The 54748-nt window shown below is 36.5% G+C and carries 73 protein-coding genes, 2 tRNA genes and 1 pseudogene (2 of these 76 cut by a window edge); 64 read left to right on the top strand and 12 right to left on the bottom strand.

Annotated features, from left to right (window positions below; all coding sequences use genetic code 11):
- Positions 1–533: the 3' portion of an RluA family pseudouridine synthase gene (locus tag IGJ04_RS05860; RefSeq protein WP_070415740.1), read on the top strand. 361 nt of this gene lie to the left of the window's left edge; 533 of the gene's 894 nt are visible here — the last part of the coding sequence; the start codon falls outside the window, past its left edge; it ends in the stop codon at positions 531–533.
- 30 nt (positions 534–563) lie between these two features.
- Positions 564–1925, top strand: coding sequence for a magnesium transporter (gene mgtE / locus IGJ04_RS05855; protein WP_002362548.1), 1362 nt, complete (start codon positions 564–566; stop codon positions 1923–1925).
- Positions 1926–2042: 117 nt separating this feature from the next.
- Here mgtE and cutC read toward each other — a convergent pair whose 3' ends face one another.
- A complete protein-coding gene (gene cutC, locus IGJ04_RS05850) occupies positions 2043–2672 on the bottom strand; it encodes a copper homeostasis protein CutC (RefSeq protein WP_002359565.1) in 630 nt (209 codons plus the stop codon).
- A gap of 129 nt (positions 2673–2801) precedes the next feature.
- Between cutC and IGJ04_RS05845 the strand changes: the two genes are divergently transcribed.
- The 4 genes from IGJ04_RS05845 to recD2 all read left to right on the top strand — a co-directional run bounded on the left by IGJ04_RS05845 (position 2802) and on the right by recD2 (position 7965).
- Positions 2802–3647, top strand: a complete 846-nt coding sequence (locus IGJ04_RS05845) for a methyltransferase domain-containing protein (RefSeq protein WP_010707217.1) — start codon at positions 2802–2804, stop codon at positions 3645–3647.
- A 313-nt stretch (positions 3648–3960) separates the two neighbouring features.
- Entirely contained in the window at positions 3961–4467 is a 507-nt protein-coding gene (gene trmL / locus IGJ04_RS05840; protein ID WP_002356493.1) for a tRNA (uridine(34)/cytosine(34)/5-carboxymethylaminomethyluridine(34)-2'-O)-methyltransferase TrmL, read from the top strand.
- A gap of 217 nt (positions 4468–4684) precedes the next feature.
- Positions 4685–5329 carry a histidine phosphatase family protein gene (locus IGJ04_RS05835; protein WP_438840040.1) on the top strand — a complete coding sequence of 215 codons (645 nt, stop codon included), beginning with the start codon at positions 4685–4687 and terminating at the stop codon, positions 5327–5329.
- Positions 5330–5355: 26 nt separating this feature from the next.
- The gene (recD2, locus tag IGJ04_RS05830) at positions 5356–7965 is read left to right on the top strand and encodes an SF1B family DNA helicase RecD2 (RefSeq protein WP_016617097.1); all 2610 of its coding nucleotides are present in this window, start codon (positions 5356–5358) and stop codon (positions 7963–7965) included.
- A 66-nt stretch (positions 7966–8031) separates the two neighbouring features.
- Here the strand turns inward: recD2 and IGJ04_RS05825 are convergent, their stop codons facing one another.
- The 4 genes from IGJ04_RS05825 to IGJ04_RS05810 all read right to left on the bottom strand — a co-directional run bounded on the left by IGJ04_RS05825 (position 8032) and on the right by IGJ04_RS05810 (position 12187).
- The gene (locus IGJ04_RS05825) at positions 8032–8991 is read right to left on the bottom strand and encodes a diacylglycerol/lipid kinase family protein (RefSeq protein ID WP_002356498.1); all 960 of its coding nucleotides are present in this window, start codon (positions 8989–8991) and stop codon (positions 8032–8034) included.
- Positions 8992–9301: 310 nt separating this feature from the next.
- The gene (locus IGJ04_RS05820) at positions 9302–10432 is read right to left on the bottom strand and encodes a tyrosine-type recombinase/integrase (RefSeq protein ID WP_438840039.1); all 1131 of its coding nucleotides are present in this window, start codon (positions 10430–10432) and stop codon (positions 9302–9304) included.
- 74 nt (positions 10433–10506) lie between these two features.
- Positions 10507–11358 (bottom strand): Ltp family lipoprotein, encoded by an 852-nt coding sequence (locus IGJ04_RS05815; protein WP_438840038.1) that lies wholly within the window; start codon positions 11356–11358, stop codon positions 10507–10509.
- Positions 11359–11434: 76 nt separating this feature from the next.
- Positions 11435–12187, bottom strand: coding sequence for a helix-turn-helix domain-containing protein (locus IGJ04_RS05810; protein WP_438840037.1), 753 nt, complete (start codon positions 12185–12187; stop codon positions 11435–11437).
- A 158-nt stretch (positions 12188–12345) separates the two neighbouring features.
- Between IGJ04_RS05810 and IGJ04_RS05805 the strand changes: the two genes are divergently transcribed.
- Together IGJ04_RS05805 and IGJ04_RS05800 are read left to right on the top strand one after the other, a co-directional pair.
- On the top strand, positions 12346–12561 hold the full coding sequence (locus tag IGJ04_RS05805) for a helix-turn-helix transcriptional regulator (protein ID WP_373579967.1): 216 nt from the start codon (positions 12346–12348) through the stop codon (positions 12559–12561).
- A 47-nt stretch (positions 12562–12608) separates the two neighbouring features.
- Positions 12609–12779, top strand: coding sequence for a hypothetical protein (locus tag IGJ04_RS05800; RefSeq protein WP_263306149.1), 171 nt, complete (start codon positions 12609–12611; stop codon positions 12777–12779).
- Here the strand turns inward: IGJ04_RS05800 and IGJ04_RS05795 are convergent.
- Positions 12769–12975: a hypothetical protein gene (locus tag IGJ04_RS05795; protein WP_263306150.1), complete on the bottom strand. Its 207-nt coding sequence runs from the start codon at positions 12973–12975 to the stop codon at positions 12769–12771. The two genes, IGJ04_RS05800 and IGJ04_RS05795, sit on opposite strands and share 11 nt — an antisense overlap.
- Positions 12976–13079: 104 nt before the next feature.
- Here IGJ04_RS05795 and IGJ04_RS05790 point away from each other — a divergent pair, with 104 nt between their 5' ends.
- The 48 genes and pseudogenes from IGJ04_RS05790 (at position 13080) to IGJ04_RS05555 (ending at position 43911) form a co-directional block, all read left to right on the top strand.
- Positions 13080–13208: a hypothetical protein gene (locus tag IGJ04_RS05790; RefSeq protein ID WP_438840036.1), complete on the top strand. Its 129-nt coding sequence runs from the start codon at positions 13080–13082 to the stop codon at positions 13206–13208.
- 58 nt (positions 13209–13266) lie between these two features.
- The gene (locus IGJ04_RS05785) at positions 13267–13584 is read left to right on the top strand and encodes a DUF771 domain-containing protein (protein ID WP_438839853.1); all 318 of its coding nucleotides are present in this window, start codon (positions 13267–13269) and stop codon (positions 13582–13584) included.
- A gap of 21 nt (positions 13585–13605) precedes the next feature.
- Positions 13606–14317, top strand: a pseudogene (locus IGJ04_RS05780) (Rha family transcriptional regulator).
- Between the two features lie 10 nt (positions 14318–14327).
- On the top strand, positions 14328–14513 hold the full coding sequence (locus IGJ04_RS05775) for a hypothetical protein (RefSeq protein ID WP_099704312.1): 186 nt from the start codon (positions 14328–14330) through the stop codon (positions 14511–14513).
- Positions 14514–14523: 10 nt separating this feature from the next.
- Positions 14524–14658 carry a hypothetical protein gene (locus tag IGJ04_RS05770; protein ID WP_023895510.1) on the top strand — a complete coding sequence of 45 codons (135 nt, stop codon included), beginning with the start codon at positions 14524–14526 and terminating at the stop codon, positions 14656–14658.
- Between the two features lie 304 nt (positions 14659–14962).
- Entirely contained in the window at positions 14963–15157 is a 195-nt protein-coding gene (locus IGJ04_RS05765; RefSeq protein WP_438840035.1) for a hypothetical protein, read from the top strand.
- Complete coding sequence (locus IGJ04_RS05760) at positions 15148–15321, top strand: hypothetical protein (protein ID WP_010711582.1); 174 nt, start codon at positions 15148–15150, stop codon at positions 15319–15321. Before IGJ04_RS05765 ends, IGJ04_RS05760 begins: the two co-directional genes overlap by 10 nt.
- Before the next feature lie 57 nt (positions 15322–15378).
- Positions 15379–15606 carry a hypothetical protein gene (locus IGJ04_RS05755; RefSeq protein ID WP_192190531.1) on the top strand — a complete coding sequence of 76 codons (228 nt, stop codon included), beginning with the start codon at positions 15379–15381 and terminating at the stop codon, positions 15604–15606.
- A gap of 97 nt (positions 15607–15703) precedes the next feature.
- Positions 15704–16645 carry a YqaJ viral recombinase family protein gene (locus IGJ04_RS05750; protein ID WP_438840034.1) on the top strand — a complete coding sequence of 314 codons (942 nt, stop codon included), beginning with the start codon at positions 15704–15706 and terminating at the stop codon, positions 16643–16645.
- Between the two features lie 98 nt (positions 16646–16743).
- Positions 16744–17637 carry a recombinase RecT gene (locus IGJ04_RS05745; protein WP_438840033.1) on the top strand — a complete coding sequence of 298 codons (894 nt, stop codon included), beginning with the start codon at positions 16744–16746 and terminating at the stop codon, positions 17635–17637.
- Between the two features lie 38 nt (positions 17638–17675).
- Positions 17676–18584 (top strand): DnaD domain protein, encoded by a 909-nt coding sequence (locus IGJ04_RS05740; protein ID WP_438839847.1) that lies wholly within the window; start codon positions 17676–17678, stop codon positions 18582–18584.
- Between the two features lie 3 nt (positions 18585–18587).
- Entirely contained in the window at positions 18588–18890 is a 303-nt protein-coding gene (locus IGJ04_RS05735) for a hypothetical protein (protein ID WP_202579554.1), read from the top strand.
- Between the two features lie 125 nt (positions 18891–19015).
- Positions 19016–19192, top strand: coding sequence for a hypothetical protein (locus IGJ04_RS05730; RefSeq protein WP_192829452.1), 177 nt, complete (start codon positions 19016–19018; stop codon positions 19190–19192).
- Between the two features lie 18 nt (positions 19193–19210).
- Entirely contained in the window at positions 19211–20026 is an 816-nt protein-coding gene (locus tag IGJ04_RS05725; protein WP_438840032.1) for a DNA-methyltransferase, read from the top strand.
- Positions 20019–20483, top strand: a complete 465-nt coding sequence (locus tag IGJ04_RS05720) for a DNA N-6-adenine-methyltransferase (protein WP_438840031.1) — start codon at positions 20019–20021, stop codon at positions 20481–20483. Before IGJ04_RS05725 ends, IGJ04_RS05720 begins: the two co-directional genes overlap by 8 nt.
- Positions 20458–20868, top strand: coding sequence for a hypothetical protein (locus tag IGJ04_RS05715; protein ID WP_438840030.1), 411 nt, complete (start codon positions 20458–20460; stop codon positions 20866–20868). The genes IGJ04_RS05720 and IGJ04_RS05715 overlap by 26 nt, the downstream gene beginning before the upstream one ends.
- Positions 20861–21307, top strand: a complete 447-nt coding sequence (locus IGJ04_RS05710; RefSeq protein WP_438840029.1) for a Lar family restriction alleviation protein — start codon at positions 20861–20863, stop codon at positions 21305–21307. The genes IGJ04_RS05715 and IGJ04_RS05710 overlap by 8 nt, the downstream gene beginning before the upstream one ends.
- Positions 21308–21538 carry a hypothetical protein gene (locus IGJ04_RS05705; RefSeq protein ID WP_202579498.1) on the top strand — a complete coding sequence of 77 codons (231 nt, stop codon included), beginning with the start codon at positions 21308–21310 and terminating at the stop codon, positions 21536–21538. It abuts the gene before it with no gap.
- Complete coding sequence (locus IGJ04_RS05700; protein WP_010708329.1) at positions 21522–21701, top strand: hypothetical protein; 180 nt, start codon at positions 21522–21524, stop codon at positions 21699–21701. The genes IGJ04_RS05705 and IGJ04_RS05700 overlap by 17 nt, the downstream gene beginning before the upstream one ends.
- Positions 21702–21706: 5 nt before the next feature.
- Positions 21707–22456 carry a phage antirepressor gene (locus IGJ04_RS05695; protein WP_236919220.1) on the top strand — a complete coding sequence of 250 codons (750 nt, stop codon included), beginning with the start codon at positions 21707–21709 and terminating at the stop codon, positions 22454–22456.
- A 323-nt stretch (positions 22457–22779) separates the two neighbouring features.
- The gene (locus IGJ04_RS05690; protein ID WP_438840342.1) at positions 22780–23196 is read left to right on the top strand and encodes an ArpU family phage packaging/lysis transcriptional regulator; all 417 of its coding nucleotides are present in this window, start codon (positions 22780–22782) and stop codon (positions 23194–23196) included.
- An 810-nt stretch (positions 23197–24006) separates the two neighbouring features.
- Positions 24007–24078: transfer RNA gene (locus IGJ04_RS05685), tRNA-Glu, on the top strand.
- Positions 24079–24294: 216 nt separating this feature from the next.
- Complete coding sequence (locus IGJ04_RS05680; protein ID WP_219376566.1) at positions 24295–24381, top strand: putative holin-like toxin; 87 nt, start codon at positions 24295–24297, stop codon at positions 24379–24381.
- A gap of 351 nt (positions 24382–24732) precedes the next feature.
- Entirely contained in the window at positions 24733–24963 is a 231-nt protein-coding gene (locus tag IGJ04_RS05675; protein WP_438840028.1) for a hypothetical protein, read from the top strand.
- A gap of 30 nt (positions 24964–24993) precedes the next feature.
- On the top strand, positions 24994–25218 hold the full coding sequence (locus tag IGJ04_RS05670) for a hypothetical protein (protein WP_010717873.1): 225 nt from the start codon (positions 24994–24996) through the stop codon (positions 25216–25218).
- A 32-nt stretch (positions 25219–25250) separates the two neighbouring features.
- Complete coding sequence (locus IGJ04_RS05665) at positions 25251–25685, top strand: terminase small subunit (RefSeq protein WP_010706892.1); 435 nt, start codon at positions 25251–25253, stop codon at positions 25683–25685.
- Positions 25666–26949, top strand: a complete 1284-nt coding sequence (locus IGJ04_RS05660) for a PBSX family phage terminase large subunit (protein WP_010706891.1) — start codon at positions 25666–25668, stop codon at positions 26947–26949. The genes IGJ04_RS05665 and IGJ04_RS05660 overlap by 20 nt, the downstream gene beginning before the upstream one ends.
- A complete protein-coding gene (locus tag IGJ04_RS05655) occupies positions 26949–28433 on the top strand; it encodes a phage portal protein (RefSeq protein ID WP_438840027.1) in 1485 nt (494 codons plus the stop codon). The genes IGJ04_RS05660 and IGJ04_RS05655 overlap by 1 nt, the downstream gene beginning before the upstream one ends.
- On the top strand, positions 28426–29352 hold the full coding sequence (locus IGJ04_RS05650) for a minor capsid protein (RefSeq protein WP_438840026.1): 927 nt from the start codon (positions 28426–28428) through the stop codon (positions 29350–29352). The genes IGJ04_RS05655 and IGJ04_RS05650 overlap by 8 nt, the downstream gene beginning before the upstream one ends.
- A 122-nt stretch (positions 29353–29474) precedes the next feature.
- Entirely contained in the window at positions 29475–30110 is a 636-nt protein-coding gene (locus IGJ04_RS05645) for a DUF4355 domain-containing protein (RefSeq protein WP_228180302.1), read from the top strand.
- A 12-nt stretch (positions 30111–30122) separates the two neighbouring features.
- Positions 30123–31019, top strand: a complete 897-nt coding sequence (locus IGJ04_RS05640) for a hypothetical protein (protein WP_016619124.1) — start codon at positions 30123–30125, stop codon at positions 31017–31019.
- 70 nt (positions 31020–31089) lie between these two features.
- On the top strand, positions 31090–31422 hold the full coding sequence (locus tag IGJ04_RS05635; protein WP_016619125.1) for a phage head-tail connector protein: 333 nt from the start codon (positions 31090–31092) through the stop codon (positions 31420–31422).
- Positions 31419–31694, top strand: coding sequence for a hypothetical protein (locus IGJ04_RS05630; RefSeq protein ID WP_010706885.1), 276 nt, complete (start codon positions 31419–31421; stop codon positions 31692–31694). The genes IGJ04_RS05635 and IGJ04_RS05630 overlap by 4 nt, the downstream gene beginning before the upstream one ends.
- Positions 31691–32038: an HK97-gp10 family putative phage morphogenesis protein gene (locus tag IGJ04_RS05625; protein ID WP_438840025.1), complete on the top strand. Its 348-nt coding sequence runs from the start codon at positions 31691–31693 to the stop codon at positions 32036–32038. Before IGJ04_RS05630 ends, IGJ04_RS05625 begins: the two co-directional genes overlap by 4 nt.
- Entirely contained in the window at positions 32035–32427 is a 393-nt protein-coding gene (locus IGJ04_RS05620) for a hypothetical protein (RefSeq protein ID WP_016619128.1), read from the top strand. Before IGJ04_RS05625 ends, IGJ04_RS05620 begins: the two co-directional genes overlap by 4 nt.
- 19 nt (positions 32428–32446) lie before the next feature.
- A complete protein-coding gene (locus IGJ04_RS05615; protein ID WP_025194241.1) occupies positions 32447–33052 on the top strand; it encodes a phage major tail protein, TP901-1 family in 606 nt (201 codons plus the stop codon).
- Between the two features lie 2 nt (positions 33053–33054).
- Complete coding sequence (locus tag IGJ04_RS05610; protein ID WP_010785047.1) at positions 33055–33363, top strand: hypothetical protein; 309 nt, start codon at positions 33055–33057, stop codon at positions 33361–33363.
- 62 nt (positions 33364–33425) lie between these two features.
- On the top strand, positions 33426–33824 hold the full coding sequence (locus IGJ04_RS05605; RefSeq protein ID WP_010815568.1) for a tail assembly chaperone: 399 nt from the start codon (positions 33426–33428) through the stop codon (positions 33822–33824).
- Between the two features lie 68 nt (positions 33825–33892).
- Positions 33893–34198 (top strand): hypothetical protein, encoded by a 306-nt coding sequence (locus IGJ04_RS05600; RefSeq protein ID WP_002364305.1) that lies wholly within the window; start codon positions 33893–33895, stop codon positions 34196–34198.
- A complete protein-coding gene (locus IGJ04_RS05595; protein ID WP_438840024.1) occupies positions 34185–38705 on the top strand; it encodes a phage tail tape measure protein in 4521 nt (1506 codons plus the stop codon). Before IGJ04_RS05600 ends, IGJ04_RS05595 begins: the two co-directional genes overlap by 14 nt.
- The gene (locus IGJ04_RS05590; RefSeq protein ID WP_438840023.1) at positions 38702–39424 is read left to right on the top strand and encodes a hypothetical protein; all 723 of its coding nucleotides are present in this window, start codon (positions 38702–38704) and stop codon (positions 39422–39424) included. Before IGJ04_RS05595 ends, IGJ04_RS05590 begins: the two co-directional genes overlap by 4 nt.
- Positions 39424–40869, top strand: a complete 1446-nt coding sequence (locus IGJ04_RS05585) for a phage tail spike protein (RefSeq protein ID WP_438840022.1) — start codon at positions 39424–39426, stop codon at positions 40867–40869. The genes IGJ04_RS05590 and IGJ04_RS05585 overlap by 1 nt, the downstream gene beginning before the upstream one ends.
- Positions 40870–40874: 5 nt before the next feature.
- Positions 40875–41615: a hypothetical protein gene (locus IGJ04_RS05580; protein ID WP_438840021.1), complete on the top strand. Its 741-nt coding sequence runs from the start codon at positions 40875–40877 to the stop codon at positions 41613–41615.
- A 17-nt stretch (positions 41616–41632) separates the two neighbouring features.
- Positions 41633–42112: a hypothetical protein gene (locus tag IGJ04_RS05575; RefSeq protein WP_438840020.1), complete on the top strand. Its 480-nt coding sequence runs from the start codon at positions 41633–41635 to the stop codon at positions 42110–42112.
- Complete coding sequence (locus IGJ04_RS05570; RefSeq protein WP_438840019.1) at positions 42102–42521, top strand: hypothetical protein; 420 nt, start codon at positions 42102–42104, stop codon at positions 42519–42521. The genes IGJ04_RS05575 and IGJ04_RS05570 overlap by 11 nt, the downstream gene beginning before the upstream one ends.
- 1 nt (position 42522) lies before the next feature.
- On the top strand, positions 42523–42660 hold the full coding sequence (locus IGJ04_RS05565) for an XkdX family protein (protein WP_438840018.1): 138 nt from the start codon (positions 42523–42525) through the stop codon (positions 42658–42660).
- A 29-nt stretch (positions 42661–42689) separates the two neighbouring features.
- Positions 42690–43094, top strand: a complete 405-nt coding sequence (locus tag IGJ04_RS05560) for a phage holin family protein (RefSeq protein ID WP_010710709.1) — start codon at positions 42690–42692, stop codon at positions 43092–43094.
- A complete protein-coding gene (locus IGJ04_RS05555) occupies positions 43078–43911 on the top strand; it encodes a peptidoglycan recognition protein family protein (protein ID WP_016617618.1) in 834 nt (277 codons plus the stop codon). The genes IGJ04_RS05560 and IGJ04_RS05555 overlap by 17 nt, the downstream gene beginning before the upstream one ends.
- Positions 43912–44066: 155 nt before the next feature.
- Here IGJ04_RS05555 and IGJ04_RS05550 read toward each other — a convergent pair whose 3' ends face one another.
- Both IGJ04_RS05550 and IGJ04_RS05545 read right to left on the bottom strand, forming a co-directional pair.
- On the bottom strand, positions 44067–44624 hold the full coding sequence (locus tag IGJ04_RS05550) for a GNAT family N-acetyltransferase (RefSeq protein ID WP_438840017.1): 558 nt from the start codon (positions 44622–44624) through the stop codon (positions 44067–44069).
- 16 nt (positions 44625–44640) lie between these two features.
- On the bottom strand, positions 44641–44823 hold the full coding sequence (locus tag IGJ04_RS05545) for a hypothetical protein (protein ID WP_289865848.1): 183 nt from the start codon (positions 44821–44823) through the stop codon (positions 44641–44643).
- Between the two features lie 146 nt (positions 44824–44969).
- Here IGJ04_RS05545 and IGJ04_RS05540 point away from each other — a divergent pair.
- The 3 genes from IGJ04_RS05540 (at position 44970) to IGJ04_RS05530 (ending at position 47448) form a co-directional block, all read left to right on the top strand.
- Positions 44970–45043 (top strand) — tRNA-Ile (locus tag IGJ04_RS05540).
- Positions 45044–45498: 455 nt separating this feature from the next.
- The gene (locus tag IGJ04_RS05535; RefSeq protein WP_002356499.1) at positions 45499–46005 is read left to right on the top strand and encodes a QueT transporter family protein; all 507 of its coding nucleotides are present in this window, start codon (positions 45499–45501) and stop codon (positions 46003–46005) included.
- Between the two features lie 237 nt (positions 46006–46242).
- Entirely contained in the window at positions 46243–47448 is a 1206-nt protein-coding gene (locus IGJ04_RS05530) for an aminoacyltransferase (RefSeq protein ID WP_438840016.1), read from the top strand.
- Positions 47449–47503: 55 nt separating this feature from the next.
- Here IGJ04_RS05530 and IGJ04_RS05525 read toward each other — a convergent pair whose 3' ends face one another.
- Genes IGJ04_RS05525 through IGJ04_RS05510 form a run of 4 tightly spaced genes read right to left on the bottom strand, consistent with a single transcriptional unit; the run spans position 47504 to position 50475 of the window.
- Positions 47504–48139 carry an ECF transporter S component gene (locus IGJ04_RS05525; protein ID WP_002356501.1) on the bottom strand — a complete coding sequence of 212 codons (636 nt, stop codon included), beginning with the start codon at positions 48137–48139 and terminating at the stop codon, positions 47504–47506.
- A gap of 3 nt (positions 48140–48142) precedes the next feature.
- Entirely contained in the window at positions 48143–48697 is a 555-nt protein-coding gene (coaC, locus tag IGJ04_RS05520) for a phosphopantothenoylcysteine decarboxylase (protein WP_002408715.1), read from the bottom strand.
- On the bottom strand, positions 48694–49467 hold the full coding sequence (gene coaB, locus IGJ04_RS05515; protein WP_010823908.1) for a phosphopantothenate--cysteine ligase: 774 nt from the start codon (positions 49465–49467) through the stop codon (positions 48694–48696). The genes coaC and coaB overlap by 4 nt, the downstream gene beginning before the upstream one ends.
- Positions 49468–49482: 15 nt before the next feature.
- Positions 49483–50475: a YhdH/YhfP family quinone oxidoreductase gene (locus IGJ04_RS05510; RefSeq protein WP_002356506.1), complete on the bottom strand. Its 993-nt coding sequence runs from the start codon at positions 50473–50475 to the stop codon at positions 49483–49485.
- Positions 50476–50738: 263 nt separating this feature from the next.
- On the opposite strand from IGJ04_RS05510, the gene IGJ04_RS05505 reads away from it, so the two are divergent.
- The 5 genes in view from IGJ04_RS05505 to IGJ04_RS05485 are tightly spaced (at most 25 nt apart) and all read left to right on the top strand, a layout consistent with a single transcriptional unit that may run on beyond the window.
- Positions 50739–51281: a helix-turn-helix domain-containing protein gene (locus IGJ04_RS05505; protein ID WP_002356507.1), complete on the top strand. Its 543-nt coding sequence runs from the start codon at positions 50739–50741 to the stop codon at positions 51279–51281.
- 25 nt (positions 51282–51306) lie between these two features.
- Entirely contained in the window at positions 51307–52392 is a 1086-nt protein-coding gene (locus IGJ04_RS05500; RefSeq protein ID WP_010823907.1) for an ABC transporter ATP-binding protein, read from the top strand.
- Between the two features lie 18 nt (positions 52393–52410).
- On the top strand, positions 52411–53217 hold the full coding sequence (locus IGJ04_RS05495; protein WP_438840015.1) for an ABC transporter permease: 807 nt from the start codon (positions 52411–52413) through the stop codon (positions 53215–53217).
- Entirely contained in the window at positions 53217–54053 is an 837-nt protein-coding gene (locus IGJ04_RS05490) for an ABC transporter permease (protein WP_002356512.1), read from the top strand. Before IGJ04_RS05495 ends, IGJ04_RS05490 begins: the two co-directional genes overlap by 1 nt.
- A protein-coding gene (locus tag IGJ04_RS05485; protein ID WP_002376560.1) for an ABC transporter substrate-binding protein crosses the window boundary here: on the top strand, positions 54050–54748 show its 5' portion. It continues 375 nt past the right edge of the window; only the first 699 of its 1074 coding nucleotides appear in the window; its start codon is at positions 54050–54052; the stop codon falls past the right edge of the window. Before IGJ04_RS05490 ends, IGJ04_RS05485 begins: the two co-directional genes overlap by 4 nt.

Genomic DNA, 54748 nt, shown 5'->3' with positions numbered 1-54748 from the left:
ATTACGTGAATCAAGTTATTCATGTCGTGACTCGTTTAGATCGAGATACTTCTGGGCTGATGTTATTTGCGAAACACGGCTTTGCTCATGCTTTAATTGACCAAGAATTACGAGAAAAAAAGGTGACAAAAATTTATTATGCCCTTGTTGGTGGAGCGATTGAGCAGTTAAACGAGCATCAATTGATTGAAAAGCCAATTGGGCGCGACTTGTCCTCTTTATTAAAACGCCAAGTTATCGAAACAGGTCAATTTGCTAGTACAGAATATTGGCTCGCAAAAAGAGGAGCCCAAGCAGCAGCTGTGCGCATTCAGCTCCATACAGGACGAACACATCAAATTCGGGTACATTTTGAAGCAATTGGCTGTTCATTATTAGGGGATGAGATGTATCATGGAGAGATGGATCAAGGAATTGAGCGGCAAGCGTTGCATTGCATGGAACTAATTTTTACTCATCCTTTTACCAAAGAAACGGTTCATCTGATTTCCCCACTAGCGGAGGATATGAAAAGTGTAGATGATACGTTATAATAATAAAGAGGCAGGAGGGGAAAGTGTAAGATGAATGAAGGCCAAGAAATGGAAGAGCAATTTGCCCTTCTTTTAGAAACGCTAAAAAATCAACAAATGAACGAATTTCGTGAGCTATTTTTAGCGTTACACATTTATGAACAAGGACAATTTTACCAATCGTTAGATGAAAAAGACCGACAACATTTATACAATTACCTATCTCCGAAAGAACTAGCGGATATGTTTGATGTTATCGAAGAAGATAATGAGAATATGAAAGATTATTTAGCTGAAATGCGCCCAAGTTATGCAGCCGATATGTTAGCTGAGATGTATACCGATAATGCGGTGGATTTACTAAATATGTTAGACAAAAGTCAAAAGGCGAAATATCTTAGTTTGTTAAGTAGTGAAGAAGCAGGCGAAATTAAAGAGTTACTTCATTACGAAGATGAAACTGCTGGGGCGATTATGACCACCGAATTTGTTTCGATTGTGGCGAATCAAACAGTGCGTTCTGCGATGTACGTCTTAAAGAATCAAGCGGACATGGCGGAAACAATCTATTACGTTTACGTAGTCGACCAAGAAAATCATTTAGTCGGCGTTATTTCGTTGCGGGATTTAATTGTTAATGATGATGATACCTTGATTGCTGATATTTTGAATGAACGGGTTATTTCAGTTCATGTTGGCGATGACCAAGAAGATGTCGCGCAAACAATTCGTGACTATGACTTCTTAGCTGTGCCAGTTACAGATTATGATGATCATTTGTTGGGGATTGTAACAGTTGATGATATTATTGATGTTATCGATGATGAAGCCGCTAGCGACTACTCTGGTTTAGCCGGGGTCGACGTTGAAGAAGTTAGTGAGAACCCTTTAAAAGCCGCTTCTAAACGATTACCTTGGTTAATTACGCTGCTGTTTTTAGGGATGTCTACGGCCTCGTTAATCAGTAATTATGAGTCGTTAGTTAGCGAAGCGAGTATTTTAGCCGTTTTTATTTCTTTAATTACCGGAACAGCCGGCAATGCCGGGACACAATCATTGGCGGTCGCGGTACGCCGTTTGGCTATGAAAGATGAAAAGGATAGTAATTTTGGTCGCTTAATCTTAAGTGAAGTACTCACGGGACTAGTGACGGGGGCTGTGACAGGTTTAACCATTATGATTGTGGTTGGCGTGTGGCAACATAATCTTCCGCTTGGATTTGTGATTGGGATGGCAATGCTCTGTGCAATTACTGTGGCGAATTTAGCAGGGAGTTTAATCCCGATGTTAATGGATAAATTAGGGTTTGATCCCGCAGTTGCCAGTGGTCCGTTTATTACTACCTTAAGTGATTTAACCAGTGTATTAATTTATTTCAATATTGCCAGCATGTTTATGCGTTATTTTGTTTAAAAAATTGCACTTATTTATCATGAGACTGAGGTAAAAGGATTCGTTGGTTTGCTTGAAATCAAAAAAGTGAGATAGCCGTTAATACGACGGCTACCTCACTTTTTTAGATACAAGAAATTAAACAATTTTTGTGCCATGGACTTCTGTGACTTTTAAAGTGTCCATCACAGTTTGAACGTTTTCTGTGGAAATACCGCCACCTGGTAAAATAAGAATCCGTTGATCTGCGTAGGCAATTAATTCTTTTAAATGATCAAAGTTGTCTTCGATAGGGGTACCAGCTGGCCCGCCATGAGTTAAAATACGCGTCACACCACGCTCAGCTAACCAGTCGATCGCCTTAAATTGGTTTTCTTTCGACAAGGCATCAAAAGCCATATGAAAAGTGATTTGCAAGCCTTCAGCTGTTTCAATGAATAAGTCCAAAGCTTCTTCATCTAACCAACCATCCTCAGTTAAACAGCCAATAACAATGCCGTCGGTTCCTAATTTCTTTGCTTCGATTAAATCGGTATGCATAATTTTTAATTCAATATCATTATAGACAAAATTGCCGCCACGAGGACGAATGATTGTCATCACTGGTACAGAATGTTCGCCAGCGTATGCTAAGACTTCTTCAATAACACCAGTACTTGGCGTCGTTCCACCCACGGCTAAGTTATCGCATAATTCGATGCGATTCGCACCTTTTTGAATGGCTTGGGGAATCTTAGTGAAATTTTCGGCACAGAATTCTTTAATCATTTCTTATCGCTCCTTGCTTTTTCTTCACAGGCATTGTACCATAATTCTGCTTACTACCATAGCCCTGAAAAAAAGAGTGCAACTTTTTATAAGAGAAAATGTTCATTTGATGAACGTAAGGAGTTTTAAATGTTAAAGAAAATTGAACGAGCACAACAATTATTGAAAAAAGAAGCAGCTGTATTTCGCTGTCCAACTTGTCATCAACCAATGCATGTAGAAGGGGTTGGTCTGATTTGTCAACAGAGGCATCAATTTGATTTATCCAAGAAAGGCACGTTATACTTTCTAAATCATGGCGTTCAGACAGAATATAATAAAAAAATGTTTACTTCTCGAGGAAAAATGATTCAAAGTGGCATGTACGCGCCTGTTTTAAACAAAATTATGCACTATCTTCCTCAAAATAAAACAGTAGTCGATGTTGGTTGTGGTGAAGGGAGTTTTCTAGCTGAGTTAAGTCAAGCAGGCTTATCTGGACTGAAAATCGGGTTTGATTTATCAAAGGAAGGAATCTATTTAGCAAGTAATCAGCCAATTGATGCGTTTTGGTGTGTGGCGGATTTAACGAATTTGCCATTTGCGGATCAAGGGCTTGATACGATTTTGAATATTTTTTCTCCTTCACATTATCAAGAATTTCGGCGAGTACTAAAAGCTGACGGGACTGTGATTAAAATTATTCCTGAAGAGAATTATTTAAAGGAATTACGAGCGGCTTTTTATCCCAATGACGAAAAGAAACAAAGTTATTCCAATCAAAAAGTAGTCCAACGTTTTGCCGAGGAATTAGCTGTGGAAGTAGATGAACGAATAACTTATTGCTTTGACATTCCCGAGGAAAGACGGTTGGATTTATTAGAAATGTCGCCATTAGAGTGGCAAGTTTCTCAAAAAGTTAAAGCCGAGCTACAACAGCGACCATTGGAAAAAATCACGATTGACGTCCGCTTGTTAGTAGGTCGTAAAAGATAGACTTTTTTGTGAAGAAAATCCTAAAAAAGTCTTGCAATAAAGTGACATTGGTGTTATATTACTTACAAGTTGTTTTTTCATTGGTTTTTATCAGGGTCCTGTTCTGATAAAAGTTAGTGAAGAGACCTTCACTAACGTAACGACTCGCCGTGCTAGACACCGAGACGGTACGTTTTTTTTATTGGTTAGAACAGCTGCCGCCTGACATCATCGCGTCATGCGGTTTTTTTTTTGAAAATAAGTATTGTGGGCGCTATTTATTTTGAATTTATGCTAAAATGAACACGATTGATATTTGAGGAGCTGAAGATAGTTGACGAACCATATTGTTTTATTTGAACCACAAATTCCAGCAAATACTGGAAATATTGCACGGACATGTGCAGCGACGAATACACCGTTGCATTTAATTGAACCTTTAGGATTTTCAACAGATGATAAACACTTAAAACGTGCCGGATTAGATTATTGGAATGATGTAAATATTACGTATCATAAAGATTTGGCTGCCTTTTTAGCCCATGTGGCAGGCAAACACTTGCATTTAGTAACCAAATTTGCTCACCAAACATACAGCGAGGTCAATTATAATGATGGCGAGGACCATTATTTCCTTTTTGGAAAAGAAACAACAGGCTTACCAGAAACGTTTATGCGAGAAAACGAAGAAAAGTGTATCCGAATTCCTATGAATGATGAACATGTGCGCTCATTGAATCTTTCTAACACTGCCGCACTAATTGTTTATGAAGCCTTACGTCAGCAAAATTTTCCGAACTTAGAACTGACGCATCATTATGAAAATGATAAATTGGATTAAAAAAAGTTAAGACAGTAGCGCTTTTTTTCAAAAATGTCAGAAGAAAGTGGTTTTATTTTTACTGTTGCCCAATTTCCGAGCCTAGAACAAAAAACAATTTAGATTTTTGTTCTAGGCTTATTTTGCTTGGATTACTAGAAACTTCCATGGATATTTTCGCAGGGAAGTGATAAACTAGAAAGACATATGAAGAGATAAAGAAGTTTGGAGAAGTTACATGAAATTATATTTTACACGACATGGAAAAACTGAATGGAATCAACAGAAACGATTTCAAGGAATGACAGGAGATTCGCCGTTATTACCAACTAGTTATGACGAAATTAAACAATTAGGCCAATATTTACAAGATATTCCGTTTGAAAAAATTTATTCTAGTCCGCTATTACGTGCCAAAAATACTGCGCGGGGAATTCAACAAGAATTGACTCATCCAGTTGAAATTGTTTATACAGATACCTTAAAAGAATTAGGTTTAGGTCGTCTAGAAGGACAATATATTGAAGAAATGCGTAATTTTTATGGAGAAGAATTAGATCATTTACGGCATCGTTTAGATTTGTATGATCCAACAATTTTTGATGGTGAACCAATCGAGCAAGCGATTCAACGGATTTCAGAAACAGTTGCTGAAGCGGCGAAGCAGCACGAAGGTCCAGTTCTATTTGTCGGACACGGAGCAGCGCTGACGGCGGCAATCCAAGCGATGGCTGGTAAACCATTATCAGAATTACGGACAATGGGCGGGCTGTTAAACAATAGCCTTTCAATTCTTGAAACCAAAGAGGCATCAAGGAACATGCCGTACGACTTAACGTTATGGAATGATACGTCTTTTTTAGCTAAAGAAAAAGTACAATAAGCGCACAACAGAAAGGAGGGCTTGTAGTGGTAACACTTTTTGGTGAGGACGAAGAAAAAGCCTTTATTGTTGGGACTGTACAAGCAATCTTTTTTGAAAATCCCAGTAATTTTTATAAAGTCGTTCTTGTAAATGTGACCGATACAAATACAGATTATTTAGAAAAAGAAATTGTAGTAACTGGAAGTTTTGGCCAAGTTCAAGAAGAGGAACCCTACCGTTTCTTTGGTCATTTTGTGGACCATCCTCGTTATGGCAGACAGTTTCAGGTGGATAGTTATCAGCAAGAAAGACCGACTTCGGCTAGTGGGGTGGTTAACTATTTATCAAGTGACAAATTTCCTGGCATTGGTAAACGAACTGCTGAAAAAATTGTTGAAGTATTAGGGGAAAGTGCGATTGACCGAATTATTGATGACCCGAGTGTTTTGGAAGAAGTTACTGTTTTAAATGAAAAAAAACGTCAAGTAATCGTCGAAACAATTCGCTTGAATCACGGGATGGAGCAAGTGATTGTGGGACTAAATCGATACGGCTTCGGTAGTCAGTTAGCTTTTTCAATTTATCAAACCTATCAAGAAGAAACCCTTTCTGTGATTCAAGAAAATCCTTATCAGTTAGTTGAAGATATTGAGGGAGTCGGATTTAAACGAGCGGACAATATTGCTGAACAAATCGGCATTCAGGCGGATTCTGCTGTTCGAATTCGGGCAGCGATTTTACATGAAGTGTTTGAACACTCCATTCGCTCAGGCAATACGTATGTTCAAGCAGATGTTTTGTTAGAAGAAGCGATTCGGACCTTGGAAGCAAGTCGCCCAGTGGAAATCTCACCTGATCAAGTGGCCAATGAAATCATTACGTTAGTCGAACATGGAAAAATCCAACAAGAAGAGACTAAACTTTTTGAGAACAGTCTCTATTTTTCTGAATGGGGCATTGGTACTTCGATTCAGCGTTTACTTTCTCGTAAAAAAGAAATTCATTACGAGGAAGAAGAAGTCCAAAAAAATATCCGAATGATTGAGAAACGTTTAAATATTCAGTATGGCGACTCGCAACAAGCAGCGATTGAAGAAGCGATTAAATCGCCGTTATTTATTTTAACTGGAGGGCCTGGAACAGGGAAAACAACTGTTATCAATGGGATTGTCTCGTTGTTTGCGGAACTAAATGGTCTTTCATTAGATCTCAAAGACTATACGCAGGAGATGTTTCCAATCTTGCTAGCGGCGCCAACTGGGCGAGCAGCGAAACGTATGAACGAAACGACAGGTTTACCTGCAAGTACCATCCATCGTTTGTTAGGCTTGACAGGTCGTGAAAAAAATCCGAGTTTAACCGCCAAAGAATTAGAAGGTGGTTTGCTAATTGTAGATGAAATGTCAATGGTGGATACTTGGTTAGCCAATACGTTATTAAAAGCTATTCCGACAAACATGCAAGTGATTTTTGTTGGTGATAAGGATCAGCTACCGTCTGTCGGTCCAGGTCAAGTCTTACATGACTTATTGCAAATTAACGAAATTCCCAAATGTGAGTTAAACGAAATTTATCGTCAAGGAGACGGTTCAAGTATTATTCCTCTTGCCCATGAAATTAAAGAAGGAAAGTTGCCTGCTGATTTTCAAAAAAATCAAAAGGATCGCTCGTTCTTTGCAAGTGATATTGGTCATATCGAAGAATACATTCGACAAATCGTCACAAAGGCAAAAGCAAAAGGGTTTACGCCACAAGATATCCAAGTTTTAGCGCCAATGTATCGTGGCGCAGCCGGCATTGATGCCTTGAATAAGATGATGCAAGAAATCTTCAATCCAAATGATGGTAAGAAAAAAGAAGTCAAATGGAATGACACCGTCTATCGGATTGGGGACAAAGTTTTGCAACTAGTCAATACGCCAGAATTAAATGTGTTCAATGGAGATATGGGAGAAATCGTCGGAATTACTTTAGCCAAAGACTCAGAGGACAAAGTGGACGAGTTGGTTTTACAGTTTGATAATAATGAAGTAACGTATAAAAGAAATGAATGGAATAAAATTACGCTATCGTATTGTTGTTCGATTCATAAAGCGCAAGGTAGTGAATTCCGCATGGTGTTACTGCCAATGGTTCATCAGTATAGCCGAATGCTGCAACGAAATTTGCTGTATACAGCAGTGACACGTAGTAAAGAATTATTAATTCTACTAGGTGAGGTTTCTGCTTTTGAAACATGTGTCAAAAACGAATCGGCTAGTCGCATGACGATGCTAAAAGAACGAATCGTGAACGCAGAACAAATGACCTTAACGACTAGAACTCAGTTAGAAGCCTATGAAGAAGGTTTAACGGCAGACCATCCATTTACTGAAAAGGAAACAAAAGCTGTCTCTTATGAAACTGAACAGCAATCAACGAAAGCCGATCAGATAAAAGAAACAGACGAGCAATTAGTTGAAACAACGGTACAAGAAGTTTCACTATTTGCTGATGAAGGGGAAGAGTCAACCCCAGAAACAGTAAATAAAGCGACAAAAGTTGTCGAAGAATCATTACCAAAAGAACCACGACTAACAGTCGAAATTATTCAAACAAATGCTGTTGATCCAATGATTGGAATGAAGGATACGACGCCTTATCAATTTATGTGAGAAAAGGAAAGAGTGCCATAAGTCGTTTTGACTTATGGCACTCTTTTTCAACCTTAAGGGACTCAGTTAAAACCAAAACAAACGTTTTTGTGTGGTATAAACCATATCAATACTTCGTTTGCCTAAAATCTCGCCATCTGCGTGAATGGTTTGTGGAATCGTCGAAACAATTCGAATTTTGCTTGATTGAAAATGATGAAAATGCTTAGATTTCCCTTGTTTTTGGCGAAGCAATAGGAAAATAAGCCACAAAATTTTAAAAATATTGATTCGTTCCACGACAACTAAGTCCACGACTGCTTTGCGAGGATTGGCCGTCGGCATAATTGATACGCCCCCGCCAAAATAAGGATGATTTGTGACCGTACATAGGAAAGCACGATTAAATGTGTATTGTTTACCATTCATTTCAACTAAAATTGGAAAGCCTTTTTGTTTAAAAAAGACATGAATGATTGAAGAAATATAGGAAAGCGAGCCAAGCTTAAATTTATTTAAGGCTTTTTTTGATGACGATTCGTTGGTTTTTTCCACGATTGCCGCATCTAACCCTAAGCCAACATTATTGGTGGCTAAGCCGATTTCTTCTTGGTTGGCTTCTACATAATGAATCGTTTGAATTTCTTTTGGTCGTCTGGTGCGCAGGATTTGATGCAATGCTTTATCAATATTCCTTGATAATCCCACCCCTCGTGCAAAATCATTTCCAGAGCCGCATGGAATATAGCTTAAAGGAATAGCTGAATCATATGGAAGTAATGAATTAATGACATTATGTAGTGTGCCATCGCCGCCTAGCACGACTAGGATTGGAAAAGTTGAAACGTCTAAGTCTTCAGACCAAGGAAGTAAAGTTGTTTCTGCAAGTTCCTTCGTCAATTCTTTTTCATGTCCAGCGTAATCAGTGTAAAGAGCCGTATATTTAAGTTCTTGTTGCTTGAGTTGTTGAATCACTTTTCTAGCGACTTTTCGGCCATTGCCGCTACTTGCTTGCTCGTTGATAATAAGATAGTAGTGAATGTTCATTGAGCTCCTCCTTTGAATCGCTATTGTCCATTATACCAGAGGGAGGAACTTCTGCGAATAAAGATTGCTTAAAAAAGTAAAAAATGACTAGAAAAAGGTACGAAACAATGCACGAGAGGTGAAAACTGCAAATAAGTGCAAAGTAAAACAGGGCTTTCATTGACTATTTTGACTTTCCATATTAGAATGTGAACTGTTGCAATTGTAACCAAGGTTCATCAACCGAATAGCGTAAATTGTTGAAAACCTTTATAAATAAGGTTTTGTATCGATGTTTTAAATTACTTGCCACAAATTTGCCACAAAAAAATTATAAAAAATTTTCGTATCTTGAAATGGAATCTGTTTCCATTTTTTTAGATACGTGTAGATAAACATTTGCGGTCATATTGATTGTGTGATGGCCTAAGCGTTCTGAAACAAATTTTATATTAGAACCACTTTCTAAAAGATGCACAGCATGCGAATGTCTTAGCGCGTGCGGGGATAATTTAGGAATATCTGCTAATGTACATATTGTCGTAAAATACGTTCTGTAATTACACTGTTTTAAGAAGTCGCCTTTTGAATCTGTGAATACAAACTCTTTATTCAATATGAAAGTGTTTGATTTTAAAGAGTGTTCAATTTTCTTTATTTTAAAGCTTTTCAAGAGTTCGATACATTTTGTATCAAGCATAATTGTTCGATAGCTTGATATGGTTTTGGGTGTGGTAATAAAATTTTGATTGTTTTCACGGTATAAGGTTTTGTTCACTGTGAGTTTATCTTCTGTGACATCTTCCCATTTTAACGCTAACGCTTCACCTAGCCTTAATCCAGTTCGAGCAAGTAAAAAAGTAAGTACATAATATTGATAGTTAATAAAAGGTTTTGTCCCTTTATAGGATTCAGCAGTGACTAAAAGAGTTTGTAACTCTCTTTTTTCAAAGAACTGAATTGCTGTTTTTCTCTTTTCTGTTTTAGGATATTTGATATTTTTCATAGGGTTAGAATCTATTAATTTAAAGTCGTTAACAGCATCCTCTAAAGCACTATTAAAAGTTGAACAATAGGATTTGGCTGATTCAATTGATAGATGAGTGCACATTTCGTTTACCCAATTTATGCAATCTATACGACGAATTTCGGTTATTTTATAATAAGCAAATTGGGGTAGAATGTGTAAACGAATTGCTCTATTTAATTTTGCCAAGGTTGATTTTTTTACTTGTTTTTCTTTTAGTTTTATCCAACTATTCAAATATTCCTGGACTAAAATATCTTTGTTGTGTTGTACAACTAGTCCTGAATTTAGTTTTCTTTCTAGCTCGTTTGCTGCAGCTTGTGCATCTCTTTTAGTTCTAAATCCGCTTTTTGAAACTTCTCTGAATTTTCCATTTTCTTTGTATCGAATGCGATAGCGCCATTTTCCATTAGGTTGTTGTTTAATACTTGCCATAATTAAATTACCTCACTTTCCGAAAGAACTTATGTTCGTTTTTTGTTTTTTAAGAAAAGCCCGAAGGCTAATCTTTATTCATTTAAATGTTGTATAGCGTAGTCAGCTTCTTCGGGTGTAAATTTTTCCCCGTATTCGGAGGTTAGTTGTTCTCTGATTTCCTCAGGAGACATCGCCATAGATTCTTGATACTCTTTCGCTTTAGCGAGAGCATTAGCGTTAAAATCGGCTATCATGTTGTCTATAGCATATTGTGCAGCTTCAGCAGAAAACTTTTCTCCGTATTCAGAGGTTAATTGGTCATAGATAGCAGCTTTAGACATGTGCATTACACTAGAATATTGATGTGCTTTAGCAAGAGCGTTGGCATCCTCAAAAGATACGTTAGACGAAGGTAATGTAGAAGAGCTTGATGTCGAGTTAGTAGAAGAGCTTTCATTGTACGTATCAGAGGTATGAGTATCGTTGCTTTCAGTTTCATCTTGTGTTTCGCTATCTTCAATTAACTGCGATAGATATTCTTGCTTGTCTGTTGTTTTTCCATCGCGGTATTTATTAGCTATATCTTGCATTAACACTCCATCGTCATATGCTTGATCTTTGTCAGATTTAGCTTTCACTAAACCTTGATATTCTTTTATCATGCCTTTATTTAACTGTTTGATAGAGTCAAAATATTTTTTAAATTCGCTTTCTTTATTAGCATATCTTTTTTGTAATTTTTTCAGTTCGCTCAAAGTATTTTCGTAATTTTTCTTAGTTTTTGAATCGGGCAAATCTTCTTCATAAATAGGAATTAATCCGTCACAATAAGAATCAACCAAAGAAGTATAATAGCTATCTAAATCTGATTTATCTAGTTTTGAGTTACACGCAACTAAAAAAATGCAAGTCAGTAGAAAAATATATATATTTCTCTTTTTCATAAAACTAAAACTCCTTACTTAAAAATATTTATATAAAAACCACCTAGCCAAATTGGTAGGTGGTTCTTTTTTTGAATTACATAACCACTTTTCCAACGATCCTAAATTCATCATTTTCAGTAATGATAATGTCTTTATATTTTTTGTTGAATGATTCCAGTCTAACAAAATTATTTTCAAACCAGATTCGTTTTAAAAACGATTCACCGTTTACGATAACAACGCCAATACTCCCACTATATATTTCTAATTGTCGTTTTATAAAAACATAATCGTCGTCATGGAAAATAGGTTCCATCGAATCGCCATTAACGCTTAAACAAAAATCAGCTTCATCTGGTATCTGTTCGATAGGTAACTTTATTTCTTCGCAAGTTTCATCTGTCAAAAATTCGCCTGTTCCTGCAGATACAGCCCCATACCATTTTGTAGTCCCGTAAATTATGTCTTCTTCTTTTTTCTTTCTAAATTGTTCTAAAGAAGTGATAGAATTATTTTTTTGTTTAGTTTCTTTTTCTTGCTCTTCCAATTGATTCTCTGCAAAATTGTAAACTTTTTGTTGACGAGGTGGTTCTAGTTGATTGTAGATTGTTTCTATAGAAGAAAACTTTGGGTTGTCAGTATAGAAGTCATCGATTCTTATATTATAAAAATCGGCTAGTATTCGCATAGATGATAATTTCGGTTCTTCCTTGCCATTTTCCCATTTAGATAGCTTACCTTTATTGAAATTGACTGTATTAGGATATTTTTTATTTAAAGTATTAGCTAGCTCTTCTAATGTGAGATGTTGGTCAAGTCTTAATTTTTTCATTCTGTTTCCTATCAAATTACATCCCTCCTTCGATATATTTAGTATACACTTTTAGTTGCGAAATCGCAACAATTTATTTTTTTGTAAAAAAGTTGTTGACTTCGAAACAAAATATGCTATTATGTAACTACAAAGTTTCGAAAACGAAACAAAAGAAAGGAGGGAGATTTAAAATGATTACGCCAACTGAGTTCGAGGCTCCATATTATAATTTGAAATCGCTAATTGAGAGAAAAGGGATGACTCAAGTAGAAGTCGCAAAAAATTTGGGGATGGATCGAACAACATTCAATTTGAAAATTAATCGTTCTAATGGACGAGATTTTACTTTCCAAGAAGCGATTAAAATTGCTCAAATTTTAAACGAAAAAATCGAATTATTTTTTTAAATTTTTTGTTTCGAAAACGAAACAAAATTAGATAGGAGGTGTAGAGAGTGGAAAAACAAAAAAACGATTTATTTAATGTCTTGTCAGAATTGAAATTTTATGAGTGGCAAAAAATCAAAGAAATTGTTGATAGAAGTTTTCAAGATAATTTAACTTCTCAAAAAATCGAAAATAAAGAAGTCTTTAAAAAAAGACTTCAAGATTCATTTACTCGGTAACGATTTGAATTTGTGATGGATGGACACGGTAATTCTTATTTTTAAAAGTGATATTTATATACGGGTAATCATTTAAAGTTGATAGCTTCTCTTCTATCCATAAGGAAGCATCTTTATAAGAATTATCAATAATGAGTGTGGGTTCACCATTCAGTAATGTCCAATTCCCAAGTAAATTTGCATACATTAAGCTCATGCTTTCACCACCTTATCAGTTATTTCAGTGGGCTTCTCACTGATAAGGAAATTTTATCAAAAGGAATGAATAAAAATCAACCAGCATAGGAGGTGCAGGTAAAAGTGGAAGAAGCGATTATCAAAGTTGACTTACAAAACCTAATGAAGTTGATCGAACAAGCAAAGGAGCAAGCTGACCAACTTCAAAAAACTTTAGATGAGATAAATAAAACTAAAATCATAATTTCTTAGCTGCCATTCTGACCCAGTAGAGGTGAAAAGCAAGACAACCAGTTTAGGAGGTGTAGCCATGTTTTCGCAACCCGAAGTGCCAGTACAGGTTAACGTACAAGTGGATAATCAATATCTTGATAAACATCTAAAAGAATATGTTGAACAATATTGTGAAACTTTTTTACGGCCTGAATGGTACACAATGTCAGATATGGAAAAAATCACTCGTCATAAACGGGCGTGGATTATGCAAAACATTGTTGATGATCCGTATGTAAAAAAGAATAAGCTAGCTAAAAAAGAAAGTGATAGCGTAAATGCGCAATGGCTGTTTGATGCTGAACGCATTAGACCGTTTTTAAAACGATTATATATCGAATTGCCTGATTATTAAATTTTTTAAGGAGGAAAGAAGATGGAGAATCTAGTAATTATGAAAAACCAACAAGCAGTAACAACTAGTTTACAAGTTGCAGAAACGTTTAATAAAAATCATCGTGATGTTTTAGCAGCGATTGATGATTTAAAAGAGGGGGGTTGCGGAAAATTACGCAGACCTATTTTACGAAGATAGTTATATTCATCAACAAAACAAACAAAAATATAGACAAATCATTATGAACCGTGACGGATTCACGCTACTAGCAATGGGATTCACTGGTCAAAAAGCTCTTAAGTTCAAACTGAAATACATTGAAGCATTCAATCGAATGGAAAAAGAAATTCAACAGCCTAAATTACCAACCTCAAAGCGAGAATTAGCTTTACTAGCTTTATCAGCAAACGAAGAAACAAACGAACGTGTAGATGTAATCGAAAAAGAAGTAGCTGACTTAAAAAACAATCAAAAAATAGATGCGGGTGATTATAGCTATTTATCACGACGAGTTCATCAGAGAGTTGCAGAAGTGGCGAAAGGATTTGGAAAAATCACAAAAGAACAGCGTGGCAAGCTATACAAAGATATTAATTCAGGCATTAAGCAAATTACTGGTGTAGGGTCTCGCTCCCAATTAAGAGAAAAACATTACGAAACCGTAATTGAATATATCAACGATTGGGAACCGTCCACAGCAACAAAAACAGTTGTAAGACAAATGAGTTTAGACTTAAACGACGTAATATAAGGAGAATATTATGGCTTATACGATTGATCAAGAAGCTTGGATACTTAATCAAATCAAAAAAGAACGTAAACAGCTTCAAGATGATAGAGCAGCACTCAGACAATCTGAACAATTAACGGAAAATAAAGCAGCTCAAATCGAAATAGAGCTTGAATTTTTAAGAGGTTTAGAAATTCAAAATAGAATTCATTTATAGGAGGTTAACTATGAAAGAAAATGAATTAGCAGAAATTATATTGGCTTTATGTATAGAGAATAAAATTACAATTTCGATACTTCGTAAGTCTGTAGATAAAGTAATTGAAGAGTTTGATAAACGAGGAATAATTGAAGAAAAATAAAAGCACTTGTTTCCAAGTGCCAATTTATCCATCGGGATTCATACAATAATCACATTCTTCTTCATACAATGGATGCTCTTTGATATCTAAATATAAATAGTCTGATGCAAAAACATGTGAAGGGTCCATTGAGTAAATCATGCAACTAGCGCAATAGTTGTCTAAATCATGGCTTACTCCCGTATTTCTATTAAGAATGTATCTCTTATTATTGAACGGTGCCTGCTGGATACGAATCCTATTTCCCATCTTTATCACCTCACTTTCATAGTAAATTATATCAAAAAATCATAGGAGGTTAACCATGAAAGCGATACGTGAAGCACGATTGATAGGCGCATTTTTAGTGATGATTGTACTAGGTGCGTTCTTGAAAAGTCAATTTTCAGTGGTAGTAGTGACCATATTCATTGTACCAATCTTTATACGTTGGTTTTTTGATTGGGACGAGGCCAAGTATCAATACTCTACAAAAGGAGGCGGTAAAAAATGTATGTAGCTGTAGGTGAAGCTAGTAGAGAAACATACGTGACTGGAGAAACACAAGCGGAAGTCTTTAGAAAATTGCTTGAAGAATATCCATATGTTTCATTTGATGAAGGTGTTTATCCAGAGAGATTAAGTATAGTACAAAAAGAGCCCCAATCGTTTGCAGACGATTAAGGCGCATAACAAAAAATATACAAATAAATAATAGCATAATTTACGGAGGAAAACTAGATGATTGAAGTAAGAGGCTTAGGCAACGACATTTACGAATTAATGCTAGCAAACGCACAGAATAACATTGTCCAATCAATACGAACATCAGCATCTTACGGTAATACAAGTTGTGTGGTAAGCAGTAAAGGAGCTACAAAATCATTTTTAGATCAATTACAAATGCAAGGTGTCGATTATATCGAATTGGAAGATGAAAAAATAAAACTATTTTGGGAGGGATTGTAATGCCTGAATTTGATTCGTTAGGGGCAAAACAAGAGCCGCCCGAAGAAAAAGAAGTGTTAGAGCCAACGTGGGAATACGATGAGGAGGAAGACGAAAGATGATTCAATCTACTTTATCCATGAGCCACCAAGAATGGCTTGAGGATAGGCGTAAAGGAATTGGAGGATCAGACGTTGCAACAATCTTAGGCTTGAATCAATATAAATCAGCTTATCAATTATGGCTAGAGAAAACAGGTCAAGTTGAGCTGAAAGATACAGAAAGCAAGCCAGCCTATTGGGGAAATGTTTTAGAAGAAGTTGTTGCGAAAGAGTTCCAAGAAAGAACAGGAAAAAAAGTTCGTCGTAGAAATCAAGTCTTCGAACATTCGCTCCATCCTTTTTTAAGAGCAAATATTGATAGAGAAGTGGTTAGAGAAAATGCCATTTTAGAATGTAAAACTGCGAATCAATTTTTAGCGAAGGAATGGGCAGGAGACGAAGTGCCATTGAGTTATCTTTGCCAAGTTCAGCATTATATGAATGTTTTGAATAAAGACTATTGTTATATTGCAGTTTTAATTGGTGGTCAGAAATTTATTTGGAAACGAGTAGAACGTGATCAGGAATTAATCGATGTACTGACCGAGCAATTAGTTGATTTTTGGGAAAATAACGTAATCAAAGGCGTTGAACCTATTATTGACGGAAGTAAGGCAACAGCTGACTTTTTAAAGGATAAGTATAGCGACATAGAAGAAACACAAACTACTTTACCTGCTTCGTTTGACGAATTGATAGATCAAAAAAATGAAATGAAGAAAACCAAAAAAGAGTTGGATGCAGCTATTAGAAAAATTGAAAATGAAATAAAAAGCGAATTGGGAAAAAGAAATGCAAGCATTGGTATTACCAAAAAACATATTGTTGAGTGGAAGGAAATACCTACTAAAAGATTGAACAGTAAAAAGTTTGCTGAAAAATATCCTCAAATTGCAGAAGATGAAGAAATATATATGGTTACTACGCCACGAAGATTAATAGAAAAGGAGATTAAGTAGATGTGTAAAGTATGCCCAAAATGTAAAAGTAAAGTGAGAGATAAAAATTGGAAGTATTGTTCCATTTGTGGTTTGAAATTGAAGGAGGAAAAATAATAATGGCAACAAACGAAACCTTAAAAAATCAATTATCACAACAAAATCAAAAACAAGTTCCTGCGAATCAATTAGGTTTAAAAGGATTAATGAATACTCCTACTATGAAACGGAAATTTGAGGAAGTTCTTCATGAAAATGCGAATGCTTTTATGTCAAATGTCATGACCTTAGTTTCTAATGATAGCTACTTGGCAGAAAGCGAGCCAATGTCTATTTTAAGCGGGGCTTTAACAGCTGCTACATTAAATTTAGGATTAGATAAAAATCTAGGTTATGCCTATCTCGTACCATTTAATACTAAAAATAAGCAGACTGGCAAATGGGAGAGGAAAGCCCAATTTATTTTAGGATATAAAGGTTATATTCAATTGGCTCAACGGTCAGGTAAATATAAAGCATTAAATGTTATTGAAGTCTACGAAGGAGAGTTACTGAGTTGGAACAGGTTAACGGAAGAATTTGAATTTGATCCAAACGGTAGACAATCAGACGATGTAATCGGATATGTTGGATATTTTGAACTATTAAATGGATTCAAGAAAACTGTTTATTGGACCAAACAAGAAATTGAAGCTCATCGAATCGCAAATAACAAAGACAAAGAAAAAACAAAATTGAGCGGTGTCTGGGCTACAGATTATAATGCGATGGCTCGTAAAACAGTATTAAGAAATATGTTATCAAAATGGGGAATTTTATCTATCGAAATGCAAGAAGCGACAACTTCAGATGAAAAAGTTCAACAAATGCAAGAAGATGGAAATATTATTTCCGAAACGGAAGTAGAAGAAAATACTACGATGAAAACAGCAGAAGTAATTAATGAAGCTAATTCAGATTCATTGAATCAAACAGATTTATTTGATACTAAAAATCCACCATTAGACAAATAGAGAGGGGATTTTCCCCTCATATCTAGGGAGGTGCGATGATGGACTATATTAAGCAGATTTTAGCGTTTGACGATTATTTAATGTACAATCAGGGACTTTCATCTGGGCAAATTGCTTTATGGCGCGCATTGATGAGCATAAACAATAAAACAAGATGGAGTGAGTGGTTTACGGCAAGTAATCAAACGCTTGAAACTCTAGCTGGTCTTTCACGCCAAGGAATAAATAAAAATCGAAATGTATTAAAACAACTAGGATTAATTGATTTTCAAACCAATGGAAGAAAAGCAACTTCTTACCATATATGTAAACTTTATACATCAGATAGTGTACAAGGAAGTTTACAAGAAGATGTACGTAAACTTTCTACGTCAAATAGTTTACAAGAGAGTGTACAAGACAGTTTACAAAGTAGTAGCGAAACAGTAGCGGAAAAGTGTACAACACAGTTGCGCAACAGTGGCACATTATATAAACATAAACAAAACATAAATATAAACGAAAACACAAACATAAATGAGCATGAAGAAGATGTCGGTGTGTATGAGTTTATTCAAAGCCATTGGGAACAACAGCCTAATAACTTGTTGAAAGGTGCTTTAGGTCCATGGATTAGAGAATGGGGTCCAGAGCTAGTTTTGTATGCTGTTAAACAGGCTTATGAGTACAGCGTAGATATGAGATGGCTAAAATCATACGTGGATAAAATTTTTGCGAATTGGAAAGATAAAAGCATAACCACGCTTGAAGAAGCAATAGAAGCGCAGAAAGCATTTAATGCAACAAGAAAAAAAAATACAGGGATTAGTAGCTATCAAAATAAAGCTGTTCGGCAAGAAAAGGTGCCTGAATGGATGAATCAAGCAAACGGTGAAGAAGAAAAGCTATCACCAGAAGAGCAAGCAGCTCTAAAAAGACAAATACAAGAATTGTCGGGAGGAGAGTAAATCATGATTGAAATGAAGATACTTGATTATCGAATTACTAGTGATGATAAGCAAGTAATCGTAAATAAAGCGAGACGAAACGAACACGGAGAGTTAACCATTTTGACTGATAAAGACGGTACACAAAAAGAATCACTCGCTTTGATTGGTTATTATGGCAATTTAAGTAAGGCTCTCGTCGCAATAGAACGCGATTACGTGCTTTCTAGTGGTAAAACAATACAAACAGTCAAAGAATACAAAAAAGAGCTAGAATCGATTCACAGCAAGCTAAAACGTGAATTAGATTTCGGGGAGGAATTTTAGATGAATGAATTAGTTATCATGAAACCACGAACAGAAATTGAAATTATGAGTTTGGAGGAACAAAAGTAGTGGGAAAAAAGGAAAACGGATAAAAAAGCAAAATCGAAAACGAAAAAACGCTGCTATTGCAAACGACACATACAGTAAGCGAGGGAAAAGCGATGGTATGTATAAAATGCAAGGGACAGATGATTGTCTGGGAAAAAGATAAGTTGAAACATCAAAAAGGTTTTTATTGTCCGTTATGCAACAAAAACGGTCAAAGTGTTGCGAAAAAGTTAGCTGAGATAAAGAAAAAATAAACGAAAGGAGTGGGAGATTTGCGGCCGCAAGAAAAAGCTTTTTACTCCTTTAAAAATATGGAACTAAACAAAATATATAACGAAGATTGCCTGGAAGGAATGAAACGGATACCAGATAAAAGCATCGACATGATTTTATGTGATTTACCGTATGGAACTACGAAAAATAAGTGGGATAGTATTATTCCGTTTGAGAAATTGTGGGAACAATATGAGCGAATCATTAAGGACAATGGCGCAATTGTCTTAACAGGCTCACAACCATTTACGACAGACATAATCATGAGTAACAGAAAATTATTTAGATACGAATTAATTTGGAACAAAAAACATTCTACTAATTTTTTCTTAGCTAATAAGATGCCTTTGAAGGTGCATGAGAACATTCTTGTTTTTTACAAAAAGCTTCCAACCTACAACAAACAGATGATTCCAAGAATAAGCAAACGAATAGCAGAACATCAAGCAAACGGTTATGTTTTACCAGAATCCACTAATTCGGATAATTACGGAATTATACGAGGTGTAGTAGATTCGAGACATTACGATAAAGATTGGAAAAATCCGATTAGTATTTTAGATATTAATCAAGTGAAAAGTAATTCCCGTGAACGTACAGGACACCCTACCCAAAAACCTGTAGCATTGTGTGAATACTTAATCAAAACATACACAAATGAAAATGAAGTTGTATTAGATAACTGCATCGGTTCAGGCACTACAGCAGTTGCTGCAATTAACACTAATCGTCAATTTATTGGCTTTGAAAAAGAAAAGGAATATTTTGATATTGCTATTGAGCGAATTAAGAAAGTGAGTGAAGAAAATGAATAAAAATCTTCACTTTTCAAGTGAAAAAGATGACTGGGAAACGCCTCAGAAATTATTTGATGAATTAAACGAAAAATATCAATTCGATATTGATGTAGCAGCAAGCGCTAGAAATGCTAAATTGCCTAAGTATTTTACCAAAGAAGATAACGCATTGATTCAAGAATGGGACGGTAATGTTTTTTGTAATCCGCCTTATGGAAGAGAATTACGAAAATGGCTAGAGAAAGGCTATCAAGAATATCTAAGAGTACCAGAAAGAACGATTGTGTTTCTGATACCTGCCAGAACTGATACTAGTTATTGGCACGATTTTATATTTGGTAAGGCATATATTCAGTTTTTACGAGGACGGGTGAAATTTGAAATAGACGGAGAAGGTGGCAATTCAGCGCCGTTTCCGTCTGCGATAGTAGTTTATGGGAAGAAAGCGAGTGAAGAAAATGAATCGAATGGTTGAAGTTGGACAGGTTTATAAATTAGTCGATGCAAATCCACCTGCGTTTGGAAAAGTTAAAAAAATCATAGAACAACAAGTTTGGAATGAAGATTATTTTGATATCGGGATGATAAATTTAGCATTGGGCGATTGGTATCAATGGATAGGAGAAAAAGTATATTGCTTACATGAAGCTGGTTTTGAAATAACTCGTTTAATTAAAGCGACTAGCGAAGAAATAGCCATTTATGAACAGAAAGTAGCTGAGTATGAGGAAAGGAATGTAAAAATGGGTTTCAAGTTTAGCGATTATTACAATGCTGAAAATATTTGTCTGTCAGAAGAAATCATTAGAGAGTTACTTGTGGCGTGTTTTGAAGAAGGAGAGCAAGCTAAGAATGAGTGAAATTCATATAAAACCATGTCCATTTTGCGGTTCAGAAAACATTAGTTTCAATTCGTTTAGTATTTCATCAGATGCCTATGTATTGTGTGAACAGTGTAATGCAAGTATCGAAATTTCTGTTCCGTGGGACGGTATGGATGAAAAAGAGCATGATAAAGTTTGTTTTGAAAAATTATCAGCCCTTTGGAATAACCGAGTTTCTGAAAGGAATCAAACAGAACTCAACGAAAAACAAGAATATCTATTAAGAGAATTAGTCTGTCAGTTTGATACTCTTGGTCCGCCACCAACACCGTTTCAAGCGGTGTATTGGTTAATGCACAATGGCGCTTGGGATGGTTCATCAGATTTACACAAAGCGATTACTAGTTTAGATAACAAGCAACAAGCGCAAGTATTACGAGCTTTTGCTGATTGGATTGAACAGGAGGAAAAATAGATGGCAATAGAAGTTATAGCAAAGAGTGTTAATAATTTTTCAGAAGAATCATTAAGAATAGAGAAATTAGAAAATGGCGAATATAAAATTATTGCTAAACGTGGAATCATAGACTTACGTTCAAATGTTAGCGACGAAATTGAATTGGTATTTACTAAAAATAGTATGAGCGCCCTAATAGGTTCGCTATTAGCGATTACGGGGGAAATTGTAGATGAAATACAAAACTAGATATAGCAGTATTGTTCCGAAAGGACAAATCGGCGAGTGTATTGATAAAGTGGATGGAAAAGTATTCGCTTTATTGATTAAATTTGATAATGGTGAAGTGTTTTGGTTTATGAAGAGAGATTTGATTGAAGTAAAGGAGTATGCAGATGAAGAAGGGAGTTAAAGGAAATGAATACACCACAAATTTTTAATTTTGGACAACAAGAAGTGCGAACAATGCTTATAAATGAAGTTCCATATTTCGTAGCAAATGATGTCGCTAAAACATTAGGTTATAAAAATCCAAGTGATGCTACTAACAAACATTGTAAAAAAGCTATAAAAACATGGGGTAGCGATTCGCTAGGTCGTCGTCAATCGTTTAAAGTTATTCCTGAATCTGATATTTACAGACTAGTAATAAAATCTAATCTTCCAAATGCCGAGCAATTTGAAGAGTGGGTTATGGAAGAGGTCTTACCACAAATTAGGAAAACAGGTAGCTATACGAATGTTCCAGGTTCGTTTGCGGAAGCCCTGCGGTTAGCTGCTGACTTGGAAGAAGAAAAAATGATGCTTGAACAAAAAGTAGCGGAGTATGAGCCTAAAATCACTTATCTTGATACAATTTTAGCTTCGAAAGATACAGTCACGACTTCTCAGATTGCAGCAGATTATGGCATGTCGGCTATTCAATTAAATAAACTATTACATCAATTAGGCGTACAACGAAAAGTTAGCGGACAATGGTTGCTTTACAAAAAGCATATGAATTGCGGCTACACTAAATCTCATACAAGTGAAATCAAGCAATCAGATAATACAGTGAAAATAGTGATGAGTACGAAGTGGACGCAGAAAGGTAGATTGTTTATTTATAACTTGTTAAAAGATGAAGGCTATTTACCTCAAATGGACCTATGGGATAACGTTTCTTAAGCAGAGAACAAAAAAAGCCAACCGACCACTGGTTGACTAAGAAGAATATTTTACCAGAAAAGTGGTAGCTTGTGATATGCGAGGTTACTTTACCCCAAACATTGGTCACAATAAAAATATTTTATCATAAATAGAAAAACTCAACTAGTTTTTTCTAGTCGAGTTTTCTAGATGACACCACTCAAGATGAATTGAGTTGTTCATATTATATCATGATGAAATATGAAATTTCAATAAGAGTAAATAAAAAAAGCCGGATTGCTCCGACTGTGAGTAATGTTTTCGACATAGTTATTATACCACAAAAGGAGCGATTCCACTTGATTCAATTGCTAAAAGAAGTAGATTTTCGACAAACAAAAGCGAATGCCAGAAATGTGTTGAAGAATTTTAGACGTTTAGAGCGAATAGCTGGTCGCTCTTTAATAGATTTAAAATCACCAATTATTACAGATATGCCTAAAAGCCAAAGCCACGGAAACAAAACAGAAGATGCACTGGTACAATTAGCAGATGCAGAAGCAGAAAGAGACGCAATTTTATCTGCGCTTATGGCATTAAGTCTTATTAGCCGTCAAGTGTTATACTATAGTTTTTGCGATGTAGAAAAACATACCAATTGGGAAATAGGGCAGTTAATACGTGGATATGGTGAAAAAAATGTTGAGAAGTTAAAATCTAATGCTTTGATTGAATTTGCTGAAGCCTATAAACACGGAATTTTAGTTGTTTATAAATAGAAAATTTTGTAGGGTTTTTGTAGGGAAATTGTAGGGATTTTATTCGGAAATCCATGTTATTATGGTAGTGTCGAAAGATAAGGAAACGAGGTAAGGCATGCATTACCTATCTTAGCTCCGTTTCGCCTATCTTTTGAGGCTACCTACAAAAAATAAAGAATAAGGATGTGGAAAGTCCAGTTCTTTCTGTCTCGTTTAGTCTAGGTAGCAAATATTGCAATAAACTTGGCATTAAGCTTACACGTAGACGTACGCCGAAAGCACTTGTCAAGATAGCGCTATGTTAGTTGCAATGATCACTCACAAATCATACGTTCTCAAACTAAAGAAATGGGGTGTAATTCCTCTCTCTTTTTTCTACAGGTTTGTGAGTGATTTATCGCTGTGGCGGAACAGGTAGACGTTACTACGTAGAATAATCGGCTTTGGTGTTCGGTGTTTATATAGGCGTTAGTCTGTAATAGTATAAGAGGACAATCACAAGAGCCTGTAAACAGCTGAGTAATGCGGTTTGAGAGAACCTCCTATACTCCATAAAATATATAATCTTGTGATCATTTGGTGCGGAGGCTTTAAACATTATTCGGTGATATCCGATGTAAATCTAAAGGGAGATAAACGGTAAAGATTATTCATGCAAGGTGCAAATCCTTGCCAGCGATATTGAGTTTGCGGTAATCTCGATTGCCTGTAACGAAAACCGTATAGAGATTGAGCAGTTAGCACGTGGCAATCAGCCACTATGTCATTCTAGGGCGCTGCCGAATGAACGATCTCAAAAAATGGCATAATGTAATTGATACTTTCGGTTGGCGTGTAGCTTAAAGGTAGAGCGTTGGGTGTTCTGTTCAAAATATGCAGGTTCGATTCCTGTCACGCCAATAGGTAGCTTTGCTACTTAAATAAAAGAATCGTCAATAGATGTTTCTGCTGCATTCACGTGAGGCACTAGCTTAAAAGTGCCTCTTTTTTATCTGGTAGAAGAATGAAAAATTATGTATAATAACTTTTGTAGAAAAGTGAAAAGATGGTGGCTAATCTCTTGAATAAAGGGGTGATGCCTATGGTTCATAGCTTTATCCCTAGAAGGGAGTAGGCATGTCTGTATTTGAAGCATTATCGCTAATGATTGCATTTGCAACGTTAGTTTTGCTTATTATAGACCATACGAACACAAAAAAATAACCATCTAACACTTTAGCAGAGAGTAGATGGTTAAACCATTGAAATTAAGCTGCCGTCTTTTTAACGGTTCTACATTGGGGCGTGTTAGCAGCACGTCCTTTTTCTATGTATATTATACCATGAAATAGAATAAATTCAATCAGGACTACTCAACGTAAGTGAGTGGTCTTTTTTTTGTACATAAAAAAGCCACTAGACTATGGGTTCTAGTGGCTAGGTAGCATTCGTGCACAATTTGTTAGCTATGAGTGTGAACATCTACATTTGGTTTAAAGGAGTTGCTACCTATAGATAGTATAGCAAGAAGTGATTTATTGAATCAAGTACATAAAAACAATTAGGAGAGAGAACATGAAAAGCTATTGGTATGTATCGCTAACACATAAATATCCACAGCCGAACCGTTCAACTGATTCAGTACGTGTTGTTATGTCTGTGCAGATAAAAAAGAATGCATCTATTGTCGAAATGACGAGAGAAGCCACGCCAAAGGAAATTGACGCGTGCAAGCTAGTCTATTGTGGTTATGGTAGTTGGGGAGATAAGCATATACAAGAGAATATAGAGAAGTATATGAAATGATAAATTATTAGATAGAAAGGAAGAATAGATATGATTTTACAATATGCAATGCGATTGAACGAAGAAGGAACAAAGAAAGCTGAACATATCGAGGACGGCGTAACTTCTGTTACCATCACAGAAAACGAAATTAAAGTTTATTACGAAGATAAACGTGGGGTAAAAAATAGCACTACGTTTTTAAAAGATTGTTCGCAAATTTACAACATGTGGTTACTAAGTGATACGTTTAAAACGTTAAAAAGATTAATTTAGCTTATTTTTTATACAGAAAGGCGGTGAATAACATGCGAATGACCGAGAAACAGAAACGATTTTGTGACTTTTACATCGAGACGGGAAATGCTACACAGGCAGCGATTAAAGCGGGATATAGCGAAAAGACCGCAAAGCAAATAGGACAGGAAAACTTGACTAAACCTGACCTCAGAGCTTATATAGACGAACGCCTCGCAGAACTGAAAAACGAACGAACAGCCGATGCCCAAGAGGTGCTAGAGTACCTAACAGCTGTTATGCGTGGCGAGTACAAAGAAGCAACGCTAATTGGCGTAGGCGAAGGCGCACAAGCCGTTGTGGACATCGATGTGGGCGCAAAAGACCGTTTAAAAGCAGCCGAGCTTCTTGGTAAACGTCATGCGCTGTTCACTGATAAAGTCGATTTACAAACGGGCGATATTGTGATTAAGGTTGGTGAGTGGGATGCAGACGAAGAAACGTAATATCGTTTTAGAGTTTAACTTCCCGTCAAGAGTTTTTAACAAATCGTTTTATGATCGATTGGTGGATTATTCTAAATTCACCGAGGTTTATTGGGGCGGCGCTTCATCTGGCAAAAGTCACGGTGTCGTTCAAAAGGTCGTTTTTAAAGCCTGTCAAAGATGGAAGAAACCAAGAAAGATTTTATTTACAAGAAAAGTAGGGCGTAGCTTAAAAGATTCTATTTTTGAGGATGTGAAAGCGTGTCTTTCTGATTGGGGACTGCTAGACAAGTGTAAAGTAAATAACACTGATTTTAGAATCACGTTACCAAACGGCGCAGAGTTCCTTTTCAAGGGAATGGACGACCCAGAGAAAATAAAATCCATCAAAGGGCTGTCCGATGTCGTGATGGAAGAAGCAACAGAATTTACGCTAGAAGATTACACACAGCTTACTTTACGTTTACGTGAACGTAAGCATGTGAAACGTCAAATCTTTTTAATGTTTAACCCAGTTTCTAAACTGAACTGGGTATATAAATCTTTCTTTGACGAGGAAGCAGAAGTCGATCAACAAAGAACAGGGATTTATCACAGCACCTATAAAGACAATCGGTTTCTTGATAGTGAAAATAAAAAGGTGATTGAGGATTTAGCCAAACGAAACCCAGCGTATTATCGCATATACGCTTTAGGGGAATTTGCTACGCTAGATAAACTTGTATTTCCAAATTATCAGAGAAAACGATTAGACAAGCACGACGAACTGTTAAGACAGATTGATTCAGATTTCGGCTTAGACTTTGGGTATGTAAACGACCCTTCCGCTTTTGTACATGCAAAGGTAGACGAGAAGAACAAACGTATTTACGTTCTTGAAGAATACGTCAAAAAAGGCTTGCTGAATGATGAAATCTCAACGGTTATTAAAGATTTAGGCTATGCAAAAGAAGTTATCACTGCGGATTCAGCTGAAAAGAAATCTATTGCAGAAATCAAGAAGAACGGAATTACTAGAATACGTGCAGCCAAGAAAGGTCCTGATTCAATACGACAGGGGCTTTCTTTTTTATTGCAATACGAGCTAATCGTAGACGATCGTTGCGTAAAACTGATTGAGGAATTAGAAAACTATACGTGGGCTAAAGACAAGAAAACAGGCGAGTACACCAATGAACCTATTGATAGCTATAATCACGTGATAGATGCTTTACGGTACGCAGTAGAACATCGTAGTAAAAAAGCACGTGGGATTAAATTACAGAGCGTGAAGGGGGTTATTTGATGACAGACAATGTAAGCAGACCGAACACAGAAGGTAAAATACGTGAATTCGTTGACCTTTTGGGAAATCGTGTCTTTTATTGTGATAAAAACGCAAAGATTGACGAACGCTTGGTGGATAAATACATCAATAAGCATCGGAAATTAATTGGGTTTTACGAAGAATTAGAAAAGCTCTACAACGGTCAACATGATATTTATTATCAAAAAAGCAAAGGGATTGGAAAGCCCGACCATCGTATCGCGGTTAACTTTGCCCGTTATGTTGTAGATAGTTCTGCAGCTTTCTTTAACGGTAAACCAACAAAAATTACTCATCCAGACGAAGAGCTAAAGGAATTTGTTCAAGATTTCCGTAAACGAAACGATGAAGAAGACAACGACGCGGAGCTTTCTAAGTTAACTGCTATTTATGGGCATGCTTATAAGCTTTTATACCAAAACGAAGAAGCGGAAACGTGCGTGACTTATTTAAAACCTACACAAGGATTTATTGTTTACGCAGATGATTTATTAAAAGCGCCTATGTTTGCCGTGCTTTACAACAAAATGACAAACGACGAGCTAACAGCAACTGTTTATCCACAAAACAGCACAGAAACGTTTATTTTTACACAAGACAAGACTTCTAAACGGTTAGAGAGTAAACAAGGACCGACCGTTTTTCAGAAAGCCTTGTCTTATTTGCTAGGTGGAAAAGAGGCAATCGCTAATCCGTACGGTGAAGTGCCTATGATTGAGTTTATGGAAAACGACGAACGACAAGGACGTATCGAATCTGTGTGGTCGCTGATTAATAATTACAACGAAGCTCTATCAGAAAAAGCGAACGACGTGAGTTATTTTGCGGATGCCTACTTAAAAATGATAGGGGTAGATTTAGCTGACGAAAACGTCGCTTCCTATTTACGTGATAACCGAGTGATTAATAGTGCTGAGCCTTTAAATGAAGGCGAATCGGTAGATATTAATTTTTTAGATAAACCTAGTTCAGATACAACACAAGAAAATCTATTAGACCGATTAGAACGATTAATCTATCAAATGTCTATGACTTATAATGCAAACGATGAAAGTTTTAGCAATAACGCTTCTGGAATTTCGCTAGAATTTAAAATGCAAAATCCTAGGAATTTAGCACAAGCGAAAGCTAGGAAGTTTAAAAAAGCATATGCGCAAATGTACAAAATGATTTTTTCATTGCCTACGAATGTACCTGCCAATAAAGCTAAGGAATGGTTTAATTTAGAATACACTTTTGATTTTAATATTCCGCGCAATATTAAAGACGAAGCGGAAACTGCACAAAAACTTGAAGGGATTGTTTCAAGAGAAACGCAATTAGGCGTATTATCGATTGTTCCTGACGTAACTCAAGAAAAGGAACGCATAAAGGACGAAGAAACGGACGAACGTTTAAATCCACAAGTTGATTTCGGTAAATTTACTCGAAATACGGAAGAAGTGACCGAAGAACATGAGTAATTATTGGGCGGAACGAGAAGCAAAACATATCGAAGAAATGCTGAAACGACATGTGAATTACGAACAAGAAATTCATAGACGGTATTTACAGTTATGGAAAACGATAGAAGCAGAAATTCAACAGTTTTACGTCGCTTATGCAGGGAAAGAGAAGATTAGCATTGATGAAGCGAAACGACGTGCAAGTAAACATGACGTACAAATTTTCGCGGAAAAAGCGAAACGTTATGTACAAACAAGAGATTTTTCAAAAGAAGCTAACGAGCAATTAAGGCTATACAATTTAACGATGAAGGTTAATCGTTTAGAGCTTTTAAAATCGAAAATAGGTTTGTATTTAACAGACAATACGAATCAGCTACAGACTTATTTTACAGCGATATTAACAGAGGAAGCTGTAGCGGAGTTTGTACGACAAGCGGGGATATTAGGCGGGTCCGTTCTTTCCGAAGAAACTTATCGAATGTTTGCTAAAGCGATTATCGAGGGTTCGTTTCATAACGCGACATTTTCGCAACGTTTGTGGGTGAATCAAGATGTTTTGAAAGCAAGTATCGATCGCTTGTTAACAGTTGGACTATCAGCAGGCAAACATCCAGATGTTCTAGCTAGGGAATTACGTAAATTAGTTGTGATTGATAGCTTGCGAGGAAAGGAAACGGCTGATTATGTCGCACGTCGGCTAATGATTAGTGAATCCGCAAGAATACAAAGCGAAGTACAAAAGCAAAGCTACGAAAAATACGGGTATGAAGAATACAACCTGATTGTAGAACCAAGCGCTTGTCCTATTTGTGTAGGAATAGCAAGTGCAAATCCACATAAGGTTTCTGAAATGAGCCCAGGAATCAACGCAAGCCCCATTCACAACTGGTGTAGGTGTAGCACTGCACCTGCTTATAAAGACAAAAAGTTCTAGCAAAAGTTAGGCTTTTTTTATTTGCCTTCTTACTGCTTACAGGCGTTAAAGAGAAAGCTGTTTCGATTGATAGGCGTAACCTATTAATTTCGATTAGCCACGTAATGGCTGGAGGTTTTAACATGAACGAAGAAAAACACTTATTATTACCGATGGATTTACAATTTTTTGCAGATGAACCAAATTCTGATGAGCCAAACTCTGGAAATTCAAACGAATCGGGGGATTCATCGACAAAGGATTCTCAAAATCCAAAAAATGAAAATCCAGACGGAAAAGAAACTGGAAAGACTTTTACCCGTGATGATGTTGCCAAGATGGTCGCAGCAGAAACTAAAAAAGCTGTGGCGCAAGCAAAATCCGATTGGGAAAAGCAAAAATCTTACGAGCAAATGACTGCGGAAGAACGTGTTAAGGCGAAAGAACAAGAAGCCGCTGACAAAGAAGCACTAGCGGAAAAACGAGAAAAGGAAGCCCAAGCCCGCCTCGACCGTTTAACGCGTGCCGAATCTGTTCGTAACGATTTATCCGAGAATGGTCTTTCCGACTACGTAAGTGCTGCACAAGCCGATTTATTGCTTGTGAAAGATACGGACGAGGATACAAAGAAAGCTGTAGATGAATTAAAACAAATTATTTCAAAAGCTAGAGATGGTATCCAAAAAGAATTGCTGAAAGGTCAAACTGTAAACGTTGCTACAGCAACAAAAGAGACCGATTGGCGCAGCAATTTGACTAAAAATTTAGAAAAGAAATAGGAGATGAAAATTATGCCAGTTATTTTAGATAGCAAAGATTTAAAAGCAATTGACAAAGAATTTGCCGCAGGCTCGCAAGTTTGGGATTTATTGAAAGGTGGAGCTGCTGCAGTAACAGAAGCAGATTTTGTAGGAGCAAAAGAAGTCCGCATCAACAAAATGAAAGGTTTTACTGCTAGTGATTATAAACGTAACGAAGACAATAAACGTTCTAAAATTGATGTGGCAAAAGAAACGGTCAAACTAGAGAAAGAACGTTGGTTTGGTTATGACTTAGACACATTAGATCAATCAGAAAATGCTTCCTATGAAGTTCAAGCGATTGTGGAAGAACACACTCGTTTAGTTGCGATTCCTGAAAAAGATCGCGTTGCGGTACAACGCCTATTGGAAGCGGCATTTGCGGAAGCAGCGGATGATGATAGCGAAGGAAAATACGTTGGAAAAACGGTAAAAGAAACCATTACTACAGAAAATGCTTTGGCTTCATATGATGCGGCAGAAGCGTATATGACAGATGCAGAAATTGTCGGTCCGTTTATTATGTTTGCATCCACTGACTACTATTCAGCATTAAAAAATGCAAAAGGTGTTTCAAAAACATTTACTACGAACGAGCAACAAATTTCAGGTATTAACCGTAAAGTTGCGCAGTTAGACGGTTCAGATACTATTATTCAAAAAGTTGCAAAATCTCGTTTACAGGTAGATTCTACGAAGAAAATTAATTATATTCTTGTGCCTTTGATGGTTTGTTCGCCAGTTGAAAAATACAACTCTATTGATCTAATTCCAGCTTCACAAGACCGTGACGGCTACAGAGACACTATTAAAGGGTTGAACTACTACGATGCTATTGTAACTGAAAAAGCTCGCCCTGCCATTTACGTTTCTTACGATTCAAAGTAAGCGCCCCGACCGTTAAAAAGGTAACACCAACGGCAGATGGGGCAGTTATTGAAGCAGAGTAGGTGAAAAAATGTTTCGTTCAGAATATCGTGTATTGCTGGATATTTCAGATGATACCTACAAAAAAGATGAGGAAAAAATTATCAAAATCTGGGACATTACTGAAAAGCAACTGCTAGTAAAGCTAAAAACAGATGAGATACCAGAAAAATTGGACTATATTGTTCCATCAATTGTAGTGAAACGTTACAACCGTTTAGGTTTTGAAGGCATGGAACAGCATTCTCAATCAGAAGAAACAATTTCTTATAATTTGGACGACTTCGGGGAATTTCAAGATGAGATTAACGATTATCTTGAAGAACAAGGCTTGATTCGTAAAAGGAAGGTGTCCTTTTTATGAGAATCTGCATTAATTACTACAACAAAAAGCACGAGCTGATTTCGGAAAAACTGATAGGCAGTGTAACCGAAGTCGGAACGGAAAAACAAATGACCATTTTCCCTAACATAAAGGAGCAGATGGTCATTTTTCGTTTTAGAGACCGCTTATCCATTCGTTCAGGTTTTCTTGAATACTACGACGAAGAAGAACAAAAAAATCGAAAATTTACCGTTGTTAAAAATTTGCGTGTTAGTAAAGGAACTTCGGTTTATGGAAGTGAATATCGATGACTTACCGAGTAGATATTTCAGGATTGGATGATTTAATCGAAGCGATTGAAGAAGCGAAAAAGCTAGACGATGTAAAAGAGGTCGTCAAAAATGATACTGCTTATATGGCAAATCAAATTGCAGAAGAAACACCGGTCAGAGATGGATACTTAGAACGAAGCGAGGTAGTTTCCTTTGAAGACGAAGGGTTTACAGGAGTAGTAACAGCAGGTGGTCCTTTAGCTCCATACGCCCCTTATGTAGAATATGGAACGCGTTATTTTTACGGACGTTTCTATATGAAAAAGGGCCATGCGGTAGCTGCTAAAAGATTTCTTGATAATATGGAGGCGTTAGTAAAATGACCTTTAAAGACCCGTATTCAGAGCTTTACGAAGCATTATTTGGCACTTTGGAACAAGCAGGCTATGAAACCTATGCGCATTTGCCAGATGATGAGGCTTCTTATCCGTTTGTTTTCTTAGGTGAACAATGGTCTAAGGATAGACAAACAAAAACAAGAACGTTAGGTTCAACCAATATTATGATTCATGTTTATGATCATGACGACAAACGTCGAGAATTAAATCAAGTATTAGCCGATGTGCGAAAAATCGTTCATGAATTGCATCAGACTAAGAACTTTAATTGGTTAGTAACGGAAAGTAGCACAGAAGTGATTTATGAAAATACAACCAATTTTGGTACGAGCCTTGCACACGGTGTACTTGACATCACGTTAGAATTTGAATAAAGAAAGAAGGAAACTAGAAATGGAGAAAGCAATCCAAGGTAAAAAAATTAAGTTAATGTTTCGACTAACACGTGAACGTGCGACAACAGCAGCGAAGTTATTAGCTTTAGAAATTTCACACGAATATAAGTCAGAAACAAAAACAGATACACAATCAACAAAAGACGGGAATGTTCCTACATCAGGAATGCCGTCAGCTTCCATCGAAATGGAATTTTTACGGACAGGCACAGAAACTTACAACATGTTGAAATATGCGTATCGTAACGGGCTAGAAATTGATGTATGGCGCATTAATTTTGATAAAAAAGACCCAAAAACAGGAAAATACGAAGCGGAATTTGGCACAGGTTTGTTGGATTCATTCGGAGATTCTGCCGAGTCCGATTCTAATTCAAGTATTAAACCAACTCTAGTTTTAAATGGTGATTTAGTGGAAGGATGGGCAACAGTTGACACTGAAAACGAAGAACTTGCGCGTGCTTTCTTCTACGACACAGTAGCAGGTGCGGAACCAGAAGAGCCTGTAGAAAAATACACACCAAAAACAATTGAAGTACCTAAAGTTGAAAGTGTAACGCCGACATCAGATGGCGCCGTTGTAAAAGTGAAGGAGGAAGAATAATCATGGCAATTACTTATCGTATTTACAAAGGTAGTGAAAAAGTAGTTGAAGGAGCAAGTCCATTAACTATTACAGGACTTGATGCAGGAGCAAAAGTAGCAGCAGGAACGTACCATATTGTACGTGTGCAAGATGAAAAAGAATCTGAAAAAGTAGCTATTCCAGCTTTTACCGTATTGGCGGGGCGCTCTTTGGAAAATAAACCAACAGAAGCAAATACTATTCCTGAAATCAAAGAATGGTTAACCGCTCACGGTATTGATTTTACAGGAAAAACAACGAAAACAGATTTATTAGCATTAGTACCATAATTAAAAATCAGGAAGTAGGCGGCAATGTGAAGGCATTGTCGCTTTTTTAGGAGGAATTTTACATGTCAACAAACGTAAAACCTGTCGCAACAATTAACGGAAAAAAATATCCTTTGATTTTCGGTTTTAAATTTTTAAACGAAATTAACGCATTAAAACCTGACGTTGAAGAAGTAGACGGCTTCGTTCAATTGGTTGGCGGATTACAAGATGGCGACGCTTTTGCCTTTCAAAAATTAATGCACGCAGCGTTAATTACTTATGATGACTTAACAACGAAAGAAATTGACGACTACTTAGAAACGTCAGATGAGGCTTTAACGTTGTTTGAAAATTTTATCTCTTTCTTGGAGCAAGCACCGTTAACGGCTCTTCGGACGAAAAAAGCACTAGAAGCAATCAAAAAAATCATGGCTTACATGGAACAGATACAAGCCAATCAACAAGAAACGACAGCCTAGATTATGACGAAATAGTTGTCACTTGTTTTCAACATTTCCCCAATATCACTTTAAAAGAAATTGAGCGTATGACTCCTTATGAATTTAATTTACGGATAAAAGCTGTAAATTTACGTGCAATTAACGAAGAAAGGAAACTATACGTTAACGCGTTAGCTACACGTATTTTTACAACACCAGATGAAAAAGGGCAACGCTATATTTTTAACGAAGTGAAAGATGTCTATGACTTTGAAAAGCTTGAACGCGATGTGCGAGGGGAAATCTCGCAACGAGAAGTGGAAAAGCTAAGTGAGCTAGAAGAAAACGCTCGTCGATTAGAACAAGCAAGAAAAATTGTTGAGGAAAGGAGGAAACAACGTGACACAAAGTAAAACGGTAACAGCTATACTTACAGCACGTGATAACAATTTTACCAGTGCGATGAATGGCGCTGTGTCTTCGCTAAAAAAACTTAATTCAAATGCTTCTGATATTCCTAGTAATTTGAATACAGTGAATGGTGCGATGAAAAGTTTCGGCGATAAAACCGCAAGTATCGGCCAAAGCATTGAAAAAGTCGGCGGTTCGATGACTAAAGGTATTACACTCCCAATTGCGGGTGCCGTTGGCGCAGTAACAACCGCAGCGGTAAAATGGGAAAGTGCCTTTACTGGAGTTAAAAAGACCAACGATGAGATGGTCGATTCTAACGGTAAAGTCATTTATTCTTATGATGATTTAGAAAAAGGCCTTAGAGATTTAGCAAAAGAATTGCCCGCAAGTCACACAGAAATTGCAAACGTTGCGGAAGCGGCGGGGCAATTAGGTATCCAAACTGATAAAGTTGTAGGATTTACCAAAACTATGATCGATATGGGCGAATCAACAAACATGTCAGCCGATTCAGCAGCTACTTCCCTAGCTCGCTTTGCTAACATTACCCAAATGTCACAAGATAAATTTAGCAATCTTGGTTCAGCGATTGTTGATTTAGGGAATAATTTAGCGACCACCGAATCAGAGATTACAGAGATGGGCTTACGTTTAGCAGGTGCAGGAAAACAAATTGGCATGACCGAAGGAGACATTGTAGGTTTTGCGGCGGCGTTATCATCTGTTGGTATAGAAGCCGAAGCGGGCGGCTCGGCGTTCTCTAGGTTAATGGTACAAATGCAATTAGCAACTGAAACAGGCGTTGAAGCTTTTGCACCGCTGAAACAAGCAGTAGCGGAGCAAGGCGTGTCTTGGGAATCTTTTGTGCATGCTGTAAACTGGGGTGGAAAAGAACTGACGGCAGTTTCTAAGCAAATGGGAATACCTACCTCAGAATTAAAGAAAATGTACAAAGAAGCCAGCAAAGCTTCGGGTAGTCTGGAAGATTTCGCGAATGTAACAGGTCGAACTGGAGAAGAGTTTGCACAATTATTCAAAAGCAATCCATCTCAAGCATTAATTGAATTTATCCAGGGCTTAAAAGACTCAGAAAAACACGGAATATCAGCTATTAAAGTGCTAGATGATATGGGAATTACAGAAGTTCGATTACGTGATAGTTTATTACGTGCAGCTAATGCAAGTGATGTCTTTGAAGGTGCTGTAAAACGAGGTAACGAAGCGTTTAATGAAAATACAGCTTTAGCAGAAGAAGCTGGCAAACGATACGGAACTACAGAATCGCAGTTAAATATTTTACGTGGTCAATTAAACGATGTAGCAATTACGTTTGGCGGTCCATTAGTAGCCGCTTTAAATAGCGCGATAAGTGCTGCTAAGCCTATGATTGAAGCTTTAGCAAATATGGCTGAGGCTTTTGCATCAGCTGATCCAAAAACGCAAGAGTTCATTTTGAAAATGGCTGCGTTAGCTGCTTCTGCTGGTCCTGTGTTAAAAGTTTTTGGGAAAATGACAAGTGTTTTCGGCAAAACGATATCAACGATGTTTGAAACCGCAGGGAATATTGATAGCAAGTGGCAGCAATTTATTACTAAACCTATTGTTAATGGCTCTGGTAGTGCATTACAAGCTGTAAAAGGGTTTGTTTCTAAATATAAATCAAATCTAGCAGGGCTTGAAAGTGCAGGAGTTAATGTAAATGTATTAACAAGATTTACCACGTTAGGAGAGACTATTTCAGGTCTTTTTCCTACGTTAGATACATTTAGAGCAAATCTACGAGCAAGTCAAAGGCAGCTGAATATGCTAGGGGAAGGGAATAAAGTTACTAACTTTTTCCGTTCTTTTTCTGCTTCTTTACAATTATCTAACAGCAAATTAGCGAAATTTGCCTCTGTTGTTATTAATCCTATTGGGTCGCTAAGGAATTTATCTTCTGCAGCTGGCAAATCGGGAACGGTTTTATCAGGGCTTGGCGTAGCCGCCTCAAAAGCAGGTGGAGGTTTTAGAACATTTGCGGCAACAGGGATACGATCTATAGCTAGCTTAACAGGAGCTATGTTGAGTAATCCCATAACAGCAATTTTAGTAGCAATAACCACTACAATAGTTGGCGTAGTGCAAGCCTGGAAATCCAATTTTATGAATATTCAAGGCTATGTGAAAACTGCTTTTAGCGGAATAGTAAAATCGTTTAAAAGTGTACTTCCTAGCTCCGCGAGCGTTACTAAAACAATAAAAGGATTAGGAAATATCTTTAAGTGGTTAGGTACTGGTACGATTGTCGGTGTCACTTTTGCAATAGCAGGTTTTGTAGATGGCTTACGCGCTATCGTTACTGTAGGAAAAACAGCGGTAAACGCTATAATGGCAATTGCAAACGGCGTAAAAGGACTTTGGAAACGGCTAAAAGGTGATTCTAAAGGCGCAGACAAAGCATTTAAAGATGTGAAAAAAAGTATGTCTGATATAGGCAAGGATTGGGACACAATGTTTTCTGATTCTGCTATTAAAAACGCTATTAAGAGTACAGAAGAGTTAGGGAAAAAATCGAAAGACACTACGAAAGCCATGTCCATGAATATGGAAGAGGTATCAAATAGTGTTGAAGATTACTCCTCAAAACTTGATGAAGCTAAACAGGCAATGACTGAACTTTTCTCACAGCAAAATGGTAGTACGGCTGGCGTAGAAACTTATTTCAAGAATACACTTGATTTAGTTACGAATTTAAAGGAACAGCAGAAAAAAGCTGTTGAAACCTATAACAAGCAAATTGAAGCAGCAGAAGGAAAATCCGAAGCTGAAAAGCAAAAGATTTTCGCTAATGCCTCAACCGAGTATATGAAGGCTGTTCAATCGTCCAATAATGATTTGTTAAAAGTTTATACGGATTATTCTAATCAGTTGAAAAATAACAAAACGATAGAGGGGCAAGAGTTAACTGAACAGCAACGAGCGACTTTACAGAATCAAACAAATATTATTCGCGATAATTTAGTAGAGCAACAGAAACAATTCGTTGAAGCAGGTGTAAACAAGCTAAATAACAATCAAATGTTAAGCGAGCAAGAAAAAGAGCAAACCTTAACAAGCTTACGAACACTTGGGGAACTTCAAGCGCAACAAGTGCAAGAAAATAACGCCCAAATTCAGCAATTAGAAACACAAAAAAACCAAGCAAAAACGGAATCTGAAAAAGCAGCTTTCCAAAATCAAATCACACAATTGCAAACACAAAACAGCCAGATACGTCAAAGTGAATTAGAGCAAGGAGCGCAACTTCTAGCGATTATTTCACAAAATGGTGCGAATAAAATTGCGGTGACGGCTGATAATTTAGCACAGCTTAAAGGTGTGACAGACCAACAGCTTTTAGGCATTTATCAATCTTATGTAAATAACGGTGCTAGCATTGATCAACAGATGGCTTTATTAGCTGGCATATTACGCCAACGGGGGATTGAAGGCTCTAACGGTTTAGTTCAAGGATTACAAAGCAACGACCCTAAATTATGGGCGAATATGTCAAAAGCTGACATTGTGAATACCTTGCAATCATTACCGCCTGATTTGTTTAAAAACGGTCAAGATGGTAAAAACAAATTAATCGACGGGTTGAACTCAGGAAAAGTTGAAATCAATAATGTCGGTCAAGAGTTAATGAATCAGATGAACTCAGGCGTAAAAAATAAGAAAGCAGAAGCGGAAAAAACTTCTGGTGATGTAGCTTCATCTGGTGCAAAGGGCGCAAAAAGTAAAGGTAAAGAATACAATAGCGGCGGTAATTCTAATGCTGGAGAGTATAACACAGGGCTAGCGAAACAGAAAAGCAACGCAAAACAAAAAGGTACCGAATTAGGTTCAGCGCCAGTTGAAGGAATAAAAACAAAAGCTTCTGCTATGCAAAGCGCAGGAGAACAGCTTGGACGTAGTTTTGTTCAAGGATTATCTTCTCAGGTTGGTTCAGCTAATAATGCAGGTAGAGATTTAGGAAATGCTGTTAAAAGTGGTGCTAGCTCGGTAAGTATGGTATCAGTCGGTTCGAATCTAGCTAGTGGTGTTGCTTCTGGTATTCGTGCAAGTCAGGGCGAAGCAGTGGCTGCTATGCAAAATTTAGTAGCTGCTGTAGATAAAGCTGGGCAGAGAAAAGGTGAAATTAAATCACCGTCGAGATTACTTAAACGTAATGTTGGTGTTTTCCTTGCACAAGGTGTAGCTGCAGGTATTCGAGAAGATACGTCGGTTGCCGTACAAAGTGCAAAAGATATGATTTCAAGTATTCATCAATCTATTACGGGTAGCCGTTTGATGAAACGTTCAAATGCAATTGAGGTAAAACACTCTATAGATAATACGCCAATGGGAAAAATGGTAGAAATCTTAGAAGAAATAAGACATTTAACTGTTGTGATGGATACTGGCCAAGTAGTGGGAGCGCTAGGTAGCCCAATGAATCTTAATTTAGCAGAACAACAAAAGCAAGATGGGAGGTATCGTAGTTGATTGAAATTGTAGAATATATGGCCAAAGGTCGTTTTAATAGCAAAGAACATGGTTTCTACATTATTGAACACGATGCTCCTTCTGCGGAAGAAGTAGAAATTATTGAACAAATTCCTTTCATGCAAGGGCAGTACGATTTTTCCATGCTTACAGGAGAACGAATTTTTAGTAATCGGACTGTTACAGTTACCTTTTGGCGACCTAATACGCCTTACGAAGAACGAAAGTCGTTAGAGGCGAAAGTAAAAGAAGAATTGATGATGGATGGAATTGATTACATTGATGATTCTTGGTTACGTTCAGGGCTTCGCTGGTATGGAAAATGCAAAAGTGTGAAAGCAGAAGATGATGCGTCAAGTAATTCATTAACATTAACTGTAGAATTTGACGTGTATCCTTTTGCTTTAAAGGAAAATATTTCTTATTCCGATGTCTTTGACGAGGACTTTTTCACAGATGATAGTGCCGATAATTGGACGGGTTACTATATTCATGGAAAAAGAGAAATTTTCCTTATCAATATGGGAGCGAATGCTTCTAGTCCAACAATAAAGGCAACGTCTACAATGCAATTAACTACTGATGACGGAACAACAATAAAAGTTCCGAAAGGCGAATCGCAAGATTATTTCTTTAAATTAAAAAGAGGGACCAACCACTTAACTATTTATGGCGAAGGTCATATCTCTTTCTTTATGTCTAGTGAGGTGATGGTCTAATGTATCGAGTATTATTGTTTGATAATCCGAACAGAAAGAATCCAAAGATTGTTCATGAGCCATATAGCTATGGTGAGAAAATCAAAGATAGTGAAGTATATTTATCGCTTAACGGATTAGGAATTTCTACTTTTGAATTTACCTTTAATATTAACAATAAATACTATCAAAAGATTGAGCCGATTATTCACTTTATCCAGATTGTGGATGTTACAAGAAATAAAGAAATTTTTTATGGTAGAGTTGCTAAAATCACGAATAAAATGGAAGCATCAGGAAGCTTTTCTCAAACTCTCTTAGCGGAGGATGAGAAAGCTTTTTTATATGATTCTGTTCAAACCTATATGAAACCAACACGGATGACTGTATCTGCTTATTTACAAAAAATACTCGATGCACACAATAAACAAGTTGAAGCGTATAAGCAGTTTCGGCTTGGTGAAGTGAATGTTGTAGATAATGGGGACTTGCTAAGAGGATTAGGCTATCAAAGTACAGCTGATACCATCAAAGAAAAATTATTGGATAGGTTGGGCGGTACGTTAACACTGCGACGCGTTGGGAATATAAATTATTTAGATTATCTATCTAATTATGGTATGAACAGTGAAACTCCTTTACAGTTAACCAAAAATCTAAAAAGTGCTACTCGAGATATTGATGTTTCTGAATTGTTTACAAGGATTGTGCCCGTCGGTCAAGATATTGAAGATACGTCAAATACTGATATTGAAGTGGGAACAGATTTTTCACGACCTAAATATACTATCGAAAAAGTAAATGGCGGTAAGAATTACCTTGATGATGAAGCGTTAATCAAAAAATTTGGATTAAACACAGGCATTGTAGAATTTTCAAATGTCAAAGACCCATCAATTTTAAAACGTCGAGGGTTGCAATGGCTAAAAGACCAAAGCTTGATGTTGGTAACTTGGACAGTTGAAGCCATTGAGTTAGGGCTATTGGATAAACGGTATGAATTAATCACTTTAGGAAACAGTTATAAAGTAGATAATCAATTTATTTATGCTGTAGAACGATTACAAGTGATTGAGAAAAAATTTAGTATTTTAGAACCGCAAAAGGTTACTTTGACGATTGGCTCGAAAAAGAAAAAACTGACCGATTATCAAAACGAAATAAAAGCTATTCAATCCGATTTGGTAAACGTAAAAAAATTTGCTGCAGCAGGCGTTCAGAACATTTCAGAGTTGATAAAAAAACAGGAAGAGTTCGACAACGATTTATCTGTTCAAAGTAGTAAAGTTAGTTCTTTGGAAGACTTAACCAGTGAATTATCAACAACCGTGACAGAATCGACGGAAGCCTTTAAACAATTAGCAAGTGATTTAACAAATACACTCGAATCTGTAGGTACTGCTCAAACTGAGATGAAAAAGGCGTTAGACGATTTAATTAAGCGCGTAGAGAAATTAGAAAAATAAGAGAGGTGAGACGGTTGGCACAAGAATTTAAGGATACTCGACCAACAAATGAACCAAATACAACAGTTGATTATCAAGACCCGACCGATGTCGATGAGGTGCAAGATGAAATAAAAAACGGTGTGATTGATCCTATTTCTCAAACGTTTGCTTTGTGGATTCGAACAAAGATGTATCGACGACATGTTCGAGAATCTTTAGCTCGTATGATGGAGTATACCAGTGTTTTATTTAATAAAATAAAGGCTATTTCTGAAAATACAGAAAAGCGCCAATCTAAAGTAGAACAACGTCAAACCAATTTAGAGGAACGTTTTAAAGATGTAATCGCAAATGCTACAACAGATAGCGAAGTTATCGATGCTCGAAGTAGTGAACGTTTGGGAAATTTTAAAACGTTAGATGAACGGCTAGAATATTTTGAAAATATCATTGCTTCTGTTATTCCAGTTGGTTTTGATGTAACTATTGTTCACAATTTAGGAGCTCAACCCGTCGTTAATGTTCGTACTTGGACACACGGCATAGGTGTGCTGCCTTTAGGTACAGAACCAACAGGATTATTTGGCGGTAGTGCTTCTCAATCAATTCAATGTACGGTAAAACATGTGAATTCTTCTGAATGTATTGTGACTATTCCGCTAGATTATAAAACAGATTTTCTACCAGTAAAAATTGATGAGCATAAGTATTTGCTTATTGATGGTCAGAATAGCCGATCTATTGTATTTGACTTAATTTTATAAGAAAGGACGTTGTGAATATGGATTTAACTAGAATTTATAGAGGGATGGAGAACGGGGCAGAATCGATTGAAGAAAATTTCAATAAAATTGGTGCAGCCGTTGATAGCACCTCAAGAACTTTCCAAAAAATCACCAAAAAAGAACCGTTGTGGACAGGTGCATGGTATGGCGGAGCTGCAGGAAACGGTAATGTTCCTTCTAAATCGCTATCGGAGTGTGAGAACGGCTGGATTTTCCAATGGCAAGAATATAAAAAAGACGGCACCTTAAACGGTTCATGTTATCACTTTTTCTTAGTACCTAAACAGCATGCGCAGAATCCAGGTGCTGGAGGAGTTATTTTTCTTTTACATGGATACAACGCTAATAGTTTAGTACGGAAATATTTATATATTAAGGATACTAAAATTACAGGTAATGATATGAATGCCTCTTCTAGTGATACGGCTGGTTCAGGCAGTAAACTGTTTGCGTTAAGTGCGATTTATGAATACTAGGAGGAAAGAGAACATGAAAATTTGGATTGATGATATTCAAGGTTATCTAGATGGATATTCCACAATGGAACAACCGAATAAGATTGAACTTGAAGTAGAAAAAGAACCAACAGATTTCTTTAATTACCGTTGGAATGGGACAAGCTTAATATACGATCCTGACAATGTGCCAGAACCAGAGCCAGCACCACCGACCGATATCGAAATATTACAAGCCGAAAATGCGGAATTAAAACAATTAAATTCAAAACTTATGATTAATGACACGAATTTAAAAAAAGAGCTTTCCGAAGTAACGAAGAAAGCAGATAATTTTGCGCAAATTAGTGCAAAATCAATGCTTGCGATTAATCAATTAACCAATCAAGTAAAAGAAATTAACGAAAAATTAGCAGAAGGAGTGGAATAAAATGTTTACATTTGATGATATTAAAATGATGTATGATTGGGGCTGTTTTACAGATGAACAAGTAATGGAGTTTGTCCCAGATTGTATAACAGAAGATGAATTTACAAAAATGACAGGAAAACCGTTTAGCAAAGGCTAAGCGGTTTTTATTATTGGAAGGTGGAAGACATGGTGATTATTGATAATCAAGCGTTAATAGCAGAATTTAAAAATTTAATTTCAAACGGTTTTATCCAAGTGTTTGTTTGGATTGTGTTAGGGGATATTGCAACAGGTATTTGTAAGGGAATCTACAGGGAAGAAGGAAATAGTACAAAGGGATTACCTGGATTAATTAAACATTTACTTGTTGTATGTTTAGTTATAGTGACCTATCCATATTTAAAAATAATGGGATTCTCATCTATTGCTGATGGTTTTGTTTTATTTTACATTGCTGTTTATGGTCTTTCGATTACAGAAAACTTAGGGCAGCTAGGTGTTCCGTTACCTTCTTGGGTTAAAAATCATCTAAGCAAATTAAAAGATGAAAATGATAAAGGAGGTGAACCGAAAGATGGTACAGGTAATTAATCAATCTGTTTGTGGAGGAATTGCTGGTAGACGCCCCAACGCAACACCAAAAGGCGTTGTCATTCATAACGATGCAGGAAGTATTTATGCGACTGCTGCGCAATATGTTAATGCTTTAGCTGTAATGTCTCCTACGCAATTAGCGAATGGTTTTGCTCATTATTATATTGATCGAAATACAATTGCACGTGTAGAAGATACATTCAACGCAGCTTGGCATACAGCAAATTCAGATGGAAATTTGAACTATGTTGGTTATGAGGTTTGTCAATCGATGGGCGCTAGCGATGCAGACTTTTTAGCGAATGAGCAAATGACATTTAAGCAAGTAGCCGAAGATATGAAGTTTTGGGGAATGCAACCTAATAGAGATACTGTAAGATTGCACAAAGAATTTGTTCCTACAGCATGTCCTCATCGTTCGTGGGAATTGCATGGAAAAGAAACAAACGCAGTAAAAGACTATTTTATTAGCCAAATAAAAAAATATATGGGAAATCAAAACGAAAACAATAGCAACTCAAGTAATAACAATCAAAATACAATAAAAGGGAGAGAAGCAACGATGTTTTGTTTATATCAACGACCAATTAATAGTAAAACAGGAAAATTAGAAGATAACGGGGATCACTGGGCTACATTCTTCTGTAATGGAGTGAATTGTCGACGTTTATATCATGGCGATGAGGCAGAAGTAATAAAAACAGTATACAGAGAGAACAACGGAAAAGAAATACCGTTCTTTGGTAAAGAGAAATGGCCTAAAAATGCTCCATGGTACAAACGTTTAGAGACTGTTTGTCCAGTTGTAAAATAGCTTGAAAATTAGAATGAAATTATGTAAAATTTGATTAGGGCTTTAGTGGAAAGTACATCACTTCTAACAAATTTGTTTTTGAAAAGAACAGGTATCTCAGATGATACCTGTTCTTTTTATTTATTATACAAAAAAAGACATCCATATGATGTCTTTTAATCTGGAATAAATAGCTGGTTAGTCGTATAAGCCATACTAACATTACAATCTCTAGTATCTCCAGTTTTTTCAAATCCTATTTTTCTATAAAAATTTTGAACATCTTTTTCACTTTGGACGGTGATTAAACAAGAACCTACATATGGTAAAATAGTAAGCTTAATAAACGAAAATACATAATACATCAGATTAATACCAAATTTTTGATTTTGGAAATCTTTCTGAATAGCAAAATGGTGTATTTGAATCCCTGGAATAGATCTTTTATATACAGGATTTTTCCATTTATCTAGTTTTTTGTGCGTATGTGAAGTTTTAGTAACTAACACTCGATCAGTAGTTAAAGTAAAATATCCTACTAATCTTTTTTTATTTTCAATTTCCATGAAAAATAAAAAGGTTTTTGTAATACCGAAAGTCAAATCTTCCAAAGCATCATTTTTTAGATAAGAATCTATTTCAGGTTTCCCACAAGAAAAAGCCTTTACCAAGGCTTTTTCTTCGATATCTAGATTTGAAATCTTTTTTATTTGTACTTCTGCATCAATAAACATTACGATTTTACACCTCTTATACTTTGTAAGAAATACCATCAATATTAAGAGTTTTAATATCGTTTACTTTTTTAGCTGTTTTTTTGGCATTTTTATTTGTGGGTTTAGGATCTTTGCCGAAAACACTATCAATAAAAGAATCATAACTTTTTGAATCAGTAAAAACCATTTCTGTACATTTGATAGATGTAGTGGCCATTGACATTTCCTCCATTCAAATTTATTATTTTTATTAGCTTTTTATTTAGCTTATCATGACTAATACTTTTGAGCAATGTATATGAAAGAATTTTATAAAAAAATTGAATTAATTTAAATATTTTATTATGATTTAAGGGTATTTCAGGACCATTAGCTCAGCTGGTTAGAGCAAACGGCTCATAACCGTTCGGTCACAGGTTCGAGTCCTGTATGGTCCATAATTAAAGACTTACTTCTCGTTTGAGAGCTAAGCCTTTTGTTTATCTATTTCAATATTAGTCTGTCAATTCTTTTGAATTACTTTTGATTTTTATAATTAATTTAGTCTAAAGCTTGTAGAAACAACTTTTTTCTAAAGTAAAATACTTTTGAGATACTTTTGCTTTTCTAGCTTAGTTGTACTGTATAAAACAAAAATATTTTTAGAATGGTAATTAAGAAATAAGCAAATCCCTACTTCTCATTGTGAGAGGTAGGGATTTTTTTGTCTATTTGCCACAAACTTGCCACAAAAAATAGTGAAAATATGAAAAAATACATTAAATAAAAAACTTTGGAAATCTCGAAAGCCTTGATAAATCAATATTTTTATATTATGAACTACATGCTATAATGGAGTTCAAGGTTCATCAACCATCCCTTGTAAAAAAACTCGGAGAAAGAAGGAAAAAGTATGCAAAATTCGTTTCAAGCCAATCGAAAGCTAAGAACAGTCTTAGCCAATGGTATCATTATGGGCTTATATATTGTCCTCTCTTTATTGGTTCGGCCAGTTTCTTCTGGTATGATTCAATTTAGAATTTCAGAAAGTTTGAATCACCTAGTCGTTTTCAATCGCAAATTGATGTGGGGTGTTTTAGGCGGCGTTATCTTTTTTAACTTATTTTTTGGTTTCGGTGTAATGGATGCTCTGTTTGGTGGTGCGCAAACATTATTTGCGTTGAGCTTAACAGCTTTTTTACAAAAAAAGGTACCAAGTATTCCTGTTAGAATGTGTCTAAATAGTCTATTTTTCACTGTAAGTATGTTTTTTATTGCCTTTATGCTAGTACCAAGTGGCGGTCAAGCATTTTGGACAACTTATGGTTGGTTAGCATTAAGTGAAGCGATTATTATGACGATTTCAGCACCAATCATGTATTTTATCAACAAGTCATTAAAATTTGAAACACGTATTTAATTGAAAAGATGTGGATAGAAATGATTCATCCTTTGAATGGCAGTGAAGAAAAGTGTCGTTGCTATTAGTGAACTAAGTGGTAGAATGAACTGTTTCTACCTCGTCTTTTTTACATAAAGAATAAGATCTACATTTTTTCTAAAAATTTTCATGTAAAACTTTACTAGTCTGTTGGAATACACTATGATAGTGTAAGATAAACGGACTATTGGAAAGTCACAGCAGAGGAGTTTGAACATGTACACATTTAAAATCGGTATTCCGGCAGAAGTACACGATACATTTGTTAAAAATCACCCATTATGTAATTTACTACAGTCATCTTCATGGGCAAAAGTCAAGGATAACTGGGGTTCTGAAATTGTTGGGGTTTATGAAAAGGATACATTAGTCGCATCAAGTTTAGTTTTAATCAAACCATTACCAGCCGGTTTTACGATGTTATATACACCAAGAGGTCCAGTAATGGACTGTACAAATGAACGTCTGGTCAGCTACTTTATGGCTGAATTGAAAAAATTTGGCAAGAAAAAACGAGCTTTATTTATAAAAATGGATCCAGCGGTTCATTATCAAGATTTCCATTTGGGAGAAGAACATCAACCGCATGCTGAAGCGACAGCTATTATTGAGACCTTGAAAAAAGCAGGGGCCAAATATCAAGGACTGACAATGGATATGGGGGCCACCATCCAGCCCCGCTTCCAAGCGAATATTTATCGTGAAGATTTTAGTGAAGAACAATTGTCAAAAAGCACCAAGAAAATGATTAAAACAGCTGAAAAAAAAGGGGTCGTTGTGCAGCAAGGGCATGTTGACTTTGTTGATGAATTTGAAAAAGTCATTCAATCAACCATGGAACGCCAACATATTTCTTTACGGAATAGTGATTACTTTAAGAAGCTGTTGAACATTTACCCAGAAGACTCCTTTATTATGCTGGCGCAAGTCAATTTAAAGGAACGCTTAGATAGCACGCGACAACGCTATGACAAAAATCAAAAAGACTTGAGTAATTTGAAAGAAAATCAAGTGAAAAAGCGCCATAATTTAGAAGAATTAGATGCTTCCTTGACTCGGGAACTAAAAGAATTAGAAGAAAATATCGCAGAAGCTGGTGAAATCGTCACGGTTGCTGGCGCTTTGGCTGTGACATTTGGTCCAACAAGTGAAATCCTTTATGCTGGCTTAGATGATCGTTATAAACGCTACATGCCAACATATGTGACTTGGCGAGATGCCATTCAAGAATGTTTTAACCGTGGCTGCGAAAGCTGTAATATGGGCGGCTTAGAAGGTAGTTTAAATGATGGCTTAATTAAGTTTAAAGCGAACTTCAACCCAACGATTAATGAATTTATTGGGGAATTCGATTTACCGGTTAATAAATTATTATTTAAAGCCAGTGAATATGCCTATAAATTACGAAAACAAAAAAAATAAATAAAAAACACAGGGACTAAAAATCAAACTTGATTTTTAGTCCCTGTGTTTTTTTCTATAGTTTTTGCGTTGCATTCCGTTTCATTAAGCGAAGCAAAACGCTAGCAATTGCTGAAGCAGCTACACCAGCAACAAGAGCTTCTGGCACACCAGAACTGAAAATCGTCGCAATAATAGCTAGGTAAACAGCAGTTCCAGCTTTACCAATAATTTCAGCATAAGCTGAATTAAAAAGAAAATAAATCATGTTCATGACTAAAATGGTATTCGTTGCTGAGCCTAAAACACCAGCCACAAATAAGGAGACAGGTTGCGCTTTTTCCTTCGTTAATTTATTTAGCCATTTGTAAGCGAAATAAGGAACGACCCCAATTAAAATCCGCGGAATGAGCACAATTAAAAGAGCCTTCCAACTACCGTGATCGGTACCAATCACGGGAATAAATGGAGAAAAAACAAACGACAAAGGTGTTGGTGCTGTCGTATTTTTAATTAAGCTAATGATCCCAAACGTGCCGCCCAACATACTACCGATTTTTGGCCCTAAAACAATGGAACCAATAATTACAGGAATATGCATCGTGGTCGAATTTAAAGGACCTAATGTGATAAATCCTAGCGGGGTTAAAGCCAGTAAAAGTAAGATAGCTAAGAACATGGCTGTTAACGTAAATTTTTTCGTGTTATTCATAAATTACTCCTTGTTATCAGATGCTAAAATTTTCATCACTGTTTGAAGGATATCTTCAACAGTGGCAAGTGCGCCACGACCATAATCGCCACAAGCTAAAAGAGCCTCCCGTGGGATTATTTCTTGATAGCCGACTTCTTTTAAAATGCTAATATTTCGTTGGACAATGGGGTTTTGGTACATATACGTATTCATCGCGGGCGCAATAATTTTTGGTGTTTCAGGATAAAGTGCCAAAGCAACTGTTGATAATAAGTCGTCGGCAATCCCATGGGCTAATTTCCCAATTGTATTGGCCGAAGCAGGTGCTACTAAAAATAAATCCGCTTTTTTAGCTAACTCAATGTGATTAATTTTACTGGGATCAATTTCCATCATGACATCCGTATGCACCGGATTCTTAGAAAGTGATTGTAAGGTCAGCGGAGTGATGAACGCTGTGCTGCTTTTAGTCATTAAAATTTCCACATTGTAGCCAAGCTTAGCTAGTTGACTTGTAATATCTGCTGCTTTATATGCAGAAATGCTGCCAGAGACGCCTAATAAAATAGTTTTCATTGTTGTTCTCTCCATTTCTTTTCAACATTTTTAACGATCATTGAACCAATCCCTTGTTTTGAACAAGCTTCTTGGACAATGCCCGTTTCGTTAATTAATAATCCTTCGTGTTCTGTTTCATGAACGTTCATCAAGTCATTGGCTAAGACAAAGTCACACCGATTTTTAACCAAAGCGGCTTGTGCAACTTGGACAAGTTCTGCTTGTGAAACGTCGACAAGTAATTTAAAGCCCACTAAAACAGTTTGGGGTTGCTTGTCACGAATCATTTGGATGACTTTAGGATTTTTCTTTAGAAAAATTAATAATCGATCCGTATCAGATGAAATTTTTGTTGCTGTTTGAGGAATATCAGCAATCTGATTCAATGTGTTTTGAACGATAGTTACCAAGGCTTCTTTGGTCTTTGGCAATGTTTGTTCGCTTAATTGTTGCGCAAAAGAATCAATAAATTGTTCTTCCGTTTGCGCGGTTTCCGTCGTAAAATCACTGACTGCCATTGCGTGAACAATCGCATCAAATTGCTTTTCAGCAAAGAGTTGTTCTAACGTAGTGGCTAATTCAACCGTTGTTTCTATTTCTTTAATTGATAAGTCCAATTGTTGGGTTGGACGTAATGCATGTTTGGTTGTTACGTAGGTTACGGTGTGTCCAGCAGCTAAAAAACTTTCAGCAATTGCTTTTCCTAGTCCGCCAGAAGAATGATTGGTAATCGAACGAACATTATCAATCGGTTCTGACGTTCCGCCAGCAGTAACTAAAACATCCATAATCAAAACGCCTCCTTAAGAAATTCGGACAATGGTCCGTCCAATATGTTGGCCTGCTTGTAATGCTTCAAAAACAGGGGGAAGTTCTTCTAAAGTAATCTCTTGATACACAGCTTTTTCAGTGATGTCTAAATCAGTGGCAAGACGTTGCCAAACTATTTTTCGTTTGTCCATACCAACATTAACCGAATCAATGCCCAATAAATGAACGCCCCGTAAAATAAAGGGTAAAACGGTTGTCTCTAATGTAATTCCAGCAGCGCGGCCACAAATGGCTGAACGGCCATCATAACGAAGTTGTGGTAAAACAGCAGAAGTAATTTCCCCACCAGTGGTATCAATTGCAAAAGCAAAACGCTGTTTCATCAATGCTTTAACAGGAGTTGCTAAGAAATCTTCTACTAATAAGCATTCACTAACACCTAACTCTTTTAAAAGCTCAAAAGAATCTGGCTTTCTAGTTAATGCAGTGATTGAAGTGTAGCCTAATTGATGCAACATCGCAATAGACAATGTCGCAACACCGCCTGTCGCACCAGTTACAATAATGGGGGCTTCTTTGTCGTCGCGTAAGCCATCGTCTTCTAAAGCTGTGACAGATAATCCGGCCGTAAAGCCAGCAGTTCCGAAAATCATTGCTTCTTTGAGACTCATTTTTTCAGGAAGTGGAACTACCCAATCGCCAGGAACACGCACATATTCAGAATAACCACCAGTATGACTAACCCCTAATTGATAGCCTGTTACGATCACTTTATCGCCTTCTTTGAAACGAGGATCTTCCGATGTGACAACAGTGCCACTGACATCAATTCCTGGAATCATTGGATAATTGCGAATCACACCGCCGTCTTTTTTTGAAGCTAAAGAGTCTTTAAAGTTAACTGAGGAGTAGGCTGCTTTGATTACTACAGTGCCTTCTGATAAATCGTCTAAAGTAATGGTTTCTAGTTGACCAATAACAGATGTATCTTGTTCTCTTAACGTAAATGCTTGAAATGAATTCATATAAAAACTCTCCTTCCAATTATGTAAAAAAGCAACTCGTCTTATTTTATCATATTCTGATTTTTTCGTATCATTTTTCTTCTTATAAACAGTAAGTTATACAGAAAAAAAAGATTGTGTGACAATTAGACTAGAAAAATAAAGAAAAATGGTTGAAATTTTTCAAAAAGTTCGTATACTAAAAAAGGTAAAACTAAACTGTAAGTTTAGTATTACAAAACTTTTGTTGAAAAGATTAGCTGAAAATAGAAACGAGGTGTGCCATGGAAATTGGTGAGAAGTTGAGAAATTTACGCATTCAGAAAAATTTAACACAAGAAGAATTGGGCGAAAGAACGGATTTATCCAAAGGCTATATTTCCCAATTGGAGCGGGATTTAAGCTCACCATCAATGGAAACATTTTTCTCAATTTTAGAAGTACTAGGCGTGACGCCAGAGCAGTTTTTTAGTCAGCAACCGCTTGAACAGAAAATTGTCTACAATGAAGAAGAAAGTACCCTCTATTATGATGAAGAACATGGCTATGAACTAAAATGGTTAATTCCAGCCTCAAATGAAAAAGAAATGGAACCTGTCATTATTACTTTTGATAAAAATGGCGAATACAAAACGTTTGAACCTTCTCTATCGGAAACATTTATTTATGTGATTGATGGCTCCATTCGTTTGACATTAGGGGAAGCCACGTATATTGCTAAAAAAGGTCAAACCATGTATTACCAAGCAACAGAACCTCACCAAATTAGCAACAATGGTCGAGGAAAAAGTCGTGCGTTAATTGTGGCGACAGAATCGTATTTATAAAGGACGAAATGGAGGAGTTTATCCAGTGAGAAACCATGTGATTTCATTTGAAAATGTTGTCAAACAATTTGACGATGAACCAGTATTAAAAAATGTCAGCTTTGAAATTGAAGAAGGGAAATTTTATACGTTATTAGGACCTTCAGGATGTGGCAAAACAACGATTTTGCGTATTATTGCGGGATTCAATGACGTGACTTCTGGCGATGTTTATTTTGATGGTAAAAGAATAAATGATGTACCTGCCAATAAACGCCAAGTCAATACCGTGTTTCAGGATTATGCTTTGTTTCCTCACATGAATGTTTTTGATAATGTTGCGTTTGGTTTAAAAATCAAAAAACTATCCAAAACAGAAATTGAAAAAAAAGTGAAAGAGGCATTACGTTTGGTTCAATTACCCGGCTACGAAACACGTGAAATTAGTGAAATGTCTGGGGGCCAGCGTCAGCGGGTCGCAATTGCACGAGCGATTGTCAATGAGCCAAAAGTATTGCTTTTAGATGAGCCGTTATCCGCTTTAGATTTGAAATTACGCACAGCGATGCAATATGAACTACGTGATTTACAACAACGTTTAGGAATTACTTTTATTTTTGTGACCCATGATCAAGAAGAAGCATTAGCGATGAGTGATGAAATTTTTGTCATGAATAAAGGTCATATCGTGCAAAGTGGCACACCAGTCGATATTTATGATGAACCGATTAATCACTTTGTTGCTGACTTTGTGGGGGAAAGTAATATTGTGGATGGCGTGATGCTGGAAGATAATTTAGTTTCATTTGTGGGCAAAAAGTTTGAATGTGTCGATGGCGGCATGCGGAAAAATGAACCTGTAGAAGTCGTTTTACGTCCAGAAGACTTAACGATTACCACGCTTGAAAAAGGCAAGCTAACCGTAACGGTGGATACACAGTTATTCCGCGGCGTTCATTATGAAATTATTTGTTTTGATGAACAAGGAAACGAATGGATGGTGCATTCCACTCGAAAAGCCAAAGAAGGCGCTCAAGTAGGGCTCTCTTTTGAGCCAGAAGATATTCACGTGATGCGCTTCAATGAATCAGAAGAAGACTTTGATGCCCGTTTAGAAAGTTACGACGAGTAAACGAAAGGGGAAAATAAAATGAAAACAATGCGTCGAATTTATTCGATTCCCTATGTAATGTGGTTACTTTTATTCGTCATTGCGCCAGTGCTAATGATTATTTATCAATCATTTTTCGATTTGAATGGCCAGTTTACCTTGGCGAATTACCAAACGTATTTTACATCAGGAACGTATTTAAGTATGACCGTTAATTCGGTTTGGTATGCTTTTCTGATTACCATTTTTACGTTATTGGTAAGTTATCCTACGGCTTATTTTTTGACAAAGCTCAAGCATAAACAGTTATGGTTAATGCTTGTTATTTTACCAACGTGGGTGAATTTATTATTAAAAGCTTATGCCTTTATTGGGATTTTCAGTATTCATGGGAGTATCAATCAGTTTATGAGTTTTATGGGTTTGGGTACGCACCAAATTCTGTTTACAGATTTCAGTTTTTTATTTGTCGCAACGTATATTGAAATTCCATTTATGATTATGCCGATTTTTAATGCCTTAGAAGAGATGAATCCTTCATTGATTAGTGCTAGTCGGGACTTAGGAGCTAGCAGTGCGGAAACGTTCCGCCGTGTCATTTTTCCTCTCTCCCTAAACGGTGTGAAAAGTGGTGTTCAAGCTGTCTTTATTCCTTCGCTCTCGCTCTTTATGTTAACACGTTTAATTGGCGGCAATCGGGTGATTACGTTGGGGACGGCGATTGAGGAGCACTTCTTAGTAACGCAAAACTGGGGCATGGGTTCAACAATTGGTGTGATTTTAATTGTTGCCATGTTTATTGTGATGTTGCTGACGGGTGAGAAGAAGAAAGGGCGTGGCAAATAATGCAAAAGAAAAAGTTTAAATGGTCTTATGTGTATTTATTCGTTGTCTTTGCGCTACTGTACGCACCAATCTTTTATTTGATTTTTTATTCGTTTAACGACACGCAAACGATGAATCAGTTTACTGGTTTTACGTTAGATAATTATCGGAACGTTTTCGAAGACACACGCTTGTTAACCATTGTTCTGAATACGTTTTTGCTAGCTTTCTTATCGGCTTTAATAGCAACCATCATTGGAACATTTGGCGCGATGGGGATTTATTATACAAAACGTCGTAAAAACCGGAACACGTTGCTTAGCTTTAATAACATTTTACTCGTTTCACCAGATGTTATTATTGGAGCCAGTTTCTTAATTTTCTTCACAGCAGTAGGGTTTATCAGTTTAGGTTTTACAAGTGTATTATTGTCGCATATTGCCTTTAGTATTCCAATTGTTGTTTTAATGGTTTTACCAAAACTACAAGAGATGAATGATTCCATGGTAGATGCGGCACGAGATTTAGGGGCCAATAATGTTCAAGTGATTAAAAATATTATTTTGCCTTTTTTAGCGCCAGGAATTATTGCTGGCTACTTTATGGCCTTTACTTATTCGTTGGACGATTTTGCCGTAACATTCTTTGTGACAGGCAATGGTTTTTCAACATTATCTGTTGAAATTTATTCACGAGCACGTCAGGGAATTAGTTTAGAAATCAATGCCTTAAGTGCGTTAGTGTTCCTATTCTCAATGATTCTAGTTGTCGGTTATTACTTTATCAGTAAAGACAATACGCCAAAACGTTTAAAGAAAATGCGTCGGGAACAAAGTGAGGTGGCCAAGTTAAAATGAAAAAATTACAGTCACTTTTTATTGGAATTATCGCTATTATTGTCATCTTGTTTTTTGGCGTGCGCCAATTGGAGAAAGCAAGTGGCATGGCAGGAGCAGATACCTTGACCATTTACAATTGGGGGGACTATATAGATCCGGCCTTGATTAAGAAATTTGAAAAAGAAACAGGCTATAAAGTCAATTACGAAACCTTTGATTCTAATGAAGCCATGTATACAAAAATTCAGCAAGGTGGTACAGCCTATGATATTGCCATTCCTTCTGAATATATGATTCAAAAAATGATGAAAGCGAAGATGCTTTTACCACTTGATCACAGCAAATTAAAAGGCTTAGAAAACATTGATGCACGCTTTTTAGATCAATCCTTTGATCCCAAAAATAAGTTTTCCGTTCCGTACTTCTGGGGCACGTTGGGGATTATTTATAATGATAAATTTATTGACGGCCGTCAGATCCAACATTGGGATGATTTATGGCGCCCGGAATTAAAAAATAATGTCATGCTGATTGATGGTGCTCGGGAAGTGTTAGGATTATCTTTGAACAGTTTAGGCTATTCGTTAAACAGTAAAAACGACCAACAATTACGTCAGGCTACCGATAAGTTAAACCGATTAACGAACAATGTCAAAGCAATTGTTGCCGATGAAATCAAAATGTACATGGCTAATGAAGAAAGTGCAGTTGCT

It is taken from the genome of Enterococcus sp. AZ050 (assembly GCF_051715085.1).
Classification (GTDB): Bacteria; Bacillota; Bacilli; order Lactobacillales; family Enterococcaceae; genus Enterococcus; species Enterococcus faecalis.
The sequence above is the reverse complement of the archived record's forward strand: the minus strand, read 5'-3'. Positions and strand labels throughout refer to the sequence as shown.

Bases quoted from the DNA above. Each gene is read 5' to 3' on its own strand.
- mgtE (WP_002362548.1), top strand. From the start codon at position 564: ATGAATGAAGGCCAAGAAATGGAAGAGCAATTTGCCCTTCTTTTAGAA.
- cutC (WP_002359565.1), bottom strand. From the start codon at position 2,672: ATGATTAAAGAATTCTGTGCCGAAAATTTCACTAAGATTCCCCAAGCC.
- IGJ04_RS05845 (WP_010707217.1), top strand. From the start codon at position 2,802: ATGTTAAAGAAAATTGAACGAGCACAACAATTATTGAAAAAAGAAGCA.
- IGJ04_RS05835 (WP_438840040.1), top strand. From the start codon at position 4,685: ATGAAATTATATTTTACACGACATGGAAAAACTGAATGGAATCAACAG.
- IGJ04_RS05825 (WP_002356498.1), bottom strand. From the start codon at position 8,991: ATGAACATTCACTACTATCTTATTATCAACGAGCAAGCAAGTAGCGGC.
- IGJ04_RS05820 (WP_438840039.1), bottom strand. From the start codon at position 10,432: ATGGCAAGTATTAAACAACAACCTAATGGAAAATGGCGCTATCGCATT.
- IGJ04_RS05815 (WP_438840038.1), bottom strand. From the start codon at position 11,358: ATGAAAAAGAGAAATATATATATTTTTCTACTGACTTGCATTTTTTTA.
- IGJ04_RS05805 (WP_373579967.1), top strand. From the start codon at position 12,346: ATGATTACGCCAACTGAGTTCGAGGCTCCATATTATAATTTGAAATCG.
- IGJ04_RS05795 (WP_263306150.1), bottom strand. From the start codon at position 12,975: ATGAGCTTAATGTATGCAAATTTACTTGGGAATTGGACATTACTGAAT.
- IGJ04_RS05785 (WP_438839853.1), top strand. From the start codon at position 13,267: ATGTTTTCGCAACCCGAAGTGCCAGTACAGGTTAACGTACAAGTGGAT.
- IGJ04_RS05775 (WP_099704312.1), top strand. From the start codon at position 14,328: ATGGCTTATACGATTGATCAAGAAGCTTGGATACTTAATCAAATCAAA.
- IGJ04_RS05770 (WP_023895510.1), top strand. From the start codon at position 14,524: ATGAAAGAAAATGAATTAGCAGAAATTATATTGGCTTTATGTATAGAG.
- IGJ04_RS05765 (WP_438840035.1), top strand. From the start codon at position 14,963: ATGAAAGCGATACGTGAAGCACGATTGATAGGCGCATTTTTAGTGATG.
- IGJ04_RS05760 (WP_010711582.1), top strand. From the start codon at position 15,148: ATGTATGTAGCTGTAGGTGAAGCTAGTAGAGAAACATACGTGACTGGA.
- IGJ04_RS05755 (WP_192190531.1), top strand. From the start codon at position 15,379: ATGATTGAAGTAAGAGGCTTAGGCAACGACATTTACGAATTAATGCTA.
- IGJ04_RS05750 (WP_438840034.1), top strand. From the start codon at position 15,704: ATGATTCAATCTACTTTATCCATGAGCCACCAAGAATGGCTTGAGGAT.
- IGJ04_RS05745 (WP_438840033.1), top strand. From the start codon at position 16,744: ATGGCAACAAACGAAACCTTAAAAAATCAATTATCACAACAAAATCAA.
- IGJ04_RS05740 (WP_438839847.1), top strand. From the start codon at position 17,676: ATGGACTATATTAAGCAGATTTTAGCGTTTGACGATTATTTAATGTAC.
- IGJ04_RS05735 (WP_202579554.1), top strand. From the start codon at position 18,588: ATGATTGAAATGAAGATACTTGATTATCGAATTACTAGTGATGATAAG.
- IGJ04_RS05720 (WP_438840031.1), top strand. From the start codon at position 20,019: ATGAATAAAAATCTTCACTTTTCAAGTGAAAAAGATGACTGGGAAACG.
- IGJ04_RS05710 (WP_438840029.1), top strand. From the start codon at position 20,861: ATGAGTGAAATTCATATAAAACCATGTCCATTTTGCGGTTCAGAAAAC.
- IGJ04_RS05705 (WP_202579498.1), top strand. From the start codon at position 21,308: ATGGCAATAGAAGTTATAGCAAAGAGTGTTAATAATTTTTCAGAAGAA.
- IGJ04_RS05700 (WP_010708329.1), top strand. From the start codon at position 21,522: ATGAAATACAAAACTAGATATAGCAGTATTGTTCCGAAAGGACAAATC.
- IGJ04_RS05695 (WP_236919220.1), top strand. From the start codon at position 21,707: ATGAATACACCACAAATTTTTAATTTTGGACAACAAGAAGTGCGAACA.
- IGJ04_RS05680 (WP_219376566.1), top strand. From the start codon at position 24,295: ATGTCTGTATTTGAAGCATTATCGCTAATGATTGCATTTGCAACGTTA.
- IGJ04_RS05675 (WP_438840028.1), top strand. From the start codon at position 24,733: ATGAAAAGCTATTGGTATGTATCGCTAACACATAAATATCCACAGCCG.
- IGJ04_RS05670 (WP_010717873.1), top strand. From the start codon at position 24,994: ATGATTTTACAATATGCAATGCGATTGAACGAAGAAGGAACAAAGAAA.
- IGJ04_RS05665 (WP_010706892.1), top strand. From the start codon at position 25,251: ATGCGAATGACCGAGAAACAGAAACGATTTTGTGACTTTTACATCGAG.
- IGJ04_RS05660 (WP_010706891.1), top strand. From the start codon at position 25,666: ATGCAGACGAAGAAACGTAATATCGTTTTAGAGTTTAACTTCCCGTCA.
- IGJ04_RS05655 (WP_438840027.1), top strand. From the start codon at position 26,949: ATGACAGACAATGTAAGCAGACCGAACACAGAAGGTAAAATACGTGAA.
- IGJ04_RS05650 (WP_438840026.1), top strand. From the start codon at position 28,426: ATGAGTAATTATTGGGCGGAACGAGAAGCAAAACATATCGAAGAAATG.
- IGJ04_RS05645 (WP_228180302.1), top strand. From the start codon at position 29,475: ATGAACGAAGAAAAACACTTATTATTACCGATGGATTTACAATTTTTT.
- IGJ04_RS05640 (WP_016619124.1), top strand. From the start codon at position 30,123: ATGCCAGTTATTTTAGATAGCAAAGATTTAAAAGCAATTGACAAAGAA.
- IGJ04_RS05635 (WP_016619125.1), top strand. From the start codon at position 31,090: ATGTTTCGTTCAGAATATCGTGTATTGCTGGATATTTCAGATGATACC.
- IGJ04_RS05630 (WP_010706885.1), top strand. From the start codon at position 31,419: ATGAGAATCTGCATTAATTACTACAACAAAAAGCACGAGCTGATTTCG.
- IGJ04_RS05625 (WP_438840025.1), top strand. From the start codon at position 31,691: ATGACTTACCGAGTAGATATTTCAGGATTGGATGATTTAATCGAAGCG.
- IGJ04_RS05620 (WP_016619128.1), top strand. From the start codon at position 32,035: ATGACCTTTAAAGACCCGTATTCAGAGCTTTACGAAGCATTATTTGGC.
- IGJ04_RS05615 (WP_025194241.1), top strand. From the start codon at position 32,447: ATGGAGAAAGCAATCCAAGGTAAAAAAATTAAGTTAATGTTTCGACTA.
- IGJ04_RS05610 (WP_010785047.1), top strand. From the start codon at position 33,055: ATGGCAATTACTTATCGTATTTACAAAGGTAGTGAAAAAGTAGTTGAA.
- IGJ04_RS05605 (WP_010815568.1), top strand. From the start codon at position 33,426: ATGTCAACAAACGTAAAACCTGTCGCAACAATTAACGGAAAAAAATAT.
- IGJ04_RS05600 (WP_002364305.1), top strand. From the start codon at position 33,893: ATGACTCCTTATGAATTTAATTTACGGATAAAAGCTGTAAATTTACGT.
- IGJ04_RS05585 (WP_438840022.1), top strand. From the start codon at position 39,424: ATGTATCGAGTATTATTGTTTGATAATCCGAACAGAAAGAATCCAAAG.
- IGJ04_RS05575 (WP_438840020.1), top strand. From the start codon at position 41,633: ATGGATTTAACTAGAATTTATAGAGGGATGGAGAACGGGGCAGAATCG.
- IGJ04_RS05570 (WP_438840019.1), top strand. From the start codon at position 42,102: ATGAATACTAGGAGGAAAGAGAACATGAAAATTTGGATTGATGATATT.
- IGJ04_RS05565 (WP_438840018.1), top strand. From the start codon at position 42,523: ATGTTTACATTTGATGATATTAAAATGATGTATGATTGGGGCTGTTTT.
- IGJ04_RS05560 (WP_010710709.1), top strand. From the start codon at position 42,690: ATGGTGATTATTGATAATCAAGCGTTAATAGCAGAATTTAAAAATTTA.
- IGJ04_RS05555 (WP_016617618.1), top strand. From the start codon at position 43,078: ATGGTACAGGTAATTAATCAATCTGTTTGTGGAGGAATTGCTGGTAGA.
- IGJ04_RS05550 (WP_438840017.1), bottom strand. From the start codon at position 44,624: ATGTTTATTGATGCAGAAGTACAAATAAAAAAGATTTCAAATCTAGAT.
- IGJ04_RS05545 (WP_289865848.1), bottom strand. From the start codon at position 44,823: ATGGCCACTACATCTATCAAATGTACAGAAATGGTTTTTACTGATTCA.
- IGJ04_RS05535 (WP_002356499.1), top strand. From the start codon at position 45,499: ATGCAAAATTCGTTTCAAGCCAATCGAAAGCTAAGAACAGTCTTAGCC.
- IGJ04_RS05530 (WP_438840016.1), top strand. From the start codon at position 46,243: ATGTACACATTTAAAATCGGTATTCCGGCAGAAGTACACGATACATTT.
- IGJ04_RS05525 (WP_002356501.1), bottom strand. From the start codon at position 48,139: ATGAATAACACGAAAAAATTTACGTTAACAGCCATGTTCTTAGCTATC.
- coaC (WP_002408715.1), bottom strand. From the start codon at position 48,697: ATGAAAACTATTTTATTAGGCGTCTCTGGCAGCATTTCTGCATATAAA.
- coaB (WP_010823908.1), bottom strand. From the start codon at position 49,467: ATGGATGTTTTAGTTACTGCTGGCGGAACGTCAGAACCGATTGATAAT.
- IGJ04_RS05510 (WP_002356506.1), bottom strand. From the start codon at position 50,475: ATGAATTCATTTCAAGCATTTACGTTAAGAGAACAAGATACATCTGTT.
- IGJ04_RS05505 (WP_002356507.1), top strand. From the start codon at position 50,739: ATGGAAATTGGTGAGAAGTTGAGAAATTTACGCATTCAGAAAAATTTA.
- IGJ04_RS05495 (WP_438840015.1), top strand. From the start codon at position 52,411: ATGAAAACAATGCGTCGAATTTATTCGATTCCCTATGTAATGTGGTTA.
- IGJ04_RS05490 (WP_002356512.1), top strand. From the start codon at position 53,217: ATGCAAAAGAAAAAGTTTAAATGGTCTTATGTGTATTTATTCGTTGTC.